The sequence below is a fragment of the Nitrospirota bacterium genome (assembly GCA_030684575.1).
GTDB lineage: Bacteria > Nitrospirota > Nitrospiria > Nitrospirales > Nitrospiraceae > Palsa-1315.
The window spans coordinates 113,227-169,043 of record JAUXVD010000008.1; the positions used below are offsets into that span (position 1 = coordinate 113,227).

Below are 55,817 nucleotides of genomic sequence, written 5' to 3' on the forward strand. Positions count from 1 at the left end.
CCCCCAAGACCACGATCGCATCAAAGCGATCGGATTGCGCCAGTTGCGGGGGCTGGTACCAGGACTCAAGCGAACCGATCAGCGAGGTGGCAATCAACGGGTTGGAGGTCGCCGCGAGGAGCAGGAGCGCGGACAAGACGAGCAGGCGTACCCACCGCAGGCGCTCCGGTGAGAACGGAAAGAGGGCTAGGGCCGTGGCCGCGCCGAGGAGCAGTACTATCCAGGTCAGCGGGTAGAGGCCGTACTTGACGAACTTATAGAGACCGAAGAAGAATGGAGTCAGTTCCATCGACGAACCTCAATTGAGAGCGAGACATCGCCGACAGCATACAGGGAACGAGTCGAATGACCAAGCAGGAAGAGGGGACGCAATGACACAGGCGCGCCGTTATTGGCTGATGAAATCGGAACCGCGCGTGTTTTCGATCGAGGATCTTGCCCAGTCTCCCAAGCAGATGACCGGGTGGGATGGGGTGCGGAACTATCAGGCGCGTAACTTTATGCGTGAGATGACGGTCGGCGACCAGGTGCTGTTTTACCATAGTAATGCCGAGCCACCGGCTGTGGTGGGAATTGCAGAGGTGGTGCGGACGGCTTATCCAGACACGACGCAGTTCGAGAAGTCGCATCATCATTACGATCCGGCCAGCGATCCCTCTGCCCCTCGGTGGGATATGGTGGATATTCGGTATCGCCAGACATTGAAGACGAGTCTGTCGCTCGACCGACTGAGGCAGGAGCCGAGGCTGAAGGATATGGTGTTGCTGCGAAAGGGGTCTCGCCTCTCGGTCCAACCGGTGACGGAAGCGGAATGGGCGGTGGTACTGAGGCTTGCCGGAGCGAAGGTCAGCTAACGGGATAACTGTTTGTGTATTTCAGGGTTTCTTTGGCCTTGCCCATAGGGGTATGAGGAAAATATTTTTCGGGATGCTCAAAAAGTTCGTCCCGCAAGGCCGGAGGCGAGTCGAACCCGGAGACGTACCCTCTGTGGTACGTTGAGGATTTCGATGAGCCGAGAACGAAGCGGGCGGATTTTTTCAGCATCCTGCTAGTTCTTGGCTTTGCCGGTGTCCAAATACCGATGCTGCCAGTCAAGCCAGGCATGGCCCAATTCGTGGGCTAGAATGTAGCGCCGCCTGGTCACGGGCAGGCGCTTACGAAGATAGATGGTCTTGGTGGTGTCGTCCCAGATGCCGTCGGCATCGGGGTCCCGGCGGTCCATGTCGGTATCAGACAGTTGCCGCACGGATATCCGGAAGCCGAAGGGGAGCACGACTCGTGAAGGCATGCGCAACATGATCGTCGTTCCTGGTTGTGTACCAGCCTATCACAAACTCATTTCCCCGTTCACGGCTCGGACTGTCAGGAAAATCAACGATTTAAACCGTTACTTCTCTGGTAGGCTCGTGCAGGCTCCGGTCTATTTTTATCGGTAAGGATAGGCGGCTACTGTGGGCTATAGGCTCAAGCGCTCTCTGGATATTGACCGCTTCTCGTCAAGGGAGGATATCGGATAGGAGCAACCCTGCCGCCATTCAGATGGAACCGCTCACGAGATGTTCATTGGGCTCTCAGTCAGGAGTATACTCATAACATGTGAGGTCTCCCATGCATCGCGTACTGGTCCTCGGTGCTGGAAAGATTGGCTCTCTGGTTGCCTGTCTCTTATCGGAGAACGGTGAGTATGAAGTCACGCTGGGGGATATCAGCCTCGATGCCTCCAAGCGGTTTATTCGTGAACTCGGTCTCTTGCGAGTCACGCCTCTGCTTCTCGATGCCCGGCATCCTGACACCATCAGCTCATATCTCACAGCGCATCGATTCGATGCGGTCCTGTCGAGCCTCCCCTATTTCTGCAATCCGATTGTCGCCGGATTGGCCCGGGAACATCGTCTGCACTATTTTGACCTGACGGAAGATGTCGATGTCACCAATCAGGTCAAGGTCCTGAGCATCGACTCGCCGCAGGCCTTTGTGCCGCAATGCGGTCTGGCCCCCGGATTCATCAGCATTGCGGCGCAGGACTTGATCACCCATTTCGAGACGGTGGATACGATCAAAATGCGGGTCGGAGCTCTGCCCGTGCATCCCAGTAATGCCCTCAAGTATTCGCTGACCTGGTCGACCGATGGGCTCATCAATGAGTACGGCAACACCTGTTACGGAATCGAAGGAGGAGAAAAGGTGTCCCTCCAGCCCCTCGAAGGTTATGAGACAATCTCGGTGGACGGGCTCCTGTACGAAGCGTTCAACACTTCTGGAGGATTGGGAACATTGGCCGATACCTATGCGGGGAAAGTCCAGACCATGAACTACAAGACGCTCCGCTATCCGGGCCATTGCGAGAAAATTCATCTATTGATGAACGATCTCAAGCTGAACGAGGATCGGGACACGCTCAAGCGAATTCTCGAACGGGCGATTCCTCAGACATTGCAAGATGTCGTGCTGATCTATGCCTCCGTGACGGGGAGGAGGGAGGGCGCGTTGTTTGAGGAGAACTATGTGAAGAAAATCTATCCCCAATGTATTAAGGGGAAGCTCTGGTCGGCCATTCAAGTCACGACCGCTTCCAGCCTCTGTGCCGTTGCGGACCTCGTGCTCCAAAATCCTGAGCGATATAAGGGGTTCGTGACTCAGGAATCGTTCCCATTGTACGACTTCCTCGAGAACCGGTTTGGAGCCTGCTATCGATGAAGCAGCCATTGGAGATTCTGACAGAACTGGGGCTTCGCGACGTGAATCCCGGGGCCAGCACGGGAGTCGGTTGGTGGTCGTCCCTCTCTAGCGAACGCAGGCTCGACTCTAGGAATCCTGCGACGGGAGAAGTCCTCGCCAGGGTGACGCCGGCCACGGCAGCTGATTACGAGCGGGTCGTAGTGGAGGCACAGCGAGCCTTCGCGCAATGGCGCCTGGTGCCGGCGCCGAAGCGTGGCGAGGTGATCCGGTTGATCGGCCAAGCTCTCAGGGACAAGAAAGATGCGCTGGGCAGCCTTATAGCGATGGAAGTCGGCAAGATCAAAGCCGAGGGTGACGGAGAGGTGCAGGAGATGATCGACATGGCCGACTTCGCGGTCGGCCAATCGCGGATGCTCTATGGCCAGACCATGCATTCTGAACGACCCAGCCATCGCATGTACGAACAGTGGCATCCGCTCGGACCGATCGGCGTCCTGACGGCCTTCAACTTTCCCATGGCTGTCTGGGCCTGGAATGCCTTCATTGCGGCCATCGCCGGGGATACCGTGGTGTGGAAGCCTTCACCGAAAGCGCCGCTCTGCGCGATTGCGGTTCAGCAGATTTGTAATCAGGTCATAGAACAGCAGGGGCTGTCAGGAATATTTTCGCTTGTCATCGCAGACCGTACCGATCTGGCCGAAACCATGGTGCGCGATGAGAGGCTTCCGTTAATCTCCTTCACGGGGTCGGTTCCGGTCGGTCGGCAGGTCGCACAATCCGTGGGGGCACGTCTCGGACGGACATTGTTGGAACTGAGCGGCAACAACGCTGTCATCGTCGACGAAACTGCCGATCTGGACCTGGCGATTCGGGCCATTCTCTTTGGCGCAGTCGGTACCGCCGGTCAGCGCTGTACCACCACGCGACGGCTCTTTGTGCAGGAATCGAGGCGCGATGAATTGGTCTCCCGGCTCGTCTCGGTCTACAAACAGGTGCAGATCGGCGATCCACTCAAGTCTGGCGTACTGATGGGGCCCTTGATCGATCAGGCCGCCGTGCACATATATCGAGAGGCCATCGAAGAGATTAAGAAAGAAGGGGGAGAGATTCTTTGTGGCGGGCATGTGCTGCCCGGGCCAGGAAATTTTGTCGAGCCGACGATCGTGTTGGCGCAATCCCGCTGGCCGATCGTGCAGCGGGAAACCTTTGCGCCAATTCTCTATCTCATGACCTATAAAACCTTCAATGAAGCGATTGCGATGCAGAACGATGTGCCGCAAGGTCTCTCGTCGGCCCTATTCACCAACCACCTCAGACATAGCGAACAGTTTCTGTCTGCAGGCGGCAGCGATTGCGGGATCGCCAATATCAATCTGGGAACCTCCGGGGCTGAAATCGGCGGCGCGTTCGGCGGAGAGAAAACCACCGGTGGAGGACGAGAGGCCGGTTCGGATGCCTGGAAAGCCTACATGCGGCGGCAGACGAACACGATCAACTGGGGCGGCGAATTGCCATTGGCCCAGGGCATCACATTCGGAGAGTGACGTCATGTCCGAGAAAGGAGTCGCCAGCATGGATCACGCGGCGGAGTTGGATGGGCTCATCGAGCGGATGATCGCGACGTACGTCGCGGGCAATCGGGCTGCCCAGGCACTACGCGCCTCGCTGGATGAAGCGGGGGTCGGTTTCTATCCGATCACAGACCATTTGACGCTGCGGACGTTGGATATCGACCGGCGTGCGGAGGAATTCACGAGGCTGGGGTATGGGTACAGCGAAACGATCGAGTATGAAGACTGGTATGCGAAGGTCTATCGGAAGGTTGGATACCCGGCGCTCTTCGTGGATCAGGCCTATTCCGACGAACGGGGCCGCACCAGCATCATTCCCGGTTGGGTGAATACGTTCGGCGACCAGGTCTTTCATCATGTCGCGGTGCGGGTGGAAGATATCGAGCTGGCGATGGAACGGTTGAACGCCAAAGGGGTGGCCTTTACCGGCCAGATTGTCGGAGTCAGGGGTGGGCAGTTAAGGCAAATCTTCACGGTGCCTGAAATGGTGGATGGCCAGCCGTTCTCCGTATTGGAACTCACCGAGCGCCACCGAGGATATCAGGGGTTCTCGCCTCCTCAGGCGGACAGCCTGATGAAATCGACCGTGGTCCGGTAGCTCTCTGCCTAAACAAATCGACCTGTGATATCGTTCCGCGCGATGCGGTCGATAGGATGATGAAAAATCCAATCTCTGGAGGAATGGTCATGACGAAGAAGAATCTGCTGGTAGGGGGCCTAATCGGGCTGATGGTCTCTGCAATCTGGCCATACGTTTTTGAGGATGTGAAGTGGGCCTTGGCATCACCTTCAGGCTCTGCGCCGCACGGAACGGTGACGATCGATGGGATGACGGTCCCGGATATCGGCCCACTCCCGACGTCGATTCCGACACCCTCCACGAATCTGAACTACAAAGCGAAAATCGATCTTGGGACGCAACTCTATTTCGATGGCCGCCTGTCGAAGAGCGGCGCCATTTCCTGTGCGTTCTGCCATAACCCTGGGACCGGATTTGCCGATCCTCGCCAAACCTCGATCGGGATCGGCGGCGGTGTAGGAGGACGGCAGTCGCCCACGGTCTATAATACGGCCTTCAACCACGTTCAATTTTGGGATGGCCGCGCGCGCTCGCTGGAAGAGCAGGCCATCGGGCCGATCCAGAATCCGATCGAGATGGGAGAGACGCATGAGCACGTTGTCATCAAGCTCAGCAAGATCAAGGGTTACCAGCAACAGTTCCGGGCCGTCTTCGGGACCGAGGTGAATCTGCAAGGGATTGCCGAGGCCATCGCTGCCTATGAACGGACCGTCATATCCACGAATTCCGCTTTCGATCAGTATGTAGCCGGCGACGTGAAAGCCATGGATGAATCCGCCGTGCGAGGTCTGGTTCTCTTCAAAGGCAAGGCCCGCTGCATTCTTTGTCACAACGGACCGAACTTCACCGACAACCAATTCCACAATCTCGGCGTCCCTCAAGTCGGTCCGTTGAAAGAGGATCTGGGGCGCTACTCTGTGACCAAAGCGGAAAAAGACAAAGGCGCCTTCAAGACGCCGACGCTGCGGAGTATCATTGAGACCGCGCCCTACATGCATGACGGTGCCTTCAAGACGCTGGAAGAGGTTGTGGAGTTTCTCAACGCTGGAGGCGGAGCCAATCCGAATCTGAGCCCGCTCGTCAAATCGCTCAACCTGACTCCTGAAGAGAAAGCCGATCTCGTGGCGTTTCTACAATCCCTGACAGGGGAACCGATTCCGTTTCAGTTTCCCACGCTCCCCAAGAATTAGGTGAATCCTTTTGAACCTGTGCGTCTCAGATACTCAGTACGGATGCGCAGGTTGTTGTGTCGGCCTGGATGAACGAGGCAAAGATCTCGTCCCCCAACTCTAACCCCGGAGGTAGTTGTGATGAAAAAAGGATTATTAGCCATTGTTGCGATGGCGGCCATTGGATGTAGCGGAGTCGCTGCTCAAAAGGCCGTGAGCGCAGAGCCGACAAGCCCAGCCCTCGGATACGATATCCACGTGCAGGCGCCGCACATGATGCCGGATGGCACGCCTGGCGGGCCATACCATCACTATTGCAAGGGGATTTCAGACAAGATCCTTCAATGTTTACTCTTTGAGTCGACTGATCCAAAAGCCCCGCTGGTGGCGATTGAATATTTTGTGGCGAAGGACCTGACGAGAAAACTCCCCGCCATCCAATGGCACCGGTTCTTCCATGACCATAAGGTCGAGATCGCGACTGGCCGCGTCCAAATTCTCGATATGCCGGCAGAGCAGGCTGCCAAAGTGGCTGAAATTGCGGCAGGGACAGACGGTGTGATCTATCATCTGTGGCAGAAGGGGCTGGAGTTTCCTGACGGCTCAGTCAGCTTCCCGCAGTCTCTCGGACATAAGTTCCCTGGTCACACCGAAAAGTAAATCTGAAGCAGGGCTTCATAATCGCTAAGCGAGGAAGGGACCGTTACCGGCGTTGCCGGTGACGGTCCCTTCCTGTGTACGTTCACGGAGCACGATGATGCGCTCGATGTTCAGGATTATCTTATTGATGGTGTGTGGTGGGGTTATCGCGTCATCCGCATCCTTGTCTTTCGCGGCGGATGCGGCCGTGTTGAAACCACGAGTCCCCTTCGACCAGATCGAAGAAGCCAAGTCCTGGAAGAATCCGTTCGAGCCGACCGCAGAGAATATCGAGAAAGGGAAGGCGATCTTTCACGGGAAGGCATTCTGTGTCACCTGTCACGGGAGAGATGGCAAAGGATTCGGCGATATTCCAGGCCTCGTTGGCAAACTTCCGCGTAATTTCACCGACAAAGCCTGGCAGTCAGTGAGAGCCGACGGCGAAATTCTGTGGATTCTCAAGAACGGGAGTCCGGGAACGGACATGGCGTCGTTTATTCCACTTATCCTTACCGAAGAAGAAGCCTGGCATGTCCTGCTCTACGTGCGCTCATTTGGCCAACCGTAAGTGGTCCGCATGGCCAGGAGTCATTCTTTCTCAAGCCGTGCCGTCTCTCTGATTCTTTTGATCCTCTTCTTTCCTCCTTACGACGCAACGGCTGAATGGTCTGCGATTGCAGAACAGAGGACCAGCTACACCACTGATGCGTTTCAATTTTCATCCGCCAGGCGGCTCCGTTTCGGCGAAGACCCCTCCCAGCCAACCGTGGTATCGACTAATAAACCGGAGGATGTCATCTGGGAGCCATCGATTGAGGTGCTCCGTTCATCGTCCACTACGCTTGGGAAAAATGAGCTGTCGTTCAAAGCGCATGGGGCGATCTTTACCAACAATCCCGTCTTGGACCACGGAGATTACCGCATTCAGGACCGGCAATGGTTCGGCGCCGACAGCTCTCTCCTGTTGCGGTATCGGTATGTTCCGAACCTCTTCCTCGGGCCGAACTTCGAGCGGCGCACCGGCGCTCGACTGATTCAGGAAGAGCGGCTGACTTCCCACCATTGGCGAGCAGAGCTCGAGCGTCGTCTGAGCGATACCGTGACGGCATCCCTGATCGGTCGCTATGGACTCCGGCTCTACAATCAGGCGTTTGCGGAGCGGGACACGCAGTTCTATACGATAGGGCCTCGCTTTGCTTACAGGGGCATGAGCTGGATAACGGTTACCCTCTCCTACTTGTACGAACGTGGGCTGGCAGATGGTCGTGAACAGGTTGAATTCGCAGACGATGTGTCGTACTACCTGCATATGTTCTCGCTTGAGACGATGGTTCACGTGAGTACAGGCCTTGACCTCGACTTTTCCTACGGCCATTTGAGGAAGACGTTTACCAGCGGGCTGGCGGGAGATACGCACGTGGGGCGGTTCGATCAAACGCATCAAGGGACTGCGGAACTTCGGTACCACCTTACGCCTGCGGCGACAGCGCTGATTTCATTTCAACGCAGCCAGCGCACGTCGACCAATGCACTGAGGGACTTCAATGACTCAATTCTGTCCCTCGGCGCGCAGTATCGGTTTTAGCTGAATCGTTTCAGATTGAAGAATAGGAGCGTTTCGCCTCATGGCTCCTAGGATTCAAGCTCTCGGCAGGAGTATCGATGGCTTCAGGTCTGTATGTGATTGGGGATTTTGGTGGGCCGTGTAGGGGTTGAACCTACGGCCCGCTGATTAAGAGTGGCAGCAGGGCAATAATTCGAACAGCTCGATGTTGCGAAGGTTTCCCCGTTTATCGTTGAAAATCATGGGCTTGCTGGGGTTCTACTGATTCCATTGGTTCTACCTAATTCGGTCGTTTGTGAAGAATTTGCGCACAAAATTAGCACATCACTTTTATGCTGCGTGTCCTGACCTACCCCCCCCGAATCGGGGAAAGACGGGCACTGGATTGAAGTTTTCTCGCCATTCTGAACGGCTGCATCCGACCCAAAGCCGAAGTACACGACCGACCGCTATCACAAGGGAGGGTCTTACGCCGATCCGCATAAGAACCAGTGATACATGGTCGATGGGTCGTAACGCATTGCACCACCGTCGATGATGGGATAATGTTCACGATCATTGAAAGTGTGTTAGGCGGATAGAAAATGGCAGATCCGGTTCTTATGCGGATCCGCCTAAACATTGTTAGGTGCCGAGCGGGGTTGTCGTAGGTCATGAAGCTGACCAGCTTGTCCATTACAAACTACCGGGCGCTCAGGGACGTAGCGATTCCTTTGTCGGACTTCGGCTGCCTCATCGGAGAGAACAATTCAGGCAAGTCTTCCTTCTTGCAGGCTTTGTCTCTGTTCTTCTCTGGCACCAAGCTGGCGGTCAGCCACTTTTTCGATGATTCCAAACCTATCCGCATCGCGGTGACATTCGAAAATATTGGTGACGCAAACTTAGCGCGATTGGCTGCCGAACACCGCACCCGCGTTGCGGGAATCGTCAAGAATGGACGTCTTGTCCTTGTCAGGGCCTACGACACCGCTGGAAAGAGTTCGCTGCTGTACAACACTCTTACGCCGAATGACGCCAGATTCTCCGCAGACAGAATTGGCGCGCTCTTAAAGAGTCAGCGAGCAGGTCAGACATTCGTCAACAAGGTAGTGCAGACATTCCCGGAACTGGACGGCGTCGTCGATACGACCATGGATCAGGATGCCGTCAAGCAGAAGATTCAGGAATTTGCCGACTCATTACCCGACGATCAGAAGACTGCCACCGATCAGCCTTTGCCGACGGGGATCGACAAGAGCATCGAGCCGATGCTGCCTGACCCGATCTACATCCCGGCGGTGAAAGACCTTGCTGACGACATCAAGACAACCGAAAGCACCCCGTTCGGCAAAATCCTAGCCATCCTTCTGCAAGCCGTCGAGCCCAAGCTGCCAGATGCACAACGACTGTTTGAAGAACTCAACGCCAAGCTCAACCGCGTTCAACAGCCTGACGGAACGGTCGTGGATGGGCGGCTCGATGAGGTGAAGCTGATCGAGTCTACTGTCGAGAAGTATGTCCGAGAGAGTTTTGCTGACGTGGCGCTCCGCATCGCAATCCCTCCGCCGGAGTTAAAGACCGTGTTCTCGGCCGCTCGCATCTACGCCAACGATGGCGTGGATGGTCTGATCGATTCCAAAGGCGACGGATTGCGTCGCGCAATTGTCTTCTCCATCCTGCGATCTTACGTCGAACTCAAGGCGAAGCTCGCGCCCGTTGCGACGCTAGTTGAAGAACCGGCCCAGGCTACACCCGCCTCCGCATCCTACCTACTGTTGTTCGAAGAACCGGAGTTGTTCCTTCACCCCAAGGCCCAGCACATCCTCTTCGACGCCCTGCGGGTCTTCGCCGAGGAACACCACGTTATCGTCACTACCCATTCACCAATGTTCTTTGGCCCAGGGGCGACCGAAACGTTCGTTAAGCTGAGAAAGGTATCCGATCCGGCGCTCGCGCCTCGGCCGTTCACTCAGGTACAGCCGGTAGACCTGTCCGACATGACCGCCAAGGACCAGTTTCAGATCATCTGCTTCGAGAACAACAACGCCGCTTTCTTTGCCGATACCGTCGTCCTGGTCGAAGGCGATAGTGATTATCTCCTCATGCCGCACATCGCCAGAACACTTGATCCCTCGTGGGATGTGGCGAAAGTGCCGATTGTGTTCGCTCGGATCACTGGTAAGGGCAACATCCGACGGTATCGAGAGTTCTTCAACAGGTTCGGGGTCCGAGTTCCGGTCATCGCCGACCTCGACCTGTTGGCCGTTGGCTTCGACCACATCGCCCCCAATGATGCAGTCAGGACGGCCAAGGCCGATCTGCTGGCAAGGGTCGATGAGTTGATCGTGCCCGATGCGAACGGCCCATCTGCGTCGGACGCCAAAGACGCTCATGATTCCGGCGAGCTACGTGGCTTGTGGCGGAGGGTCAGGGAGTTACAGGAGAAGCTCAAGGCCGGTACATGCTCCCAAGCAGAACATGATGCAGCTGTTGAGGCATTCTTCGCGTGGCAGCGGAAATCAGACCGGCTGGCTGTCATGAGTACCAGCACTGACGTGCAGATGATCCAGTTGAAGCACCGTCTGCTTGCAATGCTTCGAACGGTCGACGTTTACGTGCTCGAACGTGGCGCGATAGAGCAGTACTACCCCGAAGCCACCACCGGAGCAGACAAGCCATCGCGTGCCCAGGACTTCTGTGCCAAGGTTGCGACACGCGACGCGATCCTCGCCTGCTGCGGCGAGCAGACAGTCGACCGCGAGGGTACTCAGGAAAGCATCAAGGAGTTCGATCTCATTTTCCAAGGGATCTTTGGAGACCCCTGCGGGTGACGAAGCTGCGTCATTCGGCACCTAACAACAGCGTGCAGCGGACGGCGCTGCGCGCCGCCGCTGATGCTGAGCGTTCGGCTCGTGAGATGCGTGCTGTGGCCAGGGCCCGACACGTGTAGCAGAAGCAAAGCTGCTGGGGGTGGGCCGCTGTGCAGACTTATTCTCGCAGATCCAGTAGCGTGGCCGGGTCTGACCCGCGTGTGGGTATCCCGTGATGTAAGTTTTGGGCGAAGGTACAGGGTATGGCACGATACGACTTCAAATCCCTCTCCAGCCAGGACTTCGAGGAGCTGATTCGCGATCTTTTGCAGGCGGAATGGAAGCTCGCGCTCGAAGCCTTCCGCAGCGGTCGTGATCATGGGATCGACTTACGATATGCGTCGGCCGCCGGTGGCGCGACAATCATCCAGTGCAAGCACTACGCGGGCTCGGGGTTCGCCAAGCTGCTGGCGCATCTGCGCAACGGCGAACTCCCGAAGGTCCGACGCTTGCGTCCGGCCCGTTATGTGGTAGCGACCTCTGTCAGTCTCACACCCGGCAACAAGGACGAAATCGTCACGGCGCTTCAGCCGTTCGTGTTGAGTGTTCGGGACGTTTTCGGCGCAGACGATATCGAAGGCCTGCTTAGCCGCCACGGGGACGTCGAGCGCGCCAACTTCAAACTATGGCTCACCAGCACGAGCGTTCTCGATCGAGTGCTTCACAATGCTACGTTGTGCCAGACAGATTTCGAGATTGACCGCCTCCGGCGCAAGCTTCCTCTGTTCGTGAAGAGCGACGCCTACCCGCGTGCGACTGAGATCCTCAACCAGACCCGCATAGTCGTTGTGACAGGGCCTCCAGGGATCGGTAAGACCACGCTGGCCGAGATGCTCCTTTACGCGCATCTGGAAGACGGGTACGAACCGGTCGCGATCAAGGCGGAGATTGCTGAGGCGAAGGATCTCTTCAAATCCGCGCGCAGGCAAATCTTCTACTATGACGACTTCCTCGGCCAGACATTCTTGGGCGAACGCCGCGAATACCTTGGCAGAAATCAGGACACGGCGATGGTGGATTTCATGGAGATGGTCCGCCGGTCGCCCCAGTCTCGGTTCATCCTCACGACGCGGGAACATATCCTGAGCGGCGCACTTCAGGTCTCGGAGCGGCTTGCCCACAGTCGGATTTTGGAGCATCGCTGCATCCTCGAGCTGGGCGACTATCCGTATGGCCACCGAGCCCGCCTTCTCTATAACCATCTCTATTTCAGCGACCTGCCACTGGAGTACAAGAACGAAGTGCTGAAGGAGGACTTCTTTCTGGACATTATCAGGCACGAGCACTTCAATCCTAGACTGATCGAATGGCTGTCTGCGTATTCGCACCTGGGGCAGGTTCCCGCTCAGGGCTACAGGACGCACGTCTCGGCCCTGCTGGAGGCACCGGAGACCATCTGGGCCCACGCGTTCCGTCACCAGATCTCGGACGCGGCGCGCCACGTCCTCCTTAGCTTCCACACGTTCGGCGAGTGGACAGACACGGTCGACCTCGAGCCGGCGTTCATCGCGCTCCACCGGCACAATGCCGCCAAGTACCATCACCGGATCCGGGCGGGCGATTTCCATCGGGCGCTTCAGGAGCTGGAAGGCGCTTTTCTCTCATATAGAATGAGACACGCGAGTTATCTCAACCCCTCTGTTCGGGACTTTGTGGCCTCGGTAGTCAGCAACGAGCGCGAGACCGCCGAAGACCTTGTCAATTCGGCCGTGCGCTTCAAGCAGGTCGTGAATCTCTGGAAACTTGCCGCTGCGCGGCCAGGCAGCGAACTCTGGGCTGTTCTAACGACGAATACCGATCTTCTCTGTCGGTCGCTGTCGCGCTTACTGGAGGGGCCCTCTATGCGCTGGGAGAAGATGCTGGACGGTACTCGGAGGGGCTACTCGATCGATATGAGCCATGAAGGGAAGGTGGGGTTCCTTGCGGAAGCGGCCGCGGTTCACAAGTCAACGCAGCTCGCCGCGATGGCCTCTCAGCTGACGGAGACCCTTGTCAGCGGGTGGGAGCATCAGGTCGTCGATTTCGGACCAGTGCTCCGGCTGCTCGCCGCGATCGCGGAGAATCGCTGGTTCCTCGACCACGGCGGGCGCGAAGTGTACGAGAGGCTCTTGAAAGGGGTCCTAGACGCACTCGCCTTCGCCAGGGCGGACGACTGGCTCGACCTCCTCGCGTTTCCCGCGAAGGCGCTCGAATGGAGCAACGCCGATGAAAACCAGCTGGCGATGGCACTTCGGCTCTACGAGGAGAACGGCGCCAGGGATGAGCGCTACGACTGCACGACCGTTGATGAGCTGACGGGGCTGCGGGAGTCGCTCGACAAGCTCCGCAATGAGTACGGCCTCGATGTTAAGTATCAGATTGAGCTGCTCGACGAGGATATCGCCGAGCGGGAAGAGGGATCGCGGAATCTGGAGGAGGGCAGCGGGTACTGGCGGGACCGGACACCCGTCCAGCATGACCTCGTCACGGATGACGAAGTGCGGGAGATGTTCCGGACACTCCGTGAAGGCATCTGAGGGTTTCTCTTGTGTCGCTTTGCGCACTCGCGGTGAGTCCCGCGTGTCGATTTGGGAAGGCGGCGCGCGCAATCGTGCGGCGCATCGAGAACACGACGAGTGCGAAGAGCGCAGTGGGGTGCCGGATCTCGGTCACCAGGAGGAACTTCAACTTCAAGCGATGGTAGCGCCTATCCTCCGCCACGAGGTTGCCAAAGACTGCCGAATAACAGCGTGGAGCCGACGCCTGAGGAGTGGCGCGGCTCACGCTGAGGCGTTAATGCGACAGGGATCAGGACCGCTTTATGTCGGTACGATCTCGGCGCCGAACTTCCGCACTTGGCCGATAGCGGTCATCTTGGAACGAATGCCCCCTAGCGTTCGGTGCCGAATGACGAGATTACAGAATAATCCTCGTCTGCTTACACAGCAGTGCCACGAGACAGATGGTTGCCACCGCCCTTCCATATCATCGGATCTCTAGTCTTTTAGCCACGTCATATCCCATGGACCAGGCCAAGCTGAAAAAGTAGAGTAGCTTGCCTATCATTCACTTCTAAGAACCAAGCATTGGGTTATGGTCTTCCCGCAAGACACCCAGGCTCCCTTTCGCCTTTTTCATGGATTCCTTCTGTTCTGTAAGAACGGTTTCATTTATTCATGCAGGGCCCCAATCGGCTCTATTCGCCAGATATAACTGCCCTATTGATAGATAGTTTCTAAAAACTGCTCTTCGATTCAGTTTGTTGTGTTCGATTGTCGCTTGTTCGTGCTCGTTTTTTTCCTCTCTTATCAAAGCTGCCTTTCTGCCTGCGCGCGAATCCTTGCATCTGGCCTAGCGTTTCTGATTAAAAAAGGTTCGCATTGCTAATCTACTGGACGAAACTGATGCGTGTCGCCAGCCATGCGCGCTACGAGACGACTCACGAAATAATGTCCCTTCGTGTCTTCTCTTGACCTCTCCTGTCCCCCGCAGGGTCTCTTTTCACACCATCACGACATCGGTATGGTTCCAGCCATGCTGCCTGTTGCGCTGAAGAGGAGTCGAATGAAGAAAACATGGCTTATCACGAATGAACTCGCGGCCCTGCTGCAGGTCAGTATCAAAACCATTCGGCGTGCCTACCGGAATGGGGAGATTCCGATCGTGCGGTTTCGCCGGATGGTGCGGTTCGACTTGGAGGACGTGCGGCGGGTGATGCAACAGAAGAGCATACGCCCAAACCTGAGAGTGATGGCACCGCAGCGCGCGACCGCCGGCAAAAGCCGGCGGCGCGTGCAGCCCAACGCCCCCGTTCGGTAAGACGGGGGCTTCTATAGCAGAGGAGTGAAAGGACCGTTCATGGATGATCGTATCTTTACAGCAACCATCGATTGGCTCGCGTTTACCGTCCCTCAGGCCACCGTCCAGGAGTTGGGCCCTGTCATCGGTGGGGACTGGTTCGAGACGACGACGGGCTTTCGTGGCTATCCCACCTGCTGGCTGACCAATCAAGGCCGCCACGGTGTGGGCAAACTCGGGACGGGAGCCCCTCGCAATGCCCAAGAAGTCCACGTGGATCTCTCTGCGGGCATTGTCTCCACCTGGGCCGAAGACAAGATCCGCTCGGTCCTGACGTGGGTCTTTGCCCGTGGGGGGCACATCACCCGCATGGATGTGGCCCTGGATGATCGGGCGGCGGGGGTCTCCATCGCACAGATCAAACAGGCCGTCGAGGCCGGCCAGGCCGTGACGCGGTCCCAGAAGTTCAAGGTCATTGCCGGGTCCTCGCTGCGCTCCGGCACCTCGACGGGCGACACGCTCTACTTCGGGAGTCGGGAGAGCCAAACCATGTTGCGTGTGTATGACAAACGACTAGAACTCGAACAGAAAGGCCGTGAAGAGGCCAAGGACTATGGCGTGCGGTGGGAACTCGAACTGAAAAAGGACCGGGCGCAAGCCTGCGCCAAAGCCTTGCTCACCCTGCCGCCAGAGGATTGGCGTGAATTCCTCGTCGGGATTCTGCGCTCGTACGTGGACTTTCGGGACACCACGCGCGAGGCGGAACCCTGGGAAAAGTATCGGGCCCCGCTTTTAGCCTGGTGGGAAGCCCTCACCGAAGGCTTCAAACGCTGCCGGCTCGTGGTGGAGAAGGTCCAGCAGACCTTCGAGGAGGTCTGTCAGTGGCTAGGCGAGTCGATCAGCGCGATGCTGGCCCTGGTCTACTTTCGCCGCGGGGAGCAATTTCTGCAGGAGTTGATCTACGCAGGCTCCAAGAAATGGAAAACTCGGCACCTGGCCATGCTGCATGAGGGACGGAGCATGCGACCGTATGTCCTTCGTCCCATCTAAGGAATGGACCCGCATGTGTCCAGGTTGTGGCGCACGAGGGTGCGGATGCTGGTGGATCAACGGTGCGTTAGTCCTGACCTGCCGTCTGTCCTGGTGGAAGAGGTGCCCGATGGTGCTTGCAGTGGGTGTGATCAGATGAGATGGGGCGCGGCAGTGCTCTGGGTGCTCCGGCTCATGCGGGCCTGAGCCCTTAGGCACCGGGCCAGCCTTGGTCGGCGAAGCTGTAGCAGCGGGCGTCCGTGAGGATGAGATGGTCCAAGAGTGTGATGCCGAGCAGTTCGGCTCCCTGCCGAAGTCGGCTGGTGAGCACGCGATCCTCCTGGCTCGGGGTCGTATCGCCGGAGGGGTGATTGTGCGCACAAATCCAGGCGCCGGCGTTCATCAGGATCAGTGGCTTGAACACCTCCCGCGGATGCACGATCGACATCGTGAGGGAGCCCATGGAGACGATATTAACGCCGATGATGCAATGCTTCGCATCCAGCCCGCAGACGAGGAATTGTTCGCGATCCAGACCCTCAAAGAGCGGTCTGAGCAGATCCGCCGCGCCGACCGAGGTCAGCAGCGGGGCCGTCGGCCTGGCAGCCCGACCGTCACGCACCAGCGTGACACGATAGCGGGGGACCGCATAGGGGTTGCCCGGCTTCGGCTGCCGCTGAATGTTCAGAATGCCCTGTAAACCGTGAATGGCCATATCCGCCTCCTTCTTCTTCATCAAGATGTGTAGCCCCACCCTTCACAACACAGGGGGTGGGGCGTCGAAGAAGAAGGCGGGATGGCACTCTCGCGGGGGGCAGGCCTGAAACGGGAGGGGCCCTCCGGGACGGCACCCGGAAAGGCCTGGCCGCTGCTCTTCAGCGCCAGCTCGCACCCGCTGGGAGTGCAGTCCGAATCCGACGCCGGCGGAGACGCGGGCGCATCGTGGGGGGAGGGGGGTGTCGTGAGACTCCCCCGGTTTGTATGTCAATGCTTCTGACCATCAAAGACCTGGCGGAACAACTGCGAATTAAACCAGGGACCCTCTATGCCTGGGTGTCACAGCGCAAGATCCCGTGCGTCCGCATTCATGGACTCATTCGATTCCGCCCAGAAGACATCGAAGGGTGGCTGATTGGGTTTGCCAAGTACCGACCCACGCTGCCTGACTACAAGAAGCACGGTGGCGACATTGACGAGATCATTGCGGCGGCGAAACGGGCTATCTATAATCCCCGGCACGGGGAAACCGGACCAGCATTGAGCCCTAGGAAAGGAGAGTGAATGGGGCTCTATAGAAGAAATACGGTCTGGTGGATGAGGTTCAAGTATCACGGTCAGCAGGTGCGACGATCGACGGACACCTCGGATCGGCGATTAGCAGAGGCGATCCTTGCGAAGATCACGGTCGATATCGTGGAGGGTCGGTACTTTGAGAAACGAGAAGAGCAGGAACGGACGTTTGCGGAGCTGATGGATCGATATCTGAAAGAACATGTTGTGAAACAGATGAGCCAACGATCCGTCAGTGGCTATACGAAGAACCTGCTGCCTTTCTTTCAAGGCTCTACCTTGGCTGACATCACGCCGAAGCGCATCGTGGCGTATAAAGCCAAGCGGTATGCGGATGGGGCGGCTCCGGCCACCATCAACCGTGAGCTCGCCTGCATGAAGAAGGCGTTTAACCTCGCCATCCGGGAGTGGGAGTGGTGCCGGGAAAATCCTGTCGCGCGTGTCTCCATGGAAAAAGAGAGAAATAGGCGGGATCGATGGTTGAGCACGGGAGAGGAAGAGCGTCTTCTCCAGGCTGCAAGGCCCTGGCTCAAGGACATTATTCTGTTCGCACTGAATACAGGCATGCGGATGGGAGAAATTCGAGCGTTGACGTGGGAGGGAGTCGATCTATTCCGAAAAACTGTGACCGTCTTTCGGTCAAAGAACGGGGAACGGCGAACCATCCCGATCAACAATCTCGTGCTGGATGTCCTGAAGAGCAAAGCCAAGGTGCGGTCGGTCAAGAGTGACTACGTGTTCCCGAGTGAAACGTTCACCCTGCTTGACGATAGCCATCTCCGCCGCGCGTTCCGTGGAGCGATGAAGTTGGTCCGTATCGAGAATTTTCATTTTCATGATCTCAGGCATACCTTTGCCACGAGACTTGTGCAATCAGGGATTGATCTCTACAAGGTTCAATGCCTCTTAGGGCACAAGTCGCCGATCATGACCCAGCGCTATGCTCACCACTATCCGGAGAGTCTTCGCGAGGGCGTGGAAATTCTAGAGAGGTACCGTGTGGCTAGCACAAAAAGCACAAATTTAGCACACGCGGCAGGATCGGCACTCTGACCGATGATCGAAGAGGATGTAAGTGGTTGAAGTATTTGGTGGGCCGTGTAGGGGTTGAACCTACGGCCCGCTGATTAAGAGTCAGCTGCTCTACCAACTGAGCTAACGGCCCACCGGGTATGTACGTGGCGGATATCTATGTGCAGAGTCTGTCCCTTGCCTGTTTGCTGGTGCGCCTGACAGGATTTGAACCTGTGGCCCTCAGCTCCGGAGGCTGATGCTCTATCCAGCTGAGCTACAGGCGCTCCCGCAACCAAGGTTTGAGACATTAGCACAGGGTTTTATCCTCTGTCTAGCAGTAGTCTTACGAACTTTCTTGGGGACGTCCGGCTAAGAACCCGTAGGGTAGGAGCACTTCATCCCCTGCTGATCCTGTCGCGAGACGAAGGGCCTCCAACGCGAGGGTTTCCTCATGCAACAAGCGATTTTCCTCCTCCCGGAATGAGGAGGCGAGTTGCACAATGGGGATGAATGTTTGGACCTCACAGGCGCCATGGGTTAGGCCGTGACGTTCTGTCGGGATGCCCATGGATCGGCAAACCAGGGGGCGGTGTTGATAGACGCCACAACGACCGTCCGGTTCGAGTGCTGGACAGGGATAGTGGTGAAACTCTGTGACCAGCCGGTCGATTTCCTGGTCGGACCAGGTATCGAGCAGCTCGCTATGGGTCAGTTGTGGGAAGGCGACCTCCATTGCGGCAGTCTGTTCGATGGCACGCTGCTGGATACGCAGGCGCTGATCCTGCGAGAGGCTGGGCAGTCCCTGTTGGAGCGTTTGCACGTCGAGGAGGGTAATGGGAAATGGGCCGATGCAGCAGTTGGTACAGCCGAGTCGGCAGGGAACTTCGCCGAGCAGGGCGGCAGCGGCCCGATCGAACCAATGGACAGTGTGTTGGTAGAGAGGAGCAGGGTTGGACGGAGTTGGACCTGCCACAGCGGCTTATTCCACTTTAACGGAGAGATCGAGGATCAGGTCGCCTTTGGGTGAGTAGAAGCCTTGGTTGTCGATCTGGACGATGCCGTTACAGTGTTCTTGGTAGAACTCTAAAATCCAACCGTTAAAGTCATAGCCCTCATCGGTGATATCGTTTTGAACAAATCGAGTGGTGAGCACGAATCGCGCGCGCTCGATGTATTCGCGGACGAGGCCTGCCTCGATATCGTCGTGAGCGGAGACGAGGTCCAGGAACTGGGCCTTCTCTTTGTCGAAGACGTCTTGATAGGTGCCTCGATCCCTGACACAGAGCACTTGAATCGGCTTGCGGTCGCGATCGTATCCGAGCGTCACTTGAACCCAGGCCCATTCATCCAACATGGTCTCATCCATGTCAGGCGGAGCAATCGGCGTCTGGCCACGGGATTTGAGAAATTCCATGAGCAGGCGAAGCGGCGGGGAGTTTTCTTTTTGACAAAACACGCGAGAATACTGGAACAGCTCTGCCTGAGCCTCGTCAGCCGGTTGGGCAGTCGAAGGCAGAATAGGTAGTTCTTTTGCCATGCTAGCAACTCCGAGGGTGGGAGAATATTGAGACGCAACTGCTATCCAATTTTCCACTTTACGCTGGCTGGTCTTGAAACTGCAAGAGGAGGTGGAGGCGTTTCCCTACGTCTGGCCTGTGTTTTTCCGGTTGACAGCTTCCGAGCGCTTGGATAGACTCCCGCTGGTTTTCGTTGCAACGCCTATCACGACTGTTTGCTTAGGAATGTGTATCGAGTCTGAGTGGGGTCAAGTAGGGGCGAGTTCGTTGTTGTTCACCATCTTGTTTTTTTAAGGAGGTTGGTTGCATGGCTAAATCAATGACCAAGTCGCAGATTGCTGAACATATGGCCCAGAAGACCGGGCTGACCAAAAAAGCGTCCGTCCAGCTCATGGATGACTTTGCCGCCTTGGCGTACAAGGAAGCGAAGAACATTTTCGTGATTCCTGGGATTGGAAAGCTTGTGTTGGCGAATCGCAAGGCCCGCATGGGACGGAATCCGCAGACCGGCGAGCCGATCAAGATTCCGGCCAAGCGCGTGGTCAAGTTCCGCGTGGCCAAAGCCGCCAAGGACGCGATCCTCGGCAAGAAGTAAGCGGAGATCGTCCGGCGCAGATCGGACGTCACGTGTCTTCTTTCAGCCTCATTCGCGCTGCATGAAGCATCGCAGGGCCGACTCCCCGAGAGGGGCGTCGGCCCTGTAGTTTGCGGCCGTTATAGCGAGGGGCCGAGTCCGGTCCCGCCCATCCCGTCATGTCCCACCAGCCTGATGGCGTCGCCGTCCTGAACGAGTGAGTCGTCGCTTGCGATCTTTTTATTGATGGTCACGAGCACCTTTTTCTCGCGGATGAGTTGGAGAAGATGGCGCAACTGAATGCCCTGTCTCTGGATCACCTGGCGGACAGACATCGGTGATGGCACTTCACAGGCGAGATCCCGTTCCCCATCGGCGGTCTGTAGCTGACCCATCAGTGAAATCGTAATCATGGTCGGATACTCCTCATCTTCAATCGTGACAGCTGCCTATGTGGTGGGGGCCTTGTGCCCGTTGACTCCATGCCGGTTGACATCGATAATGCTGGACCATGCCATCGTTGGACCTCCATAACCCCGGGATGCAGGATCTGCAATTCGTCCTGTTCGTGTCGGCCCTCTGCACGGCTGATTTGACGACAATCAATGTTTCGCCTGAACTCCGCGCCACGATTTTCGACCGCTGTTGGGCCCTTATCAATACAGACGTGCCGCCGACTGACCCCAAACAGCGCGTGCTCGATCTCCGCGGGGGCACGGAGTTGACGCTGGAGGCCTGTTTGGCCACGATCCGTTCGTTGCTGACAGAGGCCGGCATTCACACCCTCACATGGGACCACCCGGTGAGTGAGCCGACCCGCGAGAGCACGCCGGCTGCGAAGCCGTTGATCGATCGGTTGGGGCAATTGTACCCCGATCCTCCTGAGATCGTCGATCCTGAAAAACCGGCGTCTAGTTAGCCGTGCGAGGTTGGCAACCTGAGCGAGCAACGGGTGGGCGAAGAGGAGCATCGTGCAGGGCACGTTGCGAGGGCTCCACTTCCAGGATCCGCATGCCCAGGGGAAGCTGGTAGTGGTGACGGAAGGGACCGTATACGATGTGGTTGTGGATATCCGAAAGGGGTCGCCAAGTTTTGGCCGATAGTACGGGGTCGAGCTTTCATCGGAAAAGTGCCGCCAACTGTACGTTCCGCCAGGTTGTGCGTATGGGTTCTGCGTGACCAGCAACCGTGCCTCCTTTCTGAATAAGTGCACGGATTATTATGTGCCGGGCGACGAGCGAGCGATTATCCGGAACGATTCGGCTCTTGCCATTCCCTGGCCGGTTGCGAATCCCATACTCTCCGCCAAGGATTAGGCCTACAAATCTTTGGCTGAGATGGAACCCTCGTTGCCGAGATATCGACCGGGCGGATGAGAAACTACTGTGGCCCATTGATCCCGCGAGGATCGCTATGTTATTCAGCGGGGAGAGAGTGGTACGATTGCGGTGACGGTTCGATTTCTTAGCATATAGAGGAGGACGCGATGGGGAAAAGTTTGAAGGGAACGAAGAGCCACGACAATCTCAAGGGAGCCTTTGCCGGTGAATCGCAGGCCAATCGGCGCTATCTCTATTTTGCCAGGCGGGCGGACATCGAGGGCTTTCCTGATATCGGAGGTCTGTTTCGCGATACGTCAGAGGCGGAAACTGGCCATGCCTTCGGGCATCTGGACTTCTTGAAGGAAGTCGGCGATCCGGCGACCGGGGTGCCGATCGGCAATACCGAAGCCAACCTGAAGTCGGCGATTGAGGGCGAAACCTACGAGTATACCCAGATGTATCCCGGTATGGCCAAAACGGCTCGGGACGAGGGATTCGCTGAACTGGCCGAATGGTTCGAGACCCTCGCCAAGGCGGAGCGGTCCCATGCGAATCGTTTCACGAAGGGACTCGACAGCCTGAAGCAGCTCTAGAGTTTTTCCATGTGCGACATCACGGGGGTGGGCTGGGAATATTCCAGCTCACCCTTTGTGCTTTCCGATCTTGTAATTAGAAGACGTCACAGGAGACAATATACACCGTGAATGGTCTGAGCCTGCTCAATCCCATCGATCCCGCACAGCTCCAGAAAGACACGCAGCGCATTTACGAAGTCTGCGATGGCTGTCGGCGCTGTTTCAACCTCTGCCCCTCCTTCAACACGCTGCTGGACGGTATCGACCGGTATGAGGGCGACGTCGCTCAGTTGACGGCTACTGATCATAGCCGGGTTGTCGACGAATGTTATTACTGTAAGCTGTGCTATAACCACTGCCCCTATACGCCGCCGCACCAGTATGGGCTCGATTTCCCCCGTTTGATGATCGCCTGGAAGAAGCATCTGGCTGCGACGCGCGGGGTGAGCTGGCGCGATTGGCTCTTGCTCAAGACGGATATCATCGGCACCCTTGGCAGTCTGATGGCGCCGATTGCCAATTGGCTATTGGGCCTTCGGTTTCTTCGAGCAGCGACGGAACCGCTCGTGGGTGTACATCGGGATCGGCAGGTCCTGCCCTTTGCGGCAGAGACCTTTACCCATTGGTGGGAGCGTCGAGGGGCGGCACAGGTTCCTGCCTCCGCGCCGCGGAAGGTCGCGCTCTTTGGGAGCTGCCTGGTCAACTATCAAGCGACTGACATTGGGAAAGCGACGATTCAAGTCCTCGAGAAAAATGGTGTCCATGTCGTGATTCCCGAACAGCGTTGTTGCGGCATGCCCTCGTTCGACATTGGGGATACGGCCGCGATTCAGCAGGCCGCTTCGTCGAATGTCGCCTCGTTTCTGCCCTGGGTTGAGAAAGGGTATGAGGTTGTCGTGCCGGTGCCCAGTTGCAGCCTGATGTGGAAGCGGGAATATCCGGAGATCGTCGGTGGTCCTGACGTGCGGCGCGTGGCGGAACGGACGTTCGACGTCTGCGAATACCTCATGAAGATGAAGCGGGAGGGTGCCTTGGCGACCGACTTTCCGCAGAAGCCCGGGCGAGTGGCCTATCAGGTGCCGTGCCATCTGCGGGATCAAAACATCGGATTCAAATCCAAGGAACTGATGGAATGTGCCGGTGCGCAGGTCGAGGTGATTGAGAAATGTTCCGGCCACGATGGTTCCTGGTCCGCCAAGACGGAATTCTTTCCCCTGTCGATGCTGATTGCGCAGAAGGCCGTTCGCGTCATTGAGGAGGCTCCGGCAGATCTGATCGCCTCCGATTGCCCGCTGGCAGGATTGCAGTTGGATCAAGCCGGCGCCATGGCTCATACCGGCGGCAGGTCGACCAAACACCCGATTCAAATTGTGCGCGATGCCTATGGGTTGACATCATGAACTGTTTAACGTCCCAAGACCTCTTGCCTGCCGCAGTCTATGAGCAGCAGCGGGAGCCCTTTCGTGCGCAGATTATCGCGCTTAAGCAGCGGCGTAGGATTTCTGTCGGGCCGCTTATCACACTGGTCTTTGAGAATCGCGAGACGTTACGGTTTCAGACTCAGGAAATGATTCGAGTCGAACAAATCCTCGATCCCCACAAAGCTCAAGAAGAATTGGACGTCTATAATGCCCTCATGCCAGGAGTCGGCGAAGTGAGCGCCACGCTCATGATTGAGATTACGGAACAGGATCGGATGAAGGAATGGCTCGATATGTTCATGGGGCTCGACCACGGAGAGAAAATCGCGATCCGCGCCGGGACGGAGCATGTATTCGGGGAGTTCGAGGGGGGGCACAGTCATGAAACAAAAATCAGTGCCGTGCATTTTGTGCGATTCAAGCCGACCGCATCGATGATCGCGTCGTTTGCCGATCTACATGTGCCGGTCTCCTTGACGGTCCATCATTGCGAATACCATGCTGAGGCGCCTGTTCCTGGAAGCATGCGTGAGGAATGGCTCAAAGATCTTCAGTAGTTACGAGTGCTAGACGGAGTGCTGAGTAGGAGCCTGTTTCAGGGACAAAGCCAGGGGATAAGAAGATGCCATCGGTCTTGCTGACGAAACGTATCGAATTTGCGGCGGCGCATCGCTATATCAAGCCTGAATGGGATGAGGCCAAGAACCGTGCGGTGTTCGGCCTTTGTTACAACCCGCCTGCGCATGGACATAACTACATGGTCGAGGTGACGGTCTTGGGTGAAGTGGATCCGAAGACCGGTATGGTGGTGAATCTCTTCGACTTGAAGCGGGTCTTGCTCGATGTGCTGGAGGAGTTCGACCATAAGAACCTGAACCTGGACATGTCGTATTTTACGGACCGGATTCCTACGTCAGAAAATCTGGCGCGCCTGCTTTGGACCAAATTGGAACTGCAGAAGGAGATCGGCACACTCCACACGATTCGATTATACGAGGACGAAGACCTCTATGCAGAGGTAACTGCCGTGGCCGGTCTCGACGTCGCCAGTGTGACCAGGCGCTATTCGTTTACGGCGGTGCAGGATGGCAATCAGGGACGCGAGTGGGACTGCTTTGTGACGGTCCATGGCGCCATCGATGCCGTGACCGGCATGGTCACCGACATCGGGGCGCTCAACCGTTTGGTCCAAGGGACAGTCGTGCAGGCCTTTGACCATCAGGACCTTCGTCAGGTCATCGGGGCTCAGGTCGTGACCGGCGAGCAGCTGGTCGAGCATATCTGGAAGCAACTGGCCTCTTCTCTTTCAGCGGGCAGACTCTCGAACGTGCGTCTTGTGCAGTCTCGTGACTTGGTCTTCGAGTTTGCTGGATGACCGGGCTGCGTTCATGCGGTGAGGGCGTTCTATGACGACACGGCTGATCTGTGGACTGCTAATGCTGTGCCTCTTGTGGCCTGCGGTCGCCAGGTCTGCCGAAGATGGGGAAACGATCGAGAGGACCGTCAAGGATGCCGCCATGGCGGCGGCGACTTTCTCGGAAACCAGAGACACACAATCCGTCTTGAAGCTCTACACCATGGACTACGTCGGCATTCAGGATGGCGAGACGGAGGGACGAGACTCCATTGAAAAGTGGCTGTCGGACTATGAGTCTGAGCTCGACAAAGGCAGTACCCTGCGGTTTATCGGCGCCCTGTCGAATTTAAACGTTCGAACGACCAGCTCGACAGCCTGGGCGACCTACGACTATGTGTTTCAGGCGATCAGGAAAGGCGAATTCGAAGCACAGGACTCCGGACAATGTACCGCTCTCTTGCGCAAGGATGGCCCCCGTTGGCTCATTTTCCACGAGCATTGCTCGAAGACACGGTCTGGGTTCGTGAAGTAATGAGACGGACCATAGGGCATGGGCCACTGCGTTCACGCGTAATGGTGTGGTCAGGCGATCAGCGCTGCTGAGCCGTCTGCAGGAGTTCCCGGACTTTCTCGATGAGCGTGGTAGGCAGGAAGGGCTTTGGCAGGAAGGGCATGTCGTCCTGTACCCCGTTAGCCAGAAGGGTGTCGCCTGCGTAGCCTGACATATAGAGCACCTTGGTTTCTGGCCGCATCGCATGGACACCATCGATAAACGTGGAGCTTTTCATCCGAGGCATGATGACGTCGGTAATGACGAGAGAACATTGTCCTTTGAGTATTTGCAGGCCCTGTAAGGCTTGAATCCCATCGCCTGCTGCCAGCACCTGGTAGCCCTGATCCTGCAGGACCGTCGTAATCAAACTCCTGATGCCCTCCTCATCCTCTACCACGAGAATTGTATCTTGTGGCACGAGGGTTGGTTTTCCTGCCTGAGGCGTCTCAGTTTCGATCTCAGGCTGTCCTACACGCGGGAGGTAGACGGTAAAGCGAGAGCCTCGCCCCGGTTCACTGCTGACCTCGATATAGCCCTGGCTTTGCTTGACGATACCATACACGGTGGCGAGCCCGAGCCCAACTCCATGCTCCGGGCATTTTGTCGTGAAAAATGGTTCAAAAATGTGGGTCAATGTTTCCCTATCCATCCCGCATCCCGCATCCTGCACCATAATCTTGACGTAGGGTCCAGGTGTGGAGCCTGGGTGCGAGTTCGAGAATTGCTCGTCTAAGTCGATGTTATCCGTCTCGATATTGATGAGGCCACCGTCCGGCATCGCATCGCGGGCATTTAAGACGAGGTTCATGATCACTTGTTCGAGCTGCACGGGATCGACCAGCGCATGACCTGTCCGGGGATGGAGCACGACAACCATCTGAATCTGCTCCCCGATCAGCCGCTGAAGAATATCTTCCAACTCGCGGATGGCTTGATTCACCGGCAATTCTTTCGGTTCGAACACTTGCCGCCTGCTAAACGTAAGCAGCTTCTTAGTCAGCGCTGCCGCCCGCAATCCGGCCTGGCTGATCATTTCTAACTCCTGACGGGCCGGGTGGGCTCCCAGTTGCTGCAGCACCCGTTGGGCATGTCCGATCACGACCATCATCAGGTTGTTGAAATCATGTGTAATGCCGCCCGCCAATCGTCCGACCGCTTCCATCTTCTGCGATTGGTGCAGCGCTGCGGTCGTTCGTTTATGTTCAGTGATATCGACGATCGTTTCGATCACGTGGGTCTGCCCGTCGGCGGTGGAAGCTTTGGACCAATGGACGAGGAGAAACTTATCCCCAGGGAGCGTGATTTCTCTGGAAATGACGGCGCTCGAAGTCAGCGCTTCCGGCATGCGGCAGAATGAGCAGGGGGAGGGGCATCCGATAAGTTTGTCATGGCAGGAGGCTCCGGCGAGATCGCCGTACCTCTTGAGGCCTGTGTCGTTCTGGAACTGGATCTGGTGATTCGAGGGGTCGATGACCGTGACGATCACCGGTTGTGAGTTCAACAAGACCTGTGGGTCGTAGCGCGGTCGATCGGACGTCGGTGATGGAGATCCCATACGCGCTACCTCGAAACAGGCGGTGGTGCCGGCGATCCGTGCCTCACGTCTCCACGGCCTCTCGACCTTACTACAAGTGCTGAGTGAGTCAAGAAGATCGGCGATTTCAGGAAGACGTGAGCTGAATTCGATGGAGGGACGGTGCGGCTACTTGAGCAGGTGGTCTGAAATCAACGAGGCGAGTTCTGCTGGCTCGACGACACCTTCGCGGGTCAGGAGCAGCTTGCCATGTGCAAAGAGGTGCGTGGTGGGGTAGGTTTCGAAGGTATGGCTCTTTTTAATCTCTCGGCATCGGCCAGGGACATGCATCTTCGCTTTGCCGACTTTTACACCGGGGAACTTGGCGGCGGTCTCCTCCAGGATCGGGTCGTAGGTCTTGCAGGGCTCACAGGTCGCGAGGCCGTAGGCGACGATCGCAGCGGGCGCGTCGGTGAATTCCTTATAGTTTTCGTCTCTGACGTCTTCGACTGTTCCTGCCATGAGTCCACCCCCGTCTGAAAAAAACAAAAGGGGAGGCCACTACGAAGCGCCTCCCCTTTTGCGAAGGAAACTAGCTCAGCTTCGCGAGGGCCGCGAGGATGTCCTTGTCTTCTCGCGCCACTTTGATCTCCTGCACCTTCGCGTAGGCGACCTTACCGTTCTTGTCGACGATGACGGTTGCACGCTTTGAGCAGTTCAATGGCTCAAAGTAGAGACCATAGGCCTTCGCCGTGGTCCGGTGCACGTCCGACAAGAGACGGTGCTTGAGGTCCATGGAATCAGCCCAGGCCTTGTGCGAAAAGAAGCTGTCGCAGCTGACGCCGAACAATTCTGCGTTGGCCGATTGGAACTTGGGGAAGTCGTCGGTTAGACACTTGTTCTCGCCCTGACAGACCGGGCTCCAATCTAGAGGATAGAAGCAGAGCACGACATTCTTCTTGCCGCGGTAGTCGCTCAGCTTCACGTCCTTCTGGTCCTGATCCTTCAAGTCAAAATCCGGTGCGGTATCGCCAACCTTAATTTCTGCTGCTACGTCGCTCATCTGGATGCCTCCTTCACTGGGTTTAGTCCGGTCTCTGACACATTCGTCTGTATTTTTGTACCGTGCGGATTGAAACCTTGTCAACGGTCCTGAAGGCCTATGGCTGGCCCTGGAGACATATAAGTACTCGATATAACAGGAAAGCTATGACGAAGTTCTGATTTCTCGAAAGCTGAGCATACGACCGGATGGTGCAGCGGTGCGGTGATTGGTAATCTCGATATTCTGACCCGATGGTCCTACACGGATGCGACTTCCGACTTTGGGAGACTGTCCGGCCCTGGTCAATTCATCTGCCGTTTCACGGAGAAGGTCGCGGATAGGCTGGTCCGGAAGCCCGGGGGAGAGAAACATTTCAAGTTCATCCACTCCGAACTTACTGAGACCGAGGGTATAACACCGGCTCCGATGGCTCGGCTCATGGTCTTCCTGCAAGATCGGGATGTGATCGCTCACGTCGAAGTGGGTGAGGGGACGATTCTGCCAGTCAGACGGGTTCACATACTGGTTCGTGGTGATGTCATGGGCCGTGCCTTGCGTGAGGAGTGTGAGACCCCTGGCCAGTCTCGCGGCAAAGAGAATCATGTCCGGCATGTCTCGCGGGGATGCGAGAGAGGGCGCAACCGCTCCCATCACGTCGTGTTCCCAGGCCAACTGCTTCATCACGTCGGCCACGTGGCTCATCGGCAGTGGCATTACGACATGGGCCGACCAAGGGCCGTGAGTCGCATTCCAGGATTCTGCTGACCCCGCTTCATGGCGAATGGTCAGCGGCCCACCATATTCCCGATCGTACCAGATCTTCAGTTCGTCGGTGGCTGGGGCCGTTCCCCGATAACCGATGAAGTAGAGCGGAGGGCGTCTGGCAGAGGGCTTGGGCGTTTTCTTTCGGATTCTCATTGTGGCGCTGCGGCTATTTGCTGGACTTCTTGGCCCTGCGGCGCTCATCCGAGTTGAGGATCTTTTTGCGAATACGCAGGCTCTTCGGCGTCACCTCAATCAGTTCGTCCGGGCCGATATATTCGAGTGCGAACTCCAAGCCCATTTCCCGAGGCGGCGTGAGGACCAAGGCTTCATCGGTACCAGACGCCCGCATGTTGGAGAGCTGTTTTTCTTTGCAGACGTTCACGTCCATGTCTTCGTCCCGACTGTTCTCGCCGACGACCATTCCGCGATAGACATCCACGACAGGGCCGATGAACATGGTCCCTCGGTCTTGGGTCATGAAGATGGCATACCCTGAGCTTGTGCCGTCTTCGCAGGCGACAAGCGATCCATGTGTCGCGACCGCGAGGTCGCGCTGTTCCAGCGGTTCGTAGGCGACAAAGACATGGTGCATGATAATGGTGCCGCGCGTCTTGGCGACCAGGAGATTTTTGAGACCCATGATGCCACGGGTGGGAATGTGGTATTCCAGATGCATTTCGCTTGTCCCGACGTCGGAGTGGATGAGCCGCATGTGGCGTAACTCGCCACGGCGTTTGCCCAGCTCTTCGATCACGGCGCCTTGATACGTTTCCGGCACCTGGATCGTCAGTTCCTCATAGGGTTCGAGGACTTTATCCCCGTCTCGATGGACGATGACTTCCGGTTGCGAGACTTGCAGCTCGTAGCCTTCCCGTCGCATCGCTTCGATCAGGACGCCGAGATGCAGTTCGCCGCGGCCTGCCACGAGGAACTTATCCGCACTATCCGTTTCCTGGACGCGCAAGGACACGTTGGTTTCGAGTTCTTTGAAGAGCCGATCGCGCAAGTGCCGCGAGGTCAGGTACTTCCCCTCCCGTCCGGCGAACGGGCTATTGTTCACGGAAAAGGTCATTTGGACGGTTGGTTCGTCGACCGTCACGCGAGTCAATGCGACGGGGTTCTCTGCGTCGGCAATGGTATCGCCGATGCTTACTTCGTCCAGACCTGCCACTGCGACGATTTCTCCCGCTTCGGCTCGTTCGACATCCGTCCGGTCAAGGCCGGAGTAGACCGCGAGGTCGGACACTTTTCCGGGGAACTTGGCGCCATCTTTGCCGAGTACGACCACATTCTGTCGGCGGGCGATCGAGCCGGATTGAATCTTTCCCACTCCCATTTTGCCTTTGTAGAGGTCCTGGATCAGGGAAAGAATCAGGATCTGCAATGGCGCCTCGGCGTTGATCGCCGGTGCGGGAATCTTCTCCAGGACGGTGTCGAGGAGGGGAGAAATGTCCGTGCCGGGTTTCGCGAGGTCGTTGGTTGCCGTGCCCTTGATCGCGGCGGTGTAGACAATGGGGAAATCCAGCTGATCGTCGGTTGCACCGAGGTGGACAAACAAGTCGAAGGTCCGATTCACCACATCGTCGATGACGGCATCCGGGCGATCGATCTTGTTGATGACGACGATGGCTTTATGTCCAAGCGCGAGCGCTTTCCGCAATACGAAGGTCGTTTGCGGCATGGGGCCTTCTTTGGCGTCGATCAAGATAAGGACGCCGTCCACCATGCGCAGGGTCCGCTCGACTTCACCGCCGAAGTCGGCATGGCCCGGGGTGTCGACGATATTGATTTTTACGCCCTTGTAAATGACGCTGGCGTTTTTGGCCCGGATGGTGATCCCGCGTTCACGCTCCTGGTCCATCGAGTCCATGATCCGTTCGCCCATGTCGTCGATCTTGCGATGGACATGGGTCTGTCGGAGCACGGCGTCAACGAGGGTTGTTTTGCCATGGTCAACGTGAGCGATAATGGCGATATTTCGAATGTCGCTTCGGCGCCCCATGGGGGCGATCTGATCTGCGACGGGAGACTCTGTTGGGGCTGTCTGATCCATAGATATTGCTGCATGCTCCAAAAAAAAGCGCCCGGGAATCCAGGCGCCGTGGGACAGTATACCCGAAGCATGCTGTCCGGTACAAGCGATGCAGGGCAGAAGATGCCTGGGAGTGGTGGGGGGCCGTCGCAGGCTTGAGTTTTGAGGGGCCCCACGGTATGGTGACTTCGGCCTCCTTCCCAGGGAGGCGAGTGCTTCCACAAGATAACCCCGCGTAATTATGATGGATCGTCAGGTTCCTCGTCAGTATGAGCCCCGCCACCAAGCACCCCGTCGGTCCTGGAGGTGGTGGCAGATCGGACTTCTCAGCTTAGGGGCGGTGGCCTTGATGGGAGGCTTAGCCGTCGGCGGTTTCGTGTGGCACCTCGCGAATGACCTTCCCCCATTGGATCAGCTGGAGACCTATCAGCCGAGCCTGGTCACGCAGGTCTATTCGAGCGACCAGCAGCGCATCGGTCAATTTTTCATTGAGCGTCGTATCCAGACCCCTCTGGCGGGAATTCCAGAAGGGTTTCGGCATGCGGTCATCGCCGTTGAGGATGTCCGGTTCTTTGAACATCCGGGACTCGACTACATCGGCATGCTCCGTGCGGCCTGGACGAATCTCCGACGAGGAGGCAAGGTCGAGGGGGCCAGCACGATTACCCAGCAGTTGGCGCGCTCCCTGTTTCTTTCATCCGAGCGTACCTTTGATCGCAAAGTTCGCGAGTTGATTCTGGCGTACAAGATGGAACTAGTCCTGACGAAGGATAAAATTCTTGAACTCTATTTGAATCAAATTTACTTCGGGCAAGGCGCTTACGGGATCGCTTCGGCATCCCAAACGTATTTCGGGAAAGATCTCTCCGCTCTCACGATTGCGGAGGCAGCTTTTCTGGCTGGCCTCCCGAAATCTCCGAACAATTATTCACCGTTCAAAGCCTATGACCGAGCAAAGAAGCGACAAGAACATGTATTGGCGCGGATGGAAGAGGCCGGGTTCCTCACCGCAGCAGAACGTGAAGCGGCGGTGGCCGACATGCTCAATTTCAGACGTCCTGGCGGTGAACAGGCGGCCCCCTACTTTGTGGAATATGTCAGGCAGATGTTGATCGCCAAGTACGGTGAGACGCTGGTGTATAAGGGCGGGCTAAAAGTCTTTACGACCTTGAACCTGGAGATGCAGAAAGCTGCGGAAGTGGCGTTTGCGGCCGGTTTACGCGAACTGGATAAGCGGCAGGGGTGGCGAGGCCCGCTTCGAACGGTGGACGTGGATGCGCCGGTTACACCCGCCGCGGCTGCGACTGCTGGGCAGATTCTCAAGGCAGGGGACTACCGGGAGGGGTTCGTCACGAAAGTGGCGAAGGATCATTTTGTAGTGCAGGTCGGATCAACGGTAGCGAGGCTTCTGTTCGACGATATGGCCTGGGCGAAGCGCCGTCTGACTGGACCGGATACGGCGAAAGATGTGGTCGCCAACCCAAACCTCAAGCAGGCACTGAAGCCCGGCGACGTCATCGAGGTGATGGTGAAGAAGTTGGAGCGGGACCTCGTATACGTCCAGCTTGAGCAGACACCCCTGGTCGAGGGAGGGTTGATTGCTCTTGATCCGGCGAAGGGTGCCATTCGGGTCATGGTTGGTGGGTACGATTTCGGGCGCAGTGAATATAATCGGGCCGTCCAGGCCCATCGTCAGCCGGGGTCGGCTTTCAAGCCGATTATCTATGCCGCGGCTCTGAATCACGGGATGAGCCCTGCGTCGGTCATTCTCGATGCCCCGGTTGTCTACGAGCAGGAGCTGGAGGAGAAAACGTGGAAGCCTGAGAATTACGGGAAGAGGTTCCATGGCATGGTGAGTTTGCGGGATGCGCTGGCCCATTCCTACAATCTCGCGACGGTCCGGTTGTTGGACAAGGTGGGGATCAGGAACGTCATCGAGTTTGCCAAAACGGTTGGAATTACCAGTCCGCTAGCCGCAGATTTGTCGCTCGGATTAGGATCGTCTTCTGTGGGGCTCATGGAACTGACTTCTGTGTATGCGGTGCTACTCAATGAGGGAAACCGGCAGGAGCCGTACGCGATCGTGTCGGTGGAGGATAGTGCGGGAAAGGTGCTTGAGTTGGCAGAGTCGCAAGCCCTGACGGTGATCTCTAAAGAAACCGCCTACGGGATCACCAACATGATGGAAGATGTGATTCAGAAGGGGACAGGACAAGCCGCCAAAAGCATCGGTCGGCCGGTTGCAGGAAAGACCGGAACGACCAACGACTTCGTCAATGCGTGGTTCATCGGCGGTGCGCCGAATTTAGTGACGGGCGTGTATGTGGGTTTCGACGATCGCCGTTCGCTCGGCGAGACAGAATCGGGGGCGCATGCCGCGCTGCCCATTTGGATCAATTTCATGAAGGAGGCGCTGAAGCCGCTACCAGTGGCGTTCTTCAGCATTCCGGAAGGCGTGACCTTCGTGAACGTCGATCCAGCGACGGGATTACTCGATGGCGAGCAGGAGGGACAGACCGGTAGGGTCGATATCTTTATTAAGGGTAGTGAGCCAACCCAAGCGCCTCAGCGCCGACCGGACCCGATTGATTTCTATAGGTTGGATCAAGTTCCCGAAGGGACTCTGTAGCAGACTGCTGAAAAAGCCCGCCAGCTTCGCTCTCGCATCGTTCAGATCCTCAACGTACCCCTAGAGGGTACGCCTCCGGTCTTCACTCGCTGCGGCCTTGTCGGACGGTCTTTTTGAGCAGCCTGCTAGATTGTAAAGTCTTTGGGTTCTTCAATGGATCAGGACTTCGAGTCCTGATATTCTTCGTGCCAGGCCATCTGAATCGCTTCCAGAATTTTCTCGTTCGACTTCTTGGGATCATCCTTGAAGTCCGGGAGCGCGACGATCCAGGCATGCATGTCGGTGAAGCGAATGGTGAGCGGGTCCGATTCCGGATGTTCTTCTACCAGACGAATCGCGATATCTTCAGTGTTGTTCCACTTCAAATCCATAGACTTCTCCTGGCGAAAGGCCAGCGGCCATTGACTAGAGGGCTGAATCTCTCGCCTCTTGCCCCTGGCCTCGTGCCTGTTATGTGATTTCCGAGACCTTCTTGCCTTGGAGCCCTCGCTTGAGCGAGTCGTTCAGCAGCGCGACGGTCAGTCGTTGCGCCGATTGTTCGAGGTCGGCGATGCGCGCGCGGATGGCACGCGGGTCGTTGCCCTCCTGTGCGGTTGCCAGGGCCGACAGGGCCGCTCGAATGGCGGCGGCATCTTCTGCGGCGATAAGGAGGAGGCCGTCCCCCAGTGATTTCTCCATCGTCGTGATCAAGGCGCCGGCGTCGAGCCGCGCCTCAATCAGTTTTCTGGCATTGACGTCATCTTTTGCGAACTTGAACGAGTCCTCGATCATCTGCTCCACTTCATGGTCGGATAACCCGTATGACGGCTTTACCTCAATGGACTGGCTCAGCCCGGTTCGCATGTCGCTGGCCGTTACGCTCAAGATCCCATTGGCGTCGATGAGGAACGTCACTTCGATGCGAGGGACGCCCGCCGGGAGTGGAGGAACCTTCAGCCTGAATTTCGCCAGGCTGCGATTGTCTTTCGCCAGTTCGCGTTCGCCCTGGAGAATGTGGATATCTACGCCGGTCTGCCCGTCGACATAGGTGGTGAACATCTCTTTGGCGCTGGCGGGGATCGTCGTATTTCGACGAATCAGGCTGCTCATGACTCCACCCATGGTTTCGATGCCCAGGGAGAGCGGGGTGACGTCGAGCAACAGCATGTCGGTCGTGCCGCCGCTGAGAATGTCCGCTTGCACGGCTGCGCCGAGCGCCACGACTTCGTCGGGATTGATCTCGCAGTGCGGGGTCTTTCCGAACAGTTCCTGGACACGTTGCCGGACGATCGGCATGCGGGTAGAGCCACCGACCAGCACGACTTCGTCGATCGCATCTGGGGTGAGCCCCGCATCTTTTAAGGCCATCCGGCAGGGAGTCAGGGTCCGCTCGATGATCTCCATGGTCAGGGATTCGAGCTGGTCCCGCGTCAGCTCTCTCGTGAAGTGTCCCTTGTTGTCGGGAAGCTCGACCGACACCTGTACTTTGAATTCGTCGGACAGCCTGATCTTGGCCCGTTCTGCTTCAAGCCGGATCGTTTGCATGTGGTCCGGGTGCCTGCTGAGATCAATCCCATGTCGGTTGCGAATCTCTGTCAGGAAGAGGTCAGCAATCTGGCGGTCGATATCGTCTCCACCTAAGTGAGTATCGCCGTTGGTGGACAACACTTCGAAGATGCCATTTTTGAGCTTGAGGATGGAGATGTCGAAGGTGCCTCCGCCAAAATCGTACACTGCGATCGTGCCTTGCGTCTTTTCTTGGAGTCCATAGGCGAGGGAGGCGGCAGTCGGTTCGTTGATGATTCGGAGGACTTCCAACCCGGCGATCATGCCCGCGTCTTTTGTCGCCTGTCGCTGACTATCGTTGAAATACGCGGGGACCGTGATGACGGCTTTGGTGATACTTTCGCCGAGATGCGCCTCGGCCCGCTGTTTCAGCTCTTTCAGAATCATCGCCGAGATTTGCGGGGGCGAATAGGTTTTCTCGCCGAGCTTGATACGGATGACGCCGCCTTGTTCGGTGAGCGAGTAGGGGAAGTAGGACAGCTCGCTCTGTACATCCGCGAGCCCCTTCCCCATGAATCGTTTTACAGAGTAGACCGTTCGCTCAGGATTGCGGGTCAGGTGTTCCTTCGCGGAGTCGCCGACGATGAGCCCGTTGTCGGTCATGGCCACGACGGAGGGCACGATCATGCGCTCGTTCCGTCCGGGGATGACGCGCGGGCGTCCGTTCTCCATGTAGGCGACGAGTGAGTTTGTGGTGCCGAGGTCGATACCGACGATGCGTGCCATGATAATTATCCGATCGTTGCAACGAGGTCGTTGACGATACTGTTGACGTAGGTCCGATTGGAGAGAGTTTCCCTCATCTGCTTCAACAGACGGTCTCGTTCTGATCGAGCTTGGCTGGTCGCTTCACCCTGATCTTGGAGCCTATCCCAGTCGGTGAAGAGTTGTTGAAGCTGGGTCTCCATATCCCGTTTGCGTTGTTCCAGGGTGGCGTGTTCTGCTTTGAGTTGTGTGCGGAGCTGCTGTCCCGCATCCGATGTGCGATCGGCGGCTCGATACTCGTCGAGGGTGTCTTGCAGCTCGAGGATCTCCTCGAAGAGATCGGCTGGAGGCGAATTCCTGATCTCCTTCACGGAGCCAGCTTCCAGATCGAGCAGATATTCGGCACGCTGAATCGGATCGCGGAGCGTACGATAGGCTGAATTGAGCGTCGCGGCATTGCCGAGGCTGATGCTTTGCTCCGTTTCGCTCTTGTTCTGATAGAAATCAGGATGAAATGCGCGGCTGAGTTCGTAGAACTTCGCTTCCAGTTTGCCTGGGTCGATGGTCAGCCGTCTCGGAAAGCCGAAACACGTGAAGTAATCGGTCTCTTTCGACACCGGCTGGACTTTGACGCAGCGATCGCAGAAATATTCGCCGGATACCTCGGATTGACAGTGCCAACACATGCTCCTGGCCATCTGGAGTTCACGAGGGTTTGAGCTGTGGGTATGGTGATGGTCCATCCGCGACCTCTTCTGACAAGACAGGCATGGCGGCCTGCCATGCCTGTGTAAGATGCTTCCTGACGACTATCGCAAGCGTTATGCGGAGAACGACTCTCCACAGCCGCAAGTTTTATCGGCATTCGGATTAACGAATTTGAAGTTTCCGCCCAGCAAGTCTTTTTGGAAGTCCAGCTGCGTGCCTTGGAGATAAATGGCGCTCTTGGCGTCAACAATCACTTTTACGCCATCAATGTCATGGACTTGGTCATGAGGACCGATCTTTTCGTCGAAATTGATCGTGTAGCTCAGGCCTGAGCAGCCGCCGCCTTTTACGCCGAGGCGGAGCCCGCCTTCGGTGAGGCCTTGCACGTTGATGAGGCGTTTGACTTCCTTCATGGCCGCCTCGCTGAGCGTAATCACCGGAGCCTGGGTCTCTGCAGTTGTGGTGTCCATGGCATGCTCCATTTGTGACGTTACTTCGCGGCAGTCGTGGTGCCGTCGGCTTTCTTTTGGTAGTCCGCGAGGGCGGCCTTGATGGCGTCCTCAGCCAGTACGGAACAATGGATCTTCACAGGCGGCAAGTTCAGTTCCTGTACGATGTCGGTGTTCTTGATTTTCTGCGCTTCCTCGATGGTCTTGCCCTTGAGCCACTCCGTGGCGAGGCTTGAACTGGCGATCGCGGATCCGCAGCCGAAGGTCTTGAACTTTGCATCCACGATCATGTCGTTCTGCACCTTGATCTGGAGCTTCATCACGTCACCGCACTCCGGGGCTCCGACCATACCAGTGCCGACCCCTTCTTCGTCTTTTTTGAAAGACCCCATGTTGCGGGGGTTGTTGAAATGATCGACGACTTTGTCACTGTAAGCCATGGTTCATCCTCCTCTTAACTATCCTGTTCAGTGGGCAGCCCATTGAACTGATTTCAAATCGACGCCTTCTTTTGCCATCTCATATAGCGGGGACATTTCGCGCAACTTCGTGACGATCTCGACGACTTTTTTGATCGTATAGTCGATCTCGTCATCCGTGTTGAACCGGCCCAGGCCGAAACGGATTGAGGAATGCGCCAGCTCTGTTCCAACTCCCAATGCGCGGAGCACGTAGGAGGGCTCCAATGTTGCCGACGTACAGGCCGAGCCGGATGAAAGGGCAATGTCTTTCATTCCCATCAGCAACGATTCGCCCTCCACATAGGCAAAGGAGATATTGAGGTTGCCGGGGAGCCGGTTGGTCGGATGACCGTTCAGATAACTTTCTTCGAGGGCCTTCATGATACTGGCCTCGAGCCGGTCGCGCATCGCAATCAACCGTGCCGTCTCCTTGGTCATCTCTTGCTCGCAGAGTTCGCAGGCCTTGCCGAATCCCACGATGAGGGGCACCGGAAGTGTTCCGGAGCGCATCCCGCGCTCGTGTCCACCGCCGTCTATCTGGGCGACGATGCGAACGCGAGGATTCTTTTTTCTCACATAGAGCGCCCCAACCCCCTTGGGTCCGTACATCTTGTGGCTGGTGAAGGACATCAGATCGATGCCCATGTCCTGTACGTCGACCGGGATCTTTCCGACACCCTGTGTCGCATCGCAGTGGAAGAGGATGCCCTTTTCCTTGGCGATTTTGCCGATCTCTTTGACGGGGTTGATCGTGCCGATTTCATTGTTCGCCATCATGACGGAGATGAGAATCGTCTTCTCCGTGATCGCATTCCGCACATCCTCGGGGCTGACCATTCCGCATTTATCGACGGGGAGATAGGTAGCGGTGGCTTTACCCTTGCCCTCTAACACCTTGACGGTGTCGAGCACGGCGCGGTGCTCGGTGGAGGAGGTAATGATATGGTTGCCTTTTTCCCCATACATCTCCAGCACGCCCTTGATCGCGAGGTTATCCGATTCAGTGGCGCCGCTCGTGAAGACGATTTCTTTCGGATCAGCCTTGATCAGCTTGGCGATCTGCTTTCGTGCGGTCTCGACGGCTTCTTCCGCGGCCCACCCGAAGGCATGGTTGCGGCTGGCTGCGTTCCCGAATTTTTCGACGAAGTACGGGAGCATAGTCTCCAAGACGCGTGGATCCATCGGTGTGGTGGAATGGTTGTCTAGGAATATAGGCAGTTTCATCGTTCGACTCCTTGTGCCGTGGGAGACTGAATCGTAATGAGGGGTGTGCCACCCATCATGTCTTGCAGGGTCATGTTATTGAGCAATTGGGCGATGCTGTCCTGGACTTTCAGGAGCGGGGTGCGAATATTGCAGTTTTCCCGCTGCATGCAGAACTCGCCATCTTTCTCATGCGAACAATCGGTGATGCCCAATGGGCCCTCGATACTTTCGAGAATTTGCGCGATCGTAATCTGGTGCGCGCGACGGGCTAGGACGTATCCACCCTTGGGACCATTGTGACTCTCGATCAAGGCGTTCTTGGAAAGAGTCTGGAGCACTTTGGCCAGGAGCTCGAGAGGGATGTTATATTCCTCCGCAATCTCCTTCGTATTCACCACACGCCCAGGTGTGACGTCACCGAACTGGGCCGCAGCGATGTGCTGAAGCGCCATAAGGGCATAATCTGCTTTTTTTGAAATCTTCAACATTGCTATTGCCGATCTTCTAGGTCGGAGACTATAATGATCTCCGATCAATAAGGTCGGACTAACAATACCATGCAGGTTTCAGAGCTGTCAACAGCGAGACAGCAGGCTGAATTGGGCTGAGAAAGGAACGAGCATATGGGCGGGACGAATCCTTATATTGAAAAAGCTGAATATGAGTTACCTCAGCGAGTCTACACCGTCACATTTATCGCCCCTGATGGCGTGGCGACGAAGGTTGAGGTCAATCCAGCCAAAATTCCCTATGGTCCGACCGGGCTTCCAGGCAGTCTCCTGGACGTGGCGATGGGCAGTGGGGTTGCGTTGGAACATGTCTGTGGGGGGGTCTGTGCCTGCTCGACCTGTCACGTCATTGTGAAGCAGGGGCTTGAGAGCTGCAGTGAAGGAACGGACGATGAGTTCGATGAGTTGGAGCAAGCGCCGGTTACGACGTTGCAGTCCCGACTCGGCTGCCAATGTGTGCCGGATGGGACGAAAGACATTGTGGTCGAAATCCCGTCCGTGAACAAGAACCTCGTGCGGGAAGGGCACTAATCGTAGGTTTCTGTCTTAACATCCTTTCGGTCATAGCCCGCCTCGACAAAATAGGCTCGCAGGGGCCGCACAAATCCTTTCGTGCCGCACAGCAGGGGTGTCACTTTCGCCGCTCCTTCAATCACGGGCCTGAGCATGGAGAGCGTGAGATCGACGCCTTGCTGCTCCCCTCCGGCGGCGACCAGGGGCAGGTAGCGAAACCGGGGATGGGTGACGGCCAACGTCAGCAATTCCTGGTGAAAGAGTAATTCTTCCTCCGCCGGAGCGACGGCAATCAGGAGGATCGCCGCCGTCTGTCGTTGTGCATAGAGATGTTTCAACATGCAGCGGATCGGGACGAGGCCAGTGTAACGGGCGATCAGAATCATTTCCCGATCGAGTGAGATCGGAAGGGTGAAGTTTCCATAGGGGCCTGAGAGTTCCATGTGATCGCCAGGCTTGAGGTGGTAGAGGTAGTTGGAGCCCATACCGCCCGGTATGCGGTCGAAGACGAGCGTCAGCTCGCCTGATGGAGTGCTAGGCGCCGCCATCGAGTAGGCTCTATTCAGCGGTGGTTTGGCCCCGACCGGCAACTTAAGTGAGACCCATTGACCGGGTCGAAAGGCGATGGGCTGAACAGTAGGGAGGAGTATGAGCTGACGAACGTGGGGCGTAAGATCCGTGATCGAGAGGACCGTCGCCGGTTGTGTGAGTTCCGCCATCACGATCTCCGTATCCCTCTCTTATCAGAAGGCCAGCCTAGATGAAAGGGCTATAGCCCACGATTCTGTACAACACTTTTCCTCACGTGTTATAGATACCGGCCGTTAATCCTGCGACAGAGGTTCATCCCCATGAGTCAGGTCAGAGTCAGGTTTGCGCCAAGCCCAACGGGCTTTCTCCACATTGGTGGTGTTCGTACGGCTTTGTTCAATTGGCTGTTTGCCCGCCAGCAGCAGGGGGTGTTCGTCCTTCGCATCGAAGACACGGATCAGGACCGCTCGACCGATGAGTCGATCCAAGCCATTCTTGAGGGGTTGAAGTGGGTGGGGCTCGATTGGGACGAGGGCCCGTTCCGCCAGACCGAGCGGATCGATCTCTATCGCAGCTATGCCATGCAGCTGCTTGAGAAGGGGCAGGCCTATTGGTGCGGCTGCAAGGCGGAAGAACTCGAGGCGCGGCGGAAGGAAGCCGAGGCCAAGGGGTTGTCGCCAAAATATGACAGTCGTTGTCGCGATCGCGGCCTCAGTAATGAGGCCGGTGACGCGGCGTTGCGCTTTAAGGCTCCGTTAGAGGGTGAGACGGTGGTCGACGACCTTATCAAGGGCAAGATCGTCTTCGATAACAATGTGCAAGACGATCTGATCATCCTCCGGTCGACCGGCTATCCGACATACAACTTTTCAGTCGTGGTCGATGATGCGCTGATGAACATTACCCACGTCATACGTGGCGACGATCATCTGACCAACACGCCGCGGCAGGTTCCGATTTTCCAAGCGCTCGGGTTTCCCGTTCCCCAGTTCGGGCACCTGCCGATGATTTTGGGCTCGGACAAGGCCCGCCTCTCGAAGCGGCATGGGGCGACCTCGATTATGGCCTATAAAGACATGGGTTATCTGCCGGATGCCATGGTGAACTACCTCGTTCGCTTGGGCTGGTCGCATGGAGACCAGGAACTGTTCACTCGCCAGGAGCTGATCGAGAAGTTTGCCTGGAAGAACGTGCAAACGTCCCCTGCCGTGTTTAATCCCGAGAAGCTCATCTGGGTGAATGCGGAATATATCAAGATTAGTCCACCGGACCAGGTCGCTCAGGCCCTGATGCCCCTCTTGGAATCAGCGGGACTTGCAGCCGAAGCCAAGGCTGTCCCGACCGGTTGGCTGGCGCAACTCGTCATCCTCGTAAAGGAGCGGGCAAAAACGTTAGTGGAGATGGTCGAGTGGGTGAGGCCCTATTTCGGGCAGGCTGTGACGTTTGATGAAGAGGGCGCGAAGAAATTTTTAACCCCGGCCATCGCGCCAGTCCTCAGTAAACTGCTGGCTTGTTTCGAGGCCTTCCCTGCCTTTTCGAAGCAGCAATGGGAAGAGGCGTTCAAGCTGCTGGTTGAAGCAGAGGGGATGAAGATGGGGCAGCTGGCTCAGCCGGTTCGTGTGGCCTTGACAGGCCGTACGGCCAGTCCTGGTCTCTTCGAGGTCATGGAAGTGTTGGGGCGAGACCGGACCTTGTTCCGGCTCCGCCAGGGGATCGACCGGGCATCCCGCGTCTGAGATCGTTTTTGTCTCTAAATCAGTCTCGATCTTGACGAAGCCAAGAGCCTTATATTATTGTGAGCGCAGGTTGGGGGATCGTCTAGCGGTAGGACGTCAGTTTCTGGATCTGACTACCTAGGTTCGATTCCTAGTCCCCCAGCCAATAATCTTTCCCGCCCTGTACTTTCAGATCCATGACTCGGTTCCGTACCGTGCTGGGGGATCGTCTAGCGGTAGGACGCCGGCCTTTGGAGCCGGCTACCTAGGTTCGATTCCTAGTCCCCCAGCCATTTTTCTTGATCACCTCGACATCTACTTCAGCGATGCTAGATCGATCACGAATCTGTATCTGATGTCCCCCTTCAGCACTCGTTCATAGGCTTCATTCACCTGTTGGATCGGAATCACTTCAATATCAGACTCGATGCCGTGCGTGGCGCAGAAATCGAGCATCTCCTGTGTTTCTCGGATGCCTCCGATCACCGATCCGGCGATCCGGCGGCGATGCAGAATCAGGGGGAAGGGCTCTAGCAGCGTCGGTTTATCCGGCGCTCCCACGAGAATCATGGTCCCGTCGGTTTTGAGCAGGTTCACATAGTCGTTGTAGTTGTGCGGGGCTGAGACGGTATCGAGGATGAAATCAAAGCTACGCTGTAGCCGGGTAAACGTTTCGGGCTGTGAAGTGAGGGCGAAGTCCTTTGCGCCTAACCGTTCTGCATCGTTTCGCTTTTGTTCAGAGGTGCTCAACACGGTGACGTGGGTGCCCAGTGCCGTACCGATCTTCACCGCCATATGGCCCAGTCCACCCAATCCCACCACCGCAAGCTTGTGATACTTACCGACGCCCCAATGGCGAAGCGGGGAGTAGGTCGTAATGCCAGCACATAAGAGCGGAGCGGCTCCGGCAGGCGACAGGGTTGAGGGTATCCGTAGCACGTAATTCTCGTTCACAACGATCTGGGTTGAGTAACCTCCTTGCGTTACTTGGCCATCTTTGTCGCGGCCGCTGTAGGTGAGGAGCATGCCGGCTTCGCAATATTGCTCCGATCCCTCACGACAGGCGGGACAGGTTCGGCAGGAATCGACAAAACAGCCGACGCCGACCGTCTCACTCAGATGGAACTGCGTGACCATGCTCCCAATCCGCGAGATCGTGCCGACAATTTCATGACCCGGCACCATGGGAAATATCGAGTCGCCCCATTCATTTCTGGCTTGATGGATGTCCGAATGGCAGATACCGCAATGGGTGATCGCGATGAGCACGTCATGAGGCCCTACGTCTCGTCGCGTAAAAGTAAAGGGTTGTAGGGCAGCCTTGGCAGTCAACGCGGCATAGCCTGTAGTCGGCAACATAGCTTGTGCTCCTTGTGAGAGGCCTCGATCGAGCGTGACCATAGCAAGATGCCGTGGTCTTGCCAACTATGGAATCAGGTGAACGAGAGCGGCCTCAACAGCGTCTCGCGGTCAGTGGAGCTATTTAGGGTGGGATTGCCGAATGTGCGCTGCGGGAAGAGGGGTGGTTTCTCAGGGGGCTATGCCGCTGTACGGTTTACAGCGTGCCGGTCTCGTCCTCTTGCTCCAACGAGTCGGGAAGCGAGCTGTCCATTGTGAGGTCGGGACCTGGAATGCGATAGCGGTCGGTTGCCCAGGCGCCGAGGTCGATCAATTGGCATCGTTCAGAGCAGAAGGGGCGCCAGGTATTGCCTTCCCACGTGGTGGGTTGGTGACAGAGGGGGCAGGTCATGTCCGGCAGTATATCATGCCAAATCTGAGAATCGGTCAGCGGTTAACTCGGCTGGATCTGTGGCGGTGCGGTGATTTGCAGTAATCGGTGCAAGCGGCGCTGATCGATTTCCGAGAGGCCGAGAAATTCGACGCCAAATTCCCCGCCTTCACTCCAACGTACTGCGGCGGACTCGATCGTGATCGGTGAGCCTAAATCGGTGGCTCTGATGAGGATTCGCACGGCTATCCCGCGCTGAACCGACGACATGCTGGTGACGGCGCATCCTCTGGCGGATAGATCGAACATCGTGCCTTCGCGGATCTCCGTCTTGTTCGTGCTGGAGAAGAAGACCTGCATGTCAACGGGGACTCGTGGATATTCGCGGCACTCAATCATGCGGGACTCCTTCCGGTCTGTGGTTCCTCAGCACGGTTGCCAGGATGTACTCAGGCTAGTGTAGCAATCCCCGACCTGAGGTAAAGCAAATCATGGAAATGTGATGGCAGATGGCCTGAGGAAAGACGCTCACGAACGGGAGAAACCGACTGCCTGCTACCGGGACGGTTGCGCCTTTTCGATCTTGGCCCAGGCATCTTTCAGCGACACCGTGCGATTAAAGATCGGTGCCTCAGCCGTTGAATCTAGGTCGGTACAGAAGTATCCAAGACGCTCGAATTGGTATCGAGTGCCAGGCGTTGTTTGCCGTAAACTCGGCTCGACGAGGCAGTTTGTGATTCGCTCCAATGAAGCGGGGTTCAGATAGGTCGTCCAATCATGATCCGGCGGCACTTTTGCCAGGTCGGTCACCAACAAAGAATTATAGAGGCGGACTTCGGCTTTCACGGCATGGGCTGCGGAGACCCAATGGATGGTGGCTTTGACTTTACGCTGTTCCTGGGAGGCGCCGCTCATGGTGGTGGGGTCGTAGGTGCAATGGAGTTCCGTGATCTCGCCGGTCTGCGGATCTTTCGTCACCCCGACGCATTTAATGATGTAGGCGTACCGGAGCCGTACTTCGCGTCCTGGCGCGAGCCGGAAAAATTGCTTGGGTGGATCTTCACGGAAATCGTCTTGCTCAATGTAGAGGATGCGAGACAAGGGGACTTTCCGCCTCCCCGCCGCGGGATCTTCCGGATTATTGATGGCCTCCAGTTCTTCTGACTGGTTCTCGGGATAGTTGTCGAGGATGATTTTAAGCGGTCGCAAGACCGCCATGACTCTGGGCGATCGTGTATTCAGGTCTTCGCGAACGAAGTGTTCGAGCAGCTGCATCTCGACGGTGGCCTCGCGTTTGGCGACGCCGATATGGTCACAGAATACCCGAATCGCTTCCGGCGTATAGCCGCGGCGGCGGAGGCCTTTGATCGTCGGCAATCGTGGGTCGTCCCATCCCGTCACGAGCTTCTTGCTGACCAACTCAAGCAGCTTCCGCTTACTCATGACGGTATAGGTCAGGTTCAAACGGGCAAACTCGATCTGCCGTGGTCGGCAGGGTGCGTCAGACTGTTCGACCACCCAATTGTAGAGCGGCCGGTGATCTTCGAACTCCAAGGTGCAGATGGAGTGCGTGATCCCTTCAAGTGCGTCCGAAAGGGGATGCGCATAGTCGTAGGCCGGGTACAGGCACCAGGCGTTTCCGGTTCGATAATGCGTCGCATGTCTAATGCGGTAGAGGACTGGGTCGCGCAGGTTGATATTGGGCGAGGACATGTCGATTTTGGCTCGGAGGGTATGGGTTCCGTCGGCGAATTCTCCGGCTCGCATACGTCGAAAGAGGTCAAGGTTTTCCTCGACGGAGCGGGTGCGAGAAGGGCTATTTTTGCCGGGTTCTGTGAGAGTGCCGCGATAGCTACGCATGTCTTCAGCCGTCAACGTGTCGACGTAGGCGAGGTCTTTCTGGATCAGTCTCACGGCAAATTCGTAGAGTCGCTCGAAGTAATCCGAGGCGAAAAACATCTTCTCGTGCCAGTCGAACCCCAGCCATCGGACGTCGTCTTGAATGGCCTGAACATACTCAGGATCTTCGGTGGTCGGGTTAGTATCGTCGAATCGCAGGTGGCAGATGCCGTCCGGGGTATCCTGTGCCAAGCCGAAGTTCAGGCAAATAGATTTCGCATGGCCGATATGGAGGTAACCGTTCGGTTCAGGTGGAAAGCGCGTGACCACTCGGCTGCCATGTTTGCCGGTAGCGAGATCGGTGGTCACAATTTCGCGAATAAAGTTCGAAGCACCAGACTGGTCAGACATGCGAGGTCGTTGACTCCTGGAGATACGTGAACAAATCACCGCGGCTGTTCTACCATAAGAACGGTACAGGGGAGAAGGCCTTACGCGCCTGAGCAGGACGAGAGGGATATGGGTACGTTCTATGCGGTTTGATGAGTGGGCATCTGCATCACACTGAAGTCTTTCTGCGCGATGAGATGCCCTTCCATGCGCAGACGAAATTCATAACGCCCGGGGGCAGGGAAGACCAGAGATGGAATATTGATTCCAAAGTCTGAAATTTGAAGGCGGTCAGCGATCGCGATATTCGGGAGGGCCGCCCGGCAGACGAGTTGTTCGGTGTTGAGGTAAATCAAATCGATGTCGAAGTGATAGGTCCCTTCGGCGTCGGTGAGGCAGAAATACAGCCCCATTTGGGAATGTTGGAAGGGAAAACTCACAGCCTGTAGATGGGTGAAGAGGCCGATGAGGCTCTTTTTCCTGGTGACGCTGTCCTCAATGACCTGATCGCAGACCAGGAAGGCTTGCACGCTCGGTTTCATGATATCCGACATGCCTTGATTGTACGGAAGTTTTTCCGCTTGTCAAAAAAGATGCATGTTCTAGCAAGCGATCGAGGTGGTGTGAGTGGCCCAGTTCTTGATCGATTGGAGGCGGAAACGTGTGAGTTGAGGCTGCGGTGTTTGGGGAATGGACTACCCGATTGTGGCTGCACCGCCGCGGCTTTCCGCGACATTGCCAAATAGGGTGAGGCCCGTGCCGATGCGGCAGTAGTGCGGGCTGACGGTCACTAATTCTCCGGTATGGGCATTGAAGTGGCCTACGGTAATGCGGATCTTTCTTTTCTGGATGAGGCAGGCCTCGAACACCGTGCGTTCAGTCGTTCGGTCTGTGACGGTGACTGAAGGGGGGCTGTCCAGGGTGGTCTCGTCGCCGGCCTGTACCGTAACGGTGAAGCGGGCTGCACTATGCGCCGACAATACATTCCGTCGAATGTGACCGACCCGGGTCCCCTGGTCATCATAGAAGTCCATGGTCAGGAGCAGGGTAAAGGGATCGGGCTGCAGCTCCAGCACCACCTGCTCCTTCTTTTGGAGTTTAATGACGCCGTTCGTGTTTCGAAACACGTTTGAGCCAAGGTGGAGCTCAAGGCCCTGTTCAGGCTTTTCGAGGTCGATCAGTTCAGGGGAGTCTGTGATGCCGATAGATTTGGTTTTGGCTTGGAGCGGGTTGTTCATGTTCCACCATGAGTCTGTCGAGAGGAAGAGGGGGGCGACGACCGAAGAATCCCCTTTCTCAGAGACCCGCCGCACGTATTTTCCGCAAGGTAGGCTATGCCACCGTCCCTGTCAAGTTGCTGGTGAAGCCACGCTGGAACTGTCTGAGTCCTACTCGAAATTATCAGGAATTGAAAAGTGAAAAGCCCCTGTGCTACTGTTGCCGTTCGATTCCATGTTGTTGATGTCTGGTCCCATCGTCTAGCCTGGCCTAGGACGGAGCCCTCTCAAGGCTTAAACACGGGTTCAAATCCCGTTGGGACCACCACATTCGCTGTTCTTCAGTTTCTCCCCTCTATGGGTGATGACCATTGGGTTGATCCTCAACCAGGTCATCGCATACCTGCTCTCATTCGTACGCTTCTCCGTCAAGGAATGATCGTTCTCGTTAACGGCGTGCCTGGTATCGGCTGCATTTCGCATCGACATATGTTCGCATTTTGGTGAACTTCGAATGGGGCAGGGGAACCTCCTGACCAGGGTGACGATTGTGCCGGAACGTTTTCCTCGTGGACCGTCTCAGACGCGGGAGAGGGATACGTAGGATCAGGACTCGTTTATTTTAGAGGGGGAGGTCAACGCCATGCGGTTTGGAAGAAACGCTGAAACGCCTGACAGCCAACCTTCGAATTCGAGTTCAGTTTTACGAGTGACATCAATCAGGCGAGGAAGAAGTAGGGGATTGGAAGAACGGCTCACAAGTTGCGGGTTACCTGTCGTGGCAGACACGATGCCAGCCTCCTTCAACCAGGCGAGATGTCTAGGGTCAAATGAATTGCCAGGATAGCAAAAATGAAGAGGGCGAGCATCATGGGGCCTCATGCTGGATATCGCGCTGGCGTTGTCGTGCAGCTCTCTGAGGAAGGATGCCTTTTCAGTCGGGGCTTGATGTCTATGCGTGTGCAGTTGCACGCTCACCAGCGTGCTATCTAAAGACCCCACCTCTTCAGGTGTCATATTCGTGAGTATTCGCCGACCGACAAGGTCATCATAGTCGATACCGAGCCGTTCTGCTAAGACTCTTGCCAACGCATCCTTCTGTTCTGTGCCTAAATTGTTATCCCGCGTGTACTGTTCTATCTGTTTGAAGAGGGCTAGTCGCAGGGGGGCGTTGTTGTTTTTTAGAAATATTTGATGCCGATCTGCAGTCAACCCATCGGTATCGAGTATTTGTCCTTCCCCTTTCCACAAAATGTACAAGATCATTGGTGAAAAAACTGGGAGCCTCAACTTGCAGTAATATGTCGTCAGATATAACGTGGCAGGATAACCGAACTCCTTGAGGAGTGGGGCTCCGAGCTTAAAGAAGTCGTAAAATCCATCGTCAAACGTTATGGCGACACTTTTCGGAGGCAGCTGGCCATCCTTCAGTAATTGAAGCCCTACCTCTAAGGGAAGAACAGTATAGTTCTGTTCCTTCATGAGCATAAACCGTTTGCGGAGATGTTCAGGAGACACATATAAGTTTGATGCGACATGCTCGTCATCGAGCGAAATCCCGTGATAGCAGAGCACCAACAGGCGATTCCGTCTCCATCGACTTCGAGAGACGATCGAGGAAATCCCCAAGTGCTTAGAAAGCATTAGCGAAATGAGTTTTACCTCTCTAAGCATTGGAGTCTTCCCGTCTCGTCGAGAGAGGTGACATCGATTGTGCGGTCAGATTTCCGAGCTGCGTACGGGTAGTCCTGCAGTTGCGTGCGTATGCTGACTTGGGCCGTGCGGGCATAGACTTATGAGCGGGCACATACTTCCTACTCCAGGGTATTTACCCAGTTTCCCTTGCAGGGTACGCCTCGGGGTCTTGTCCGGTCAACTTGATTATGTGCAGGATCAATGTGGTCCCGAACAGGTTGATCAAGCCGCTGGCCAGGGGCGCAGGATCGTCGCAACGACGGGGAGAATATAATTCATAGGTTCCTCCTGGCCATGAAGTTGTGCAGGCTGAAAAGCAAGAACAGGGCCGATAGGTTGTGATGGCAGGTCATTGCCAAATCATCGAATAGTTGGGTAGGTTCTGCGTAGAAGATTAGGTAGGCCAAAAAATTGAGTGCGAGTTGTGCGAGTAGTCAGTGCGCGGACACACGGAGTTTGCGCCGGCGCACGTGGGAGCCACGGCCGCACGGCTTGATGGGCACGTAATATTCCAAGCATTGTCCGCGTAAGGGGTCCCCTCCGGGCGACCGGAGGCAGGGAGTTGTTGGCATGACATGGTTTCGTCTCCTGGGGGGTGGTCGAGGCTGGCGGCGGTTCGGGGTGCATATCTTATGAGGTCGTTGAATCGACCTCTCGATCCTTCAAAGTCTTGTTGATCTTGCGCGCTGTTCACCTCCGGCAGTTGTCGCGGCTCAAGGGATAAGTCCTGCATGCTCAGGCATGCAAGGGCGGCGAGGGGCATCTTGGGCTGCAACTTCGTTGACGCCTCTATCGCCGGTTGTGTATAAAGAATGCGCCGTTCCTCTATTCATCTCTATGGTAGGTAGACTCTCCTATGGGTGCACGCGAATTCCGTGATGGGGCGCAAGATGGACTCGAAGCGCTTGAACCTCTCGACCCGGAACAGATCGGGTCGTTCGACGGCCTGCTGACCGCCATGCGAAAGACCGCCTTCGGGGGCCGCCGCTTGGGCGAAGCCTACGAAGTGCTTTGGGCGATGATCGAGGATCCCGACTGCTTCGTCGTGTTGACGCTGTCGGGGGCGATGACCATCGCCAAAATGGGCAAGATCATCAGCGCCATGATCGACCATGGGATGGTGCAATGTGTGGTCTCGACCGGTGCGTTGATCGCCCATGGGTTGAGTGAATCGGTCGGTAAAACGCATTATCGACACCATCCGTCGATGTCAGACGAAGAACTATTCAAAAAGGGCTACAATCGGGTCTACGACACATTGGAGATGGAGTCCAACCTGAATTATGTGGAGCAGGTCGTCTCCCAGACGATGAAGCGGGTGAAGCCTGACCAGAATCTTTCCTCCGAAATTCTCACACGTGAATTGGGGCAAACGCTTGCGGAAGATTATGAGGGTGCGGGCATTCTCAAAAGCGCCTATGTGAACAAAGTCCCCGTCTTCATTCCTGCCTTTACCGACTCCGAGATGGGACTGGATGTCGGAACGTGGGCCATGGGCCGCGAGCTTGAGCAGGCTCGCGCAAAGCTGCAAGGGCGCAGCGATCTTGACGTGCTGCGGGCGATTCATGTCGCCTATCCCTCCTTCAATCCTTATCTCGATCTGAACAGCTATGCGAGCCATATTGTGTCGGCCAAAAAACTGGGGATCTTTACGATTGGCGGGGGCGTGCCGCGTAATTGGGCGCAACAGGTCGGCCCCTACATCGAGATCAGCAATTCACGGCTTGGGCTCAATGTTCAGCCGCCTCGTTTCCAGTACGGTGTGCGTATCTGTCCGGAGCCGGACTATTGGGGCGGGTTGAGCGGCTGTACCTACCAGGAAGGTATTTCCTGGGGCAAGTTTGTGCCGCCGGAAGAAGGCGGGCGCTTTGCCGAAGTCTTGAGCGATGCCACGGTCGTCTGGCCTCTTCTCATGGTGGCATTGCTGGAGCGCGCCAAAGCAAAACGCGCGCTACGCACATGACGAAGGCCTATCTTTTTCGCACAGTCGCCGCCCTGTCGTTGTTGGTAATTTTGTCCTCGACTCAAGTTCGTGCCGGATCTGCCACGGAGGATGGACGAGCCAGAGGGCGCGCTGACGCACCGATCACCTTGATCGAGTATTCCGACTTTACCTGTGGCTGGTGCGTGAAGTTCTTTCAGGCGACGTGGCCTCGGTTGCAAGCCAAGTATGTCGATACGGGCAAGGTGCGTTTCGTCTATCGAGACTATCCTCGAGCCGATCAGGGGGTCGGTGTTGAGGCAGCCGTGGCGGCACGTTGTGCCGGAGCCCAGGGAAAATATTGGCCGATGCATGACCGGCTCTTTAGCCAGGGAGGCCGGCTGGACTCAGGGCTGTTCAAAGGGTACGCGAAGACGATTGGCTTGGAGCAGGCGTCGTTTGCGAAGTGTTTCGACGAGCGGCAATATCTCGAATCCATTTTCCAGGATCGTCAAGAAGCGAATCGGTGGGGATTTCATGGGACTCCCGGTTTTATTCTGACTCGGACGGTCGGTGGACCGACCGAGAAAGAGCCGGCTATCGCGATCCCAGGCGCAGTTCCGTTCGAGGATTTTGCCGAGGAGATTGAGCGCATGTTGGCCACTGCCCCACGTCCCTAAGGAGCTCCTACGGAGCCTCATGGGACGACGGTGGTGACGCAGAACAGTCAGTCCATCACTCACGAAGGATTACCCGATGTCTGTTACACAATCGTATTGGTCTGTTCCGCAGCGCGCAGGGGAGCCAGCTTACTGGGTCTGTATGTCCTGCTTGTCAGAAGCCTTTCATCTCAAGGTGCCGATGCCGGATTGCCCGACGTGTCACGGGGTCTCAACCTATGAGGCTTTCACGCTTGAGGCCATTCGCGATTGGGGCACAGAGGAGCTGATTGCCAAAGCCGGTATCGCCCAACAGACGGCCAGCCTTGAGTCTGTTCCCACAGTATCGGGTCAGTCCGCCGACTAAGTCTTCACCACCCTCGGAGCATTTTCCGTGCAGGGACCACGTCCATTTTTGATTGGAGGCCTGTGGCGGCACGGGGAGACTGTCGCTCCCGTGAATAATCCCTATACAGGGCAGCGGCTCGCCGAGGTGTCGACCGCGAGTTCCGTCGATGCCGAGGCTGCGATCCAATCGACGGTCGATGCCGCTGTCGAGATGGCCGCCCTCCCGTCCCACGCCCGTTATCAGGCGCTACAAAAAATCGCAGGCGGGCTCTATGCCCGACGTGAGGAATTTGCCAGGCTGATGACGGCTGAAGCGGGCAAGCCGATCGCCGATGCGACGCGTGAGGTGAGCCGGGCCGTCCAGACATTCACCATTGCGGCCGAAGAGGCGAGGCGCATTCCTGGCGAGGTGATCCCCCTCGACTGGACGCCAGGGACGGATTCCCATCTCGGCATTCTTCGCCGGGTTCCGATCGGTCCGGTACTCGGAATCACCCCCTTTAACTTTCCGCTGAACCTTGTCGCTCACAAGGTCGCGCCAGCGCTGGCCGCAGGCAATTCCATTCTCATCAAGCCGGCGCCACAGACACCCCTCACTGCCTTACTGCTGGGCGAAGTCGTGCTGGAATCCGGGCTTCCTCCTGGCGCACTCAACGTCCTGCCCTGCGACAACCGAGTGGCAGAACAGCTTGTCGTCGACCCTCGGTTCAAGCTTCTGAGTTTTACCGGGAGTGCGGCCGTGGGATGGATGTTGAAGGCCAAGTGCGGGAAGAAGAAGGTGGTATTAGAGCTCGGCGGGAACGCGGGCGTAATCGTGGAACCCGATGCCGATCTGGAGGTTGCCGCACAGCGTTGCGCAGCCGGTGGGTTCGGCTATGCCGGTCAGACCTGTATTTCCGTGCAGCGCATCTTGGTCCATCATTCTATTGCGGACCTGTTCACGACGAAACTGCTGTTACAGGTAGCGCGTCTCAAAGCCGGCGATCCAAGCGACCAGTCGACGGTGGTTGGCCCACTCATTGATTCGGCCGCGGCCCATCGTGTCGAGGCCTGGGTCGAGGAAGCCGTATCGCAGGGGGCGCGAGTGCTGCTAGGCGGAAAACGGATGGGCTCGGTGGTGGAGGCGACGGTGCTTTCCCACGTGACGCCAACGATGAAAGTATCTTGTCAGGAGGTATTTGGACCGGTGGTGACCGTGACCCCCTATCGTCACTTCGACGAAGCGATCACGGCGCTCAACCAGTCAGACTATGGACTTCAGGCCGGGGTCTTTACTCAGAATGTGAATGCGATTTTTCATGCGTTTCGGCATCTTGAAGTCGGGGCGGTGCTGGCCAACGAGATTCCGACGTTCCGGGCCGATCACATGCCCTACGGGGGCGTCAAAGACTCGGGAATCGGTCGCGAAGGGGTCCAGGCCGCGATCGAGGACATGACCGAGCCCCGCATGCTGGTGTTAAATCTCAGGCCGCCCGTAGGGGCCTAAGGAAAAAAAACGTCGCGGGATATTGCGAAGCGGCGCCAATCTTGGTACAACAGCGACCCTGTGCTTATTAGAAGGCGCACTGTGGGCGCGCATCTCAGTCAGCCATGCGTCCGTCACCTAGTTGCTTGGATAACGTAAGGAGAAGAGACGATGGTACCTACGCAGATGTTTCTCACTCGAGGCGTCGGAGTCCATAAAGAAAAGCTGGCCTCCTTCGAGGAAGCCTTGCGTAGTGCTGGCGTTGCCTATTGTAACCTCGTCACGGTGTCGTCGATTCTTCCGCCGAATTGCAAAATTATTCCGCGCGTGCGCGGCGAGAAATTACTGAACCCCGGTGAAATTACGTTCTGCGTGATGGCGCGTTCGGAAACGAATGAACGGAATCAGCTGGTTTCCGCGTCGATTGGAGTCGCGGTCCCGACGGATCGCCGGACCTATGGCTACCTGTCCGAGCACCATGCGCATGGCGAAACAGATGAAGAAACGGGTGAATATACGGAAGACTTGGCAGCGCAGATGTTGGCCACGACGCTTGGGGTCGAATTCGATCCGGACATCGCCTGGAAAGAACGGGAACAAGTCTTCAAGATGGCGGGTAAGATCGTGCGGACCCAAAACATCACTCAGTCCGCAATTGGGAAACCCAATCGCTGGACGACGGTAGTGGCGTTGGCTGTTTTCATCCCGGAAGAAAATATTCCGAAGCGGCGTCGGTAGCCCTGCCCGTGAGCATTCGCCCATGACACTTCCTGCCGGATGGGAAGGTATCGAGCAGAACTTCCTTGGGCTTGAAGAGCCATGGTGCCATCCTGATCAGGCGGGCGTCTATATCCTCCCTGCGCCCTACGAACATACCTCCAGCTATGTGTTAGGATCCGATCGAGGGCCCTCCTCGATCATTGAGGCGTCCCAACAAGTCGAGTTGTACGACGAAACACTGTGTTGTGAGCCTTATCGCGAATGGGACGGGGTCGCCACCATTCGCTCGCTCGACCTTGAGGGTAAAGTCGATCGGCAGGCGGTGGATGCCATCGAGGCTTTCGTCACACCGCATGTCGGGACCGGTCGGTTTATCGTGACCTTAACCGGTGAACATACCGGTGCGTTGGGGGCGATTAGAGCCCATGCCCGCCGCTATCCTGATTTGTGCGTGGTGCAAATCGATGCCCACGGCGATTTGCGGAAAGCCTACCAGGGAAACCCCTACAGCCACGCCAGCGTCATGGCACGTGTGGTCGATGACGGACTACCGTTGGTTCAAGTCGGGATTCGGTCAATTTCTCCAGAAGAAATCGATCGTATTCAGAGCACCGATCGGATTGCGACGTTCTTTGCCGCCGACATTCTTGACCCGTCAGGGCCTTACGAGGGCAAGGCTTCTCGCTGGGTTCCTGAGGTGGTCAAGGCCTGTCGCGGGCCGGTCTATCTGACGTTCGATTGTGACGGGCTTGATGCCTCGCTGGTTCCTGCGCTCGGCACTCCTGAGCCAGGTGGATTGGGGTGGTACGATACCCTGAATCTCATCACCGCGTTGGCCAACGGCCCAGGCATCCTCGGGATGGATATCAGCGAGATTGCTCCAATCGAAGGGTTCGTCGCTCCGCAGTTTTGTATTGCCCGCTTGATTTACCGCATGTTGGGGCGAATTAAAGCGGGCCGTCGCGTTCACTGAAACGGCATGCGTACCCTGTGACCGACCAGCTTCGTATCAATAAGTTTTTCACACACCATGGCATTTGCTCTCGGCGAGAGGCCGATCGCTTGATTGAATCCGGCCGCGTGACCATCAATCAACGGGTGGCTTCTTTGGGAGATAAGGTCAGCCCTGAGGACGTCATCGCACGAGACGGACAGGTGATCCCATGGGGAACGGCCTCGGTCTATATCAAGTATCACAAGCCTGTCGGCGTGACGACGACCAGCGAGTCGCATGTGGCTCGTAACATCATCGCAGAGATCGGCCACCCTGAGCGAATTTTCCCCATCGGCCGACTCGACAAGGACTCGTCCGGTCTCATTCTGCTCACGAACGACGGAGATATCGTGAACGAGATTCTCCGAACCGAGCATGGGCATGAGCGGGAATATGAGGTATCAGTCGATCGCCCGTTTGACCAGGCATTCGTTGATCGTATGGCTCAGGGGGTCGACATTCTTGACCGTCCGACCAAACCCTGCCGGGTTGATCGGCTCGGTCCCGCACGGTTCCGCATCATTCTCACAGAAGGACGCAATCGACAGATCCGGCGCATGTGCCTAGTCTTGGGGTATCGGGTGCTCATGTTGCACCGTGTCAGGATCATGCATCTGACGCTTGGTGGATTAGCCTCGGGGGCCTGGAAACCGCTCACCGACGAGGAACGCGCACAGCTCTTTCAGGCAGTCGGACGAGGGAGTAGTCACGGCGTAAACGGGTAGGCAGACTCAGGACGAATTATTCCTGACGGAGTACCGCCGCGGGGATGTCATTGGCCAGCGGACTCGGGATGGGGCTGTGGCCGGAACTGATCTCGCGTTCGTCCTGGCCATCAATGTGCAGGGAGGTTCCTCTACGCTGTCTGGTGAAAAAGAGATTCAAGAAGGCGATGAAGAAACTTCCCCCCACGAGCAACAGGCTTGTGCGCTGGATCGCCAGGGTGCCCTCATCGCGCATGTCTTTCGCCACATCCGCCACAGTGTCTAGCAGCCGATCCAGCGCGAGGCTGACCTGAATCATTTTCGGGCCTG

58 protein-coding genes, 5 tRNA genes and 1 pseudogene (2 of these 64 only partly in view) are annotated in these 55,817 nt (G+C 56.8%); 35 read left to right on the plus strand and 29 right to left on the minus strand.

Features of this window, described 5'->3' with window-relative positions; genetic code table 11:
* Positions 1 to 289: the 5' portion of a YdcF family protein gene (locus Q8N00_03650; GenBank protein ID MDP2381880.1), read on the minus strand. The gene continues 524 nt to the left of window position 1, outside the view; 289 of the gene's 813 nt are visible here — the first part of the coding sequence; the start codon lies at positions 287 to 289; the stop codon falls past the left edge of the window.
* A gap of 82 nt (positions 290 to 371) precedes the next feature.
* Between Q8N00_03650 and Q8N00_03655 the strand changes: the two genes are divergently transcribed.
* Positions 372 to 854, plus strand: a complete 483-nt coding sequence (locus tag Q8N00_03655) for an EVE domain-containing protein (protein MDP2381881.1) — start codon at positions 372 to 374, stop codon at positions 852 to 854.
* A 194-nt stretch (positions 855 to 1,048) separates the two neighbouring features.
* Here Q8N00_03655 and Q8N00_03660 read toward each other — a convergent pair whose 3' ends face one another.
* Entirely contained in the window at positions 1,049 to 1,297 is a 249-nt protein-coding gene (locus Q8N00_03660) for an ImmA/IrrE family metallo-endopeptidase (GenBank protein ID MDP2381882.1), read from the minus strand.
* Positions 1,298 to 1,608: 311 nt separating this feature from the next.
* Here Q8N00_03660 and Q8N00_03665 point away from each other — a divergent pair, with 311 nt between their 5' ends.
* The 11 genes from Q8N00_03665 (at position 1,609) to Q8N00_03715 (ending at position 15,878) form a co-directional block, all read left to right on the plus strand.
* Positions 1,609 to 2,697, plus strand: a complete 1,089-nt coding sequence (locus tag Q8N00_03665; GenBank protein ID MDP2381883.1) for a saccharopine dehydrogenase C-terminal domain-containing protein — start codon at positions 1,609 to 1,611, stop codon at positions 2,695 to 2,697.
* Positions 2,698 to 2,705: 8 nt separating this feature from the next.
* Positions 2,706 to 4,223, plus strand: a complete 1,518-nt coding sequence (locus Q8N00_03670) for an aldehyde dehydrogenase family protein (GenBank protein MDP2381884.1) — start codon at positions 2,706 to 2,708, stop codon at positions 4,221 to 4,223.
* A 4-nt stretch (positions 4,224 to 4,227) separates the two neighbouring features.
* A complete protein-coding gene (locus Q8N00_03675; protein MDP2381885.1) occupies positions 4,228 to 4,848 on the plus strand; it encodes a hypothetical protein in 621 nt (206 codons plus the stop codon).
* Positions 4,849 to 4,937: 89 nt separating this feature from the next.
* A complete protein-coding gene (locus Q8N00_03680; protein MDP2381886.1) occupies positions 4,938 to 6,020 on the plus strand; it encodes a cytochrome c peroxidase in 1,083 nt (360 codons plus the stop codon).
* 120 nt (positions 6,021 to 6,140) lie between these two features.
* Positions 6,141 to 6,659 carry a DUF1264 domain-containing protein gene (locus Q8N00_03685; protein MDP2381887.1) on the plus strand — a complete coding sequence of 173 codons (519 nt, stop codon included), beginning with the start codon at positions 6,141 to 6,143 and terminating at the stop codon, positions 6,657 to 6,659.
* 94 nt (positions 6,660 to 6,753) lie between these two features.
* On the plus strand, positions 6,754 to 7,206 hold the full coding sequence (locus Q8N00_03690) for a cytochrome c (GenBank protein ID MDP2381888.1): 453 nt from the start codon (positions 6,754 to 6,756) through the stop codon (positions 7,204 to 7,206).
* Between the two features lie 9 nt (positions 7,207 to 7,215).
* Positions 7,216 to 8,223 carry a hypothetical protein gene (locus tag Q8N00_03695; GenBank protein ID MDP2381889.1) on the plus strand — a complete coding sequence of 336 codons (1,008 nt, stop codon included), beginning with the start codon at positions 7,216 to 7,218 and terminating at the stop codon, positions 8,221 to 8,223.
* Between the two features lie 632 nt (positions 8,224 to 8,855).
* Positions 8,856 to 11,012, plus strand: coding sequence for an ATP-dependent endonuclease (locus tag Q8N00_03700; protein MDP2381890.1), 2,157 nt, complete (start codon positions 8,856 to 8,858; stop codon positions 11,010 to 11,012).
* A gap of 242 nt (positions 11,013 to 11,254) precedes the next feature.
* Complete coding sequence (locus Q8N00_03705; protein MDP2381891.1) at positions 11,255 to 13,567, plus strand: restriction endonuclease; 2,313 nt, start codon at positions 11,255 to 11,257, stop codon at positions 13,565 to 13,567.
* Positions 13,568 to 14,594: 1,027 nt separating this feature from the next.
* Positions 14,595 to 14,849, plus strand: coding sequence for a helix-turn-helix domain-containing protein (locus Q8N00_03710; GenBank protein ID MDP2381892.1), 255 nt, complete (start codon positions 14,595 to 14,597; stop codon positions 14,847 to 14,849).
* A gap of 39 nt (positions 14,850 to 14,888) precedes the next feature.
* Complete coding sequence (locus Q8N00_03715; GenBank protein ID MDP2381893.1) at positions 14,889 to 15,878, plus strand: replication initiation factor domain-containing protein; 990 nt, start codon at positions 14,889 to 14,891, stop codon at positions 15,876 to 15,878.
* 190 nt (positions 15,879 to 16,068) lie between these two features.
* On the opposite strand, the gene Q8N00_03720 is transcribed toward Q8N00_03715, so the two are convergent.
* Positions 16,069 to 16,572, minus strand: a complete 504-nt coding sequence (locus Q8N00_03720; GenBank protein ID MDP2381894.1) for a JAB domain-containing protein — start codon at positions 16,570 to 16,572, stop codon at positions 16,069 to 16,071.
* Positions 16,573 to 16,838: 266 nt separating this feature from the next.
* Between Q8N00_03720 and Q8N00_03725 the strand changes: the two genes are divergently transcribed.
* Entirely contained in the window at positions 16,839 to 17,138 is a 300-nt protein-coding gene (locus Q8N00_03725; GenBank protein ID MDP2381895.1) for a helix-turn-helix domain-containing protein, read from the plus strand.
* Positions 17,139 to 18,200, plus strand: a complete 1,062-nt coding sequence (locus Q8N00_03730) for a tyrosine-type recombinase/integrase (protein ID MDP2381896.1) — start codon at positions 17,139 to 17,141, stop codon at positions 18,198 to 18,200.
* Positions 18,201 to 18,236: 36 nt separating this feature from the next.
* Here the strand turns inward: Q8N00_03730 and Q8N00_03735 are convergent.
* The 4 genes from Q8N00_03735 to Q8N00_03750 form a co-directional block, all read right to left on the minus strand.
* Positions 18,237 to 18,312 (minus strand) — tRNA-Lys (locus Q8N00_03735).
* 56 nt (positions 18,313 to 18,368) lie between these two features.
* Positions 18,369 to 18,445: transfer RNA gene (locus tag Q8N00_03740), tRNA-Arg, on the minus strand.
* Positions 18,446 to 18,504: 59 nt separating this feature from the next.
* Entirely contained in the window at positions 18,505 to 19,134 is a 630-nt protein-coding gene (locus tag Q8N00_03745) for a YkgJ family cysteine cluster protein (protein MDP2381897.1), read from the minus strand.
* 6 nt (positions 19,135 to 19,140) lie between these two features.
* Positions 19,141 to 19,698, minus strand: coding sequence for a hypothetical protein (locus Q8N00_03750; protein MDP2381898.1), 558 nt, complete (start codon positions 19,696 to 19,698; stop codon positions 19,141 to 19,143).
* A 287-nt stretch (positions 19,699 to 19,985) separates the two neighbouring features.
* On the opposite strand from Q8N00_03750, the gene Q8N00_03755 reads away from it, so the two are divergent.
* The gene (locus Q8N00_03755) at positions 19,986 to 20,273 is read left to right on the plus strand and encodes an HU family DNA-binding protein (GenBank protein MDP2381899.1); all 288 of its coding nucleotides are present in this window, start codon (positions 19,986 to 19,988) and stop codon (positions 20,271 to 20,273) included.
* A gap of 119 nt (positions 20,274 to 20,392) precedes the next feature.
* Here Q8N00_03755 and Q8N00_03760 read toward each other — a convergent pair whose 3' ends face one another.
* Positions 20,393 to 20,665, minus strand: coding sequence for a MoaD/ThiS family protein (locus tag Q8N00_03760; GenBank protein MDP2381900.1), 273 nt, complete (start codon positions 20,663 to 20,665; stop codon positions 20,393 to 20,395).
* 98 nt (positions 20,666 to 20,763) lie between these two features.
* On the opposite strand from Q8N00_03760, the gene Q8N00_03765 reads away from it, so the two are divergent.
* From Q8N00_03765 to Q8N00_03795, 7 genes and pseudogenes are all read left to right on the plus strand, one after another.
* Positions 20,764 to 21,171 carry a hypothetical protein gene (locus tag Q8N00_03765; protein ID MDP2381901.1) on the plus strand — a complete coding sequence of 136 codons (408 nt, stop codon included), beginning with the start codon at positions 20,764 to 20,766 and terminating at the stop codon, positions 21,169 to 21,171.
* Between the two features lie 55 nt (positions 21,172 to 21,226).
* Positions 21,227 to 21,568 (plus strand): annotated as a pseudogene (locus tag Q8N00_03770) (dTDP-4-dehydrorhamnose 3,5-epimerase family protein).
* Positions 21,569 to 21,738: 170 nt separating this feature from the next.
* Positions 21,739 to 22,167, plus strand: coding sequence for a rubrerythrin family protein (locus Q8N00_03775; protein ID MDP2381902.1), 429 nt, complete (start codon positions 21,739 to 21,741; stop codon positions 22,165 to 22,167).
* A 107-nt stretch (positions 22,168 to 22,274) separates the two neighbouring features.
* A complete protein-coding gene (locus Q8N00_03780) occupies positions 22,275 to 23,549 on the plus strand; it encodes a heterodisulfide reductase-related iron-sulfur binding cluster (protein MDP2381903.1) in 1,275 nt (424 codons plus the stop codon).
* A complete protein-coding gene (locus Q8N00_03785) occupies positions 23,546 to 24,127 on the plus strand; it encodes a DUF3501 family protein (protein ID MDP2381904.1) in 582 nt (193 codons plus the stop codon). Before Q8N00_03780 ends, Q8N00_03785 begins: the two co-directional genes overlap by 4 nt.
* A 65-nt stretch (positions 24,128 to 24,192) precedes the next feature.
* The gene (locus Q8N00_03790) at positions 24,193 to 24,945 is read left to right on the plus strand and encodes a 6-carboxytetrahydropterin synthase (protein ID MDP2381905.1); all 753 of its coding nucleotides are present in this window, start codon (positions 24,193 to 24,195) and stop codon (positions 24,943 to 24,945) included.
* A 31-nt stretch (positions 24,946 to 24,976) separates the two neighbouring features.
* On the plus strand, positions 24,977 to 25,459 hold the full coding sequence (locus Q8N00_03795; GenBank protein MDP2381906.1) for a nuclear transport factor 2 family protein: 483 nt from the start codon (positions 24,977 to 24,979) through the stop codon (positions 25,457 to 25,459).
* A gap of 58 nt (positions 25,460 to 25,517) precedes the next feature.
* Here the strand turns inward: Q8N00_03795 and Q8N00_03800 are convergent, their stop codons facing one another.
* From Q8N00_03800 to typA, 5 genes are all read right to left on the minus strand, one after another.
* A complete protein-coding gene (locus Q8N00_03800; protein MDP2381907.1) occupies positions 25,518 to 27,035 on the minus strand; it encodes an ATP-binding protein in 1,518 nt (505 codons plus the stop codon).
* Positions 27,036 to 27,182: 147 nt separating this feature from the next.
* Positions 27,183 to 27,515, minus strand: coding sequence for a thioredoxin family protein (locus tag Q8N00_03805; GenBank protein MDP2381908.1), 333 nt, complete (start codon positions 27,513 to 27,515; stop codon positions 27,183 to 27,185).
* Between the two features lie 70 nt (positions 27,516 to 27,585).
* The gene (locus Q8N00_03810; GenBank protein MDP2381909.1) at positions 27,586 to 28,056 is read right to left on the minus strand and encodes a peroxiredoxin; all 471 of its coding nucleotides are present in this window, start codon (positions 28,054 to 28,056) and stop codon (positions 27,586 to 27,588) included.
* Positions 28,057 to 28,200: 144 nt separating this feature from the next.
* Positions 28,201 to 28,956 (minus strand): hypothetical protein, encoded by a 756-nt coding sequence (locus Q8N00_03815; GenBank protein ID MDP2381910.1) that lies wholly within the window; start codon positions 28,954 to 28,956, stop codon positions 28,201 to 28,203.
* A 13-nt stretch (positions 28,957 to 28,969) separates the two neighbouring features.
* Positions 28,970 to 30,856, minus strand: coding sequence for a translational GTPase TypA (gene typA / locus Q8N00_03820; protein ID MDP2381911.1), 1,887 nt, complete (start codon positions 30,854 to 30,856; stop codon positions 28,970 to 28,972).
* A gap of 220 nt (positions 30,857 to 31,076) precedes the next feature.
* On the opposite strand from typA, the gene Q8N00_03825 reads away from it, so the two are divergent.
* Positions 31,077 to 33,464: a PBP1A family penicillin-binding protein gene (locus Q8N00_03825; protein ID MDP2381912.1), complete on the plus strand. Its 2,388-nt coding sequence runs from the start codon at positions 31,077 to 31,079 to the stop codon at positions 33,462 to 33,464.
* Positions 33,465 to 33,622: 158 nt separating this feature from the next.
* Here the strand turns inward: Q8N00_03825 and iscX are convergent, their stop codons facing one another.
* The 7 genes from iscX to Q8N00_03860 form a co-directional block, all read right to left on the minus strand.
* Positions 33,623 to 33,835, minus strand: a complete 213-nt coding sequence (gene iscX / locus Q8N00_03830; protein MDP2381913.1) for a Fe-S cluster assembly protein IscX — start codon at positions 33,833 to 33,835, stop codon at positions 33,623 to 33,625.
* Positions 33,836 to 33,914: 79 nt separating this feature from the next.
* Positions 33,915 to 35,735, minus strand: coding sequence for a molecular chaperone DnaK (dnaK, locus tag Q8N00_03835; protein MDP2381914.1), 1,821 nt, complete (start codon positions 35,733 to 35,735; stop codon positions 33,915 to 33,917).
* A 5-nt stretch (positions 35,736 to 35,740) separates the two neighbouring features.
* Complete coding sequence (hscB, locus tag Q8N00_03840) at positions 35,741 to 36,400, minus strand: Fe-S protein assembly co-chaperone HscB (GenBank protein MDP2381915.1); 660 nt, start codon at positions 36,398 to 36,400, stop codon at positions 35,741 to 35,743.
* A gap of 135 nt (positions 36,401 to 36,535) precedes the next feature.
* Complete coding sequence (locus Q8N00_03845; protein MDP2381916.1) at positions 36,536 to 36,892, minus strand: iron-sulfur cluster assembly accessory protein; 357 nt, start codon at positions 36,890 to 36,892, stop codon at positions 36,536 to 36,538.
* A 20-nt stretch (positions 36,893 to 36,912) separates the two neighbouring features.
* The gene (gene iscU, locus Q8N00_03850; GenBank protein ID MDP2381917.1) at positions 36,913 to 37,311 is read right to left on the minus strand and encodes a Fe-S cluster assembly scaffold IscU; all 399 of its coding nucleotides are present in this window, start codon (positions 37,309 to 37,311) and stop codon (positions 36,913 to 36,915) included.
* A 27-nt stretch (positions 37,312 to 37,338) separates the two neighbouring features.
* Entirely contained in the window at positions 37,339 to 38,556 is a 1,218-nt protein-coding gene (locus tag Q8N00_03855; protein ID MDP2381918.1) for an IscS subfamily cysteine desulfurase, read from the minus strand.
* Positions 38,553 to 39,026, minus strand: coding sequence for an Rrf2 family transcriptional regulator (locus Q8N00_03860; GenBank protein MDP2381919.1), 474 nt, complete (start codon positions 39,024 to 39,026; stop codon positions 38,553 to 38,555). Before Q8N00_03860 ends, Q8N00_03855 begins: the two co-directional genes overlap by 4 nt.
* Before the next feature lie 135 nt (positions 39,027 to 39,161).
* Between Q8N00_03860 and Q8N00_03865 the strand changes: the two genes are divergently transcribed.
* Positions 39,162 to 39,578 (plus strand): 2Fe-2S iron-sulfur cluster-binding protein, encoded by a 417-nt coding sequence (locus tag Q8N00_03865; GenBank protein MDP2381920.1) that lies wholly within the window; start codon positions 39,162 to 39,164, stop codon positions 39,576 to 39,578.
* On the opposite strand, the gene Q8N00_03870 is transcribed toward Q8N00_03865, so the two are convergent.
* Positions 39,575 to 40,279 (minus strand): FAD-dependent oxidoreductase, encoded by a 705-nt coding sequence (locus Q8N00_03870; protein MDP2381921.1) that lies wholly within the window; start codon positions 40,277 to 40,279, stop codon positions 39,575 to 39,577. The two genes, Q8N00_03865 and Q8N00_03870, sit on opposite strands and share 4 nt — an antisense overlap.
* A gap of 132 nt (positions 40,280 to 40,411) precedes the next feature.
* Here Q8N00_03870 and gltX point away from each other — a divergent pair, with 132 nt between their 5' ends.
* The 3 genes from gltX to Q8N00_03885 all read left to right on the plus strand — a co-directional run bounded on the left by gltX (position 40,412) and on the right by Q8N00_03885 (position 42,099).
* Positions 40,412 to 41,827 (plus strand): glutamate--tRNA ligase, encoded by a 1,416-nt coding sequence (gltX, locus tag Q8N00_03875; GenBank protein ID MDP2381922.1) that lies wholly within the window; start codon positions 40,412 to 40,414, stop codon positions 41,825 to 41,827.
* 71 nt (positions 41,828 to 41,898) lie between these two features.
* Positions 41,899 to 41,972 (plus strand) — tRNA-Gln (locus Q8N00_03880).
* 53 nt (positions 41,973 to 42,025) lie between these two features.
* Positions 42,026 to 42,099 (plus strand) — tRNA-Gln (locus Q8N00_03885).
* 22 nt (positions 42,100 to 42,121) lie between these two features.
* Here Q8N00_03885 and Q8N00_03890 read toward each other — a convergent pair.
* The 6 genes from Q8N00_03890 to Q8N00_03915 all read right to left on the minus strand — a co-directional run bounded on the left by Q8N00_03890 (position 42,122) and on the right by Q8N00_03915 (position 47,002).
* Complete coding sequence (locus Q8N00_03890; protein MDP2381923.1) at positions 42,122 to 43,165, minus strand: NAD(P)-dependent alcohol dehydrogenase; 1,044 nt, start codon at positions 43,163 to 43,165, stop codon at positions 42,122 to 42,124.
* Positions 43,166 to 43,361: 196 nt separating this feature from the next.
* The gene (locus Q8N00_03895) at positions 43,362 to 43,556 is read right to left on the minus strand and encodes a DNA gyrase inhibitor YacG (protein MDP2381924.1); all 195 of its coding nucleotides are present in this window, start codon (positions 43,554 to 43,556) and stop codon (positions 43,362 to 43,364) included.
* 42 nt (positions 43,557 to 43,598) lie between these two features.
* The gene (locus tag Q8N00_03900) at positions 43,599 to 43,934 is read right to left on the minus strand and encodes a PilZ domain-containing protein (GenBank protein ID MDP2381925.1); all 336 of its coding nucleotides are present in this window, start codon (positions 43,932 to 43,934) and stop codon (positions 43,599 to 43,601) included.
* Between the two features lie 156 nt (positions 43,935 to 44,090).
* Positions 44,091 to 45,785, minus strand: coding sequence for a glutamine--tRNA ligase/YqeY domain fusion protein (locus tag Q8N00_03905; protein ID MDP2381926.1), 1,695 nt, complete (start codon positions 45,783 to 45,785; stop codon positions 44,091 to 44,093).
* 119 nt (positions 45,786 to 45,904) lie between these two features.
* The gene (locus tag Q8N00_03910; protein ID MDP2381927.1) at positions 45,905 to 46,306 is read right to left on the minus strand and encodes a hypothetical protein; all 402 of its coding nucleotides are present in this window, start codon (positions 46,304 to 46,306) and stop codon (positions 45,905 to 45,907) included.
* 153 nt (positions 46,307 to 46,459) lie between these two features.
* Complete coding sequence (locus Q8N00_03915) at positions 46,460 to 47,002, minus strand: hypothetical protein (GenBank protein ID MDP2381928.1); 543 nt, start codon at positions 47,000 to 47,002, stop codon at positions 46,460 to 46,462.
* 229 nt (positions 47,003 to 47,231) lie between these two features.
* On the opposite strand from Q8N00_03915, the gene Q8N00_03920 reads away from it, so the two are divergent.
* A tRNA-Glu gene (locus Q8N00_03920) sits at positions 47,232 to 47,309 on the plus strand.
* 278 nt (positions 47,310 to 47,587) lie between these two features.
* On the opposite strand, the gene Q8N00_03925 is transcribed toward Q8N00_03920, so the two are convergent.
* Positions 47,588 to 48,463, minus strand: coding sequence for a polysaccharide deacetylase family protein (locus Q8N00_03925; GenBank protein MDP2381929.1), 876 nt, complete (start codon positions 48,461 to 48,463; stop codon positions 47,588 to 47,590).
* A gap of 1,069 nt (positions 48,464 to 49,532) precedes the next feature.
* Here Q8N00_03925 and Q8N00_03930 point away from each other — a divergent pair.
* From Q8N00_03930 to Q8N00_03960, 7 genes are all read left to right on the plus strand, one after another.
* A complete protein-coding gene (locus Q8N00_03930) occupies positions 49,533 to 50,639 on the plus strand; it encodes a deoxyhypusine synthase family protein (protein ID MDP2381930.1) in 1,107 nt (368 codons plus the stop codon).
* Positions 50,636 to 51,277, plus strand: a complete 642-nt coding sequence (locus Q8N00_03935; GenBank protein MDP2381931.1) for a thioredoxin domain-containing protein — start codon at positions 50,636 to 50,638, stop codon at positions 51,275 to 51,277. The genes Q8N00_03930 and Q8N00_03935 overlap by 4 nt, the downstream gene beginning before the upstream one ends.
* Positions 51,278 to 51,353: 76 nt before the next feature.
* Positions 51,354 to 51,623 (plus strand): hypothetical protein, encoded by a 270-nt coding sequence (locus Q8N00_03940; GenBank protein MDP2381932.1) that lies wholly within the window; start codon positions 51,354 to 51,356, stop codon positions 51,621 to 51,623.
* Between the two features lie 27 nt (positions 51,624 to 51,650).
* Positions 51,651 to 53,090, plus strand: coding sequence for an aldehyde dehydrogenase family protein (locus Q8N00_03945; protein ID MDP2381933.1), 1,440 nt, complete (start codon positions 51,651 to 51,653; stop codon positions 53,088 to 53,090).
* A gap of 150 nt (positions 53,091 to 53,240) precedes the next feature.
* Positions 53,241 to 53,807: an arginine decarboxylase, pyruvoyl-dependent gene (locus tag Q8N00_03950; GenBank protein MDP2381934.1), complete on the plus strand. Its 567-nt coding sequence runs from the start codon at positions 53,241 to 53,243 to the stop codon at positions 53,805 to 53,807.
* A 22-nt stretch (positions 53,808 to 53,829) separates the two neighbouring features.
* The gene (gene speB, locus Q8N00_03955; GenBank protein MDP2381935.1) at positions 53,830 to 54,762 is read left to right on the plus strand and encodes an agmatinase; all 933 of its coding nucleotides are present in this window, start codon (positions 53,830 to 53,832) and stop codon (positions 54,760 to 54,762) included.
* A gap of 17 nt (positions 54,763 to 54,779) precedes the next feature.
* The gene (locus tag Q8N00_03960; protein ID MDP2381936.1) at positions 54,780 to 55,508 is read left to right on the plus strand and encodes a pseudouridine synthase; all 729 of its coding nucleotides are present in this window, start codon (positions 54,780 to 54,782) and stop codon (positions 55,506 to 55,508) included.
* Positions 55,509 to 55,524: 16 nt separating this feature from the next.
* Here the strand turns inward: Q8N00_03960 and Q8N00_03965 are convergent, their stop codons facing one another.
* Positions 55,525 to 55,817 carry the end of an MCP four helix bundle domain-containing protein gene (locus tag Q8N00_03965; protein ID MDP2381937.1) on the minus strand. Its footprint extends 502 nt past the window's final position, so the window shows 293 of its 795 coding nt (coding positions 503-795); its start codon lies off the right edge, out of view — the gene reads right to left on this strand; the stop codon is at positions 55,525 to 55,527.

Coding starts and splice junctions, on each gene's coding strand:
- Q8N00_03870 (MDP2381921.1), bottom strand. CDS start 40,279: ATGGCGGAACTCACACAACCGGCGACGGTCCTCTCGATCACGGATCTT.
- Q8N00_03775 (MDP2381902.1), top strand. CDS start 21,739: ATGGGGAAAAGTTTGAAGGGAACGAAGAGCCACGACAATCTCAAGGGA.
- Q8N00_03700 (MDP2381890.1), top strand. CDS start 8,856: ATGAAGCTGACCAGCTTGTCCATTACAAACTACCGGGCGCTCAGGGAC.
- Q8N00_03680 (MDP2381886.1), top strand. CDS start 4,938: ATGACGAAGAAGAATCTGCTGGTAGGGGGCCTAATCGGGCTGATGGTC.
- Q8N00_03785 (MDP2381904.1), top strand. CDS start 23,546: ATGAACTGTTTAACGTCCCAAGACCTCTTGCCTGCCGCAGTCTATGAG.
- iscU (MDP2381917.1), bottom strand. CDS start 37,311: ATGGCTTACAGTGACAAAGTCGTCGATCATTTCAACAACCCCCGCAAC.
- gltX (MDP2381922.1), top strand. CDS start 40,412: ATGAGTCAGGTCAGAGTCAGGTTTGCGCCAAGCCCAACGGGCTTTCTC.
- Q8N00_03900 (MDP2381925.1), bottom strand. CDS start 43,934: ATGATTGAGTGCCGCGAATATCCACGAGTCCCCGTTGACATGCAGGTC.
- Q8N00_03720 (MDP2381894.1), bottom strand. CDS start 16,572: ATGGCCATTCACGGTTTACAGGGCATTCTGAACATTCAGCGGCAGCCG.
- Q8N00_03950 (MDP2381934.1), top strand. CDS start 53,241: ATGGTACCTACGCAGATGTTTCTCACTCGAGGCGTCGGAGTCCATAAA.
- Q8N00_03660 (MDP2381882.1), bottom strand. CDS start 1,297: ATGTTGCGCATGCCTTCACGAGTCGTGCTCCCCTTCGGCTTCCGGATA.
- Q8N00_03865 (MDP2381920.1), top strand. CDS start 39,162: ATGGGCGGGACGAATCCTTATATTGAAAAAGCTGAATATGAGTTACCT.
- Q8N00_03715 (MDP2381893.1), top strand. CDS start 14,889: ATGGATGATCGTATCTTTACAGCAACCATCGATTGGCTCGCGTTTACC.
- Q8N00_03795 (MDP2381906.1), top strand. CDS start 24,977: ATGACGACACGGCTGATCTGTGGACTGCTAATGCTGTGCCTCTTGTGG.
- hscB (MDP2381915.1), bottom strand. CDS start 36,400: ATGTGTTGGCACTGTCAATCCGAGGTATCCGGCGAATATTTCTGCGAT.
- Q8N00_03705 (MDP2381891.1), top strand. CDS start 11,255: ATGGCACGATACGACTTCAAATCCCTCTCCAGCCAGGACTTCGAGGAG.
- Q8N00_03750 (MDP2381898.1), bottom strand. CDS start 19,698: ATGGCAAAAGAACTACCTATTCTGCCTTCGACTGCCCAACCGGCTGAC.
- Q8N00_03685 (MDP2381887.1), top strand. CDS start 6,141: ATGAAAAAAGGATTATTAGCCATTGTTGCGATGGCGGCCATTGGATGT.
- Q8N00_03675 (MDP2381885.1), top strand. CDS start 4,228: ATGTCCGAGAAAGGAGTCGCCAGCATGGATCACGCGGCGGAGTTGGAT.
- Q8N00_03810 (MDP2381909.1), bottom strand. CDS start 28,056: ATGAGCGACGTAGCAGCAGAAATTAAGGTTGGCGATACCGCACCGGAT.
- Q8N00_03800 (MDP2381907.1), bottom strand. CDS start 27,035: ATGGGATCTCCATCACCGACGTCCGATCGACCGCGCTACGACCCACAG.
- Q8N00_03725 (MDP2381895.1), top strand. CDS start 16,839: ATGTCAATGCTTCTGACCATCAAAGACCTGGCGGAACAACTGCGAATT.
- Q8N00_03940 (MDP2381932.1), top strand. CDS start 51,354: ATGTCTGTTACACAATCGTATTGGTCTGTTCCGCAGCGCGCAGGGGAG.
- Q8N00_03710 (MDP2381892.1), top strand. CDS start 14,595: ATGAAGAAAACATGGCTTATCACGAATGAACTCGCGGCCCTGCTGCAG.
- Q8N00_03860 (MDP2381919.1), bottom strand. CDS start 39,026: ATGTTGAAGATTTCAAAAAAAGCAGATTATGCCCTTATGGCGCTTCAG.
- Q8N00_03890 (MDP2381923.1), bottom strand. CDS start 43,165: ATGTTGCCGACTACAGGCTATGCCGCGTTGACTGCCAAGGCTGCCCTA.
- Q8N00_03695 (MDP2381889.1), top strand. CDS start 7,216: ATGGCCAGGAGTCATTCTTTCTCAAGCCGTGCCGTCTCTCTGATTCTT.
- Q8N00_03925 (MDP2381929.1), bottom strand. CDS start 48,463: ATGAAGGAACAGAACTATACTGTTCTTCCCTTAGAGGTAGGGCTTCAA.
- Q8N00_03690 (MDP2381888.1), top strand. CDS start 6,754: ATGATGCGCTCGATGTTCAGGATTATCTTATTGATGGTGTGTGGTGGG.
- Q8N00_03930 (MDP2381930.1), top strand. CDS start 49,533: ATGGGTGCACGCGAATTCCGTGATGGGGCGCAAGATGGACTCGAAGCG.
- Q8N00_03825 (MDP2381912.1), top strand. CDS start 31,077: ATGATGGATCGTCAGGTTCCTCGTCAGTATGAGCCCCGCCACCAAGCA.
- Q8N00_03755 (MDP2381899.1), top strand. CDS start 19,986: ATGGCTAAATCAATGACCAAGTCGCAGATTGCTGAACATATGGCCCAG.
- Q8N00_03905 (MDP2381926.1), bottom strand. CDS start 45,785: ATGTCTGACCAGTCTGGTGCTTCGAACTTTATTCGCGAAATTGTGACC.
- Q8N00_03655 (MDP2381881.1), top strand. CDS start 372: ATGACACAGGCGCGCCGTTATTGGCTGATGAAATCGGAACCGCGCGTG.
- Q8N00_03730 (MDP2381896.1), top strand. CDS start 17,139: ATGGGGCTCTATAGAAGAAATACGGTCTGGTGGATGAGGTTCAAGTAT.
- Q8N00_03855 (MDP2381918.1), bottom strand. CDS start 38,556: ATGAAACTGCCTATATTCCTAGACAACCATTCCACCACACCGATGGAT.
- Q8N00_03805 (MDP2381908.1), bottom strand. CDS start 27,515: ATGGCAGGAACAGTCGAAGACGTCAGAGACGAAAACTATAAGGAATTC.
- Q8N00_03790 (MDP2381905.1), top strand. CDS start 24,193: ATGCCATCGGTCTTGCTGACGAAACGTATCGAATTTGCGGCGGCGCAT.
- Q8N00_03760 (MDP2381900.1), bottom strand. CDS start 20,665: ATGATTACGATTTCACTGATGGGTCAGCTACAGACCGCCGATGGGGAA.
- Q8N00_03765 (MDP2381901.1), top strand. CDS start 20,764: ATGCCATCGTTGGACCTCCATAACCCCGGGATGCAGGATCTGCAATTC.
- dnaK (MDP2381914.1), bottom strand. CDS start 35,735: ATGGCACGCATCGTCGGTATCGACCTCGGCACCACAAACTCACTCGTC.
- Q8N00_03845 (MDP2381916.1), bottom strand. CDS start 36,892: ATGGACACCACAACTGCAGAGACCCAGGCTCCGGTGATTACGCTCAGC.
- Q8N00_03665 (MDP2381883.1), top strand. CDS start 1,609: ATGCATCGCGTACTGGTCCTCGGTGCTGGAAAGATTGGCTCTCTGGTT.
- typA (MDP2381911.1), bottom strand. CDS start 30,856: ATGGATCAGACAGCCCCAACAGAGTCTCCCGTCGCAGATCAGATCGCC.
- speB (MDP2381935.1), top strand. CDS start 53,830: ATGACACTTCCTGCCGGATGGGAAGGTATCGAGCAGAACTTCCTTGGG.
- iscX (MDP2381913.1), bottom strand. CDS start 33,835: ATGGATTTGAAGTGGAACAACACTGAAGATATCGCGATTCGTCTGGTA.
- Q8N00_03910 (MDP2381927.1), bottom strand. CDS start 46,306: ATGAAACCGAGCGTGCAAGCCTTCCTGGTCTGCGATCAGGTCATTGAG.
- Q8N00_03815 (MDP2381910.1), bottom strand. CDS start 28,956: ATGAGAATCCGAAAGAAAACGCCCAAGCCCTCTGCCAGACGCCCTCCG.
- Q8N00_03895 (MDP2381924.1), bottom strand. CDS start 43,556: ATGACCTGCCCCCTCTGTCACCAACCCACCACGTGGGAAGGCAATACC.
- Q8N00_03935 (MDP2381931.1), top strand. CDS start 50,636: ATGACGAAGGCCTATCTTTTTCGCACAGTCGCCGCCCTGTCGTTGTTG.
- Q8N00_03915 (MDP2381928.1), bottom strand. CDS start 47,002: ATGAACAACCCGCTCCAAGCCAAAACCAAATCTATCGGCATCACAGAC.